This window comes from Xenorhabdus budapestensis (assembly GCF_002632465.1).
GTDB lineage: Bacteria > Pseudomonadota > Gammaproteobacteria > Enterobacterales > Enterobacteriaceae > Xenorhabdus > Xenorhabdus budapestensis.
Genome location: NZ_NIBS01000001.1, coordinates 493,669 through 551,149 on the forward strand (window position 1 = coordinate 493,669; position 57,481 = coordinate 551,149).

Sequence of the window (57,481 nt, forward strand, 5' to 3'; positions counted from 1 at the left end):
GCAGAAAGACAAATACAGCTGGGGCTGGAAGAATAGTGTTTAAGCCCCCTTTTAGGGGGCCGCGTCAAAGCCGCCTTCTATGAAGGCGGATTTTTACTTTTATTTATAATATAAACAGTAGGTTAGTCTTTTTATACTGATGGATATTTTAAAATTTAATTGAACTTATTTTAGAAAACTCTATTTAATCGTTTAATTTAATTAGAAATGTTAGAAAAATATATTTTTCTCATAATGAAAATGGAAAGTTAATTTTATAATGCTTTTTACAGCAAAAAATAAATTAATAGGCATTGTGGGAAACAAATTATTAACACTAAATCAACTGTAATGAAATAATAGCTGCAATGATTAACAGAAAACAGAGAAAATTGACTAAAATCAATTTATTACTGTGGAATGTGTTCGCTAAACTTGATTTTATTTTTCTAAAATAAACAGATATTACCTCGGTACTATTGGCCTATATAGAGAATTCTAATCTTAGTCACGCAAAAGCTATTTATTGTGTGTGAATATAGGCGTAATATTATTGAGGCATCTACTAAATTTTAATTTACTTAATAATTTGTTGTTGTGTTTGAGGCATTTATTGCTGGTAGTTACGAGACTTTCGTAAAACGAAAGTCGGGTTGCCGCAAGTCGGTGTCTTCCTGCTAGGAGCAAGGAGTCAAGATGTTTGATATTGTCGAACTGTCACGATTACAGTTTGCCTTAACTGCTATGTACCATTTCTTATTCGTACCATTAACACTCGGTATGGCGTTTTTGCTTGCGATTATGGAAACGGTATATGTTCTGTCTGGTAAACAAATCTACAAAGATATGACGAAATTCTGGGGTAAGCTATTTGGTATTAACTTTGCCTTGGGTGTCGCAACAGGTTTGACTATGGAGTTCCAGTTCGGAACAAACTGGTCATATTTCTCACATTACGTTGGTGATATTTTTGGTGCACCACTGGCCATTGAAGGTTTAATGGCGTTCTTCCTTGAATCCACATTTGTTGGTTTGTTCTTTTTCGGTTGGGATCGTCTGAGCAAGAAACAGCATTTGGTTGTGACTTGGTTGGTTGCATTAGGTTCTAACTTTTCTGCTTTATGGATCCTAATTGCGAATGGCTGGATGCAAAATCCGATTGCATCTGATTTCAATTTTGAAACCATGCGCATGGAGATGGTGAGCTTTAGTGAACTGGTTCTGAATCCTGTTGCCCAAGTGAAGTTTGTTCATACTGTAGCTGCTGGTTATGTGACAGGCGCAATTTTCGTCTTGGGGATCAGCTCTTATTATTTACTTAAAGGGCGGGATATTCCGTTTGCTAAACGTTCATTTGCCATTGCATCAAGTTTCGGTATTGCAGCAGTTCTGTCTGTCATTGTACTGGGGGATGAATCTGGATACGAAATGGGGGATGTGCAGAAAACCAAACTGGCTGCCATTGAAGCAGAGTGGGAAACTCAAACTCCTCCGGCTGCATTCACGCTGATTAGTATTCCTGATCAGGATAAGATGGAAAACAAATATTCCATTCAAATTCCTTACATATTAGGTCTTATCGCTACACGCTCCACTGATACTCCGGTTGTTGGCCTGCGTGACTTGATGAATCAGCATGAACAACGTATCCGTAACGGTCTTAAAGCATATGAATTGCTGGAAGAGCTGCGTGCAGGTAACACTGATCCGGCAGTACGTAAAGCATTCAATGAAAGCAAAAAAGACCTTGGTTACGGCATGCTCGTAAAACGTTACACCCCAGAGGTGGCAAACGCGACAGAAGAGCAAATTAAAGCCGCTGCGAAAGATTCTATTCCACTTGTGGCACCACTTTATTTTGCATTTCGTATCATGGTTGCCTGTGGCTTCATCATGTTACTGGTTATCGGCCTGGCATTCTTCAGCGTGATCCGTAATCGCATTGGTCAACAGAAGTGGTTGTTGCGTGCGGCATTGTTCAGTATTCCATTACCGTGGATTGCGGTTGAAGCTGGTTGGTTTGTTGCAGAGTATGGCCGTCAGCCTTGGGCAATTGGTGAAGTATTGCCAACCGCAGTGGCTGCTTCGACACGCAGTATTGGTGATCTGATTTTCTCAATGACACTGATTTGTGGTCTGTATACCTTGTTCCTGATCGCTGAAATGTTTTTGATGTTCAAATTTGCGCGCCTTGGCCCAAGTAGCCTTAAGACCGGACGTTACCATTTTGAACAGAAAACCATTTCTTCAACCAATAATTCTTCAGCGAATAATATTGAGTAAGCAGGAGTCCACTTATGCTTGATTATGAAGTGTTACGATTTATATGGTGGCTGTTGATTGGTGTATTGCTAATCGGGTTTGCAGTGACCGATGGTTTTGACATGGGTGTTGGTATCCTGCTGCGGATTATCGGCAAAGACGACACTGAACGTCGTGTCATGATTAACTCGGTTGCACCTCACTGGGATGGTAATCAGGTATGGTTAATCACCGCGGGTGGTGCATTGTTTGCTGCCTGGCCAGCGATATATGCTGCCGCTTTCTCCGGTTTCTATGTAGCGATGATTTTGGTGTTGGCTGCGTTGTTCTTCCGCCCTGTAGGGTTTGACTATCGTTCAAAACTGGAAAACAGAAAATGGCGTAACATGTGGGACTGGGGGCTGTTTGTTGGCAGTTTTGTACCTCCATTGGTCATTGGAGTTGCATTCGGTAACCTGCTGCAAGGTGTACCACTGATGATAGATGTAGACCAGAGGGTTTCCTATGAAGGGTCATTCTTTGAGCTGTTGAACCCTTATGGGTTGCTGGCAGGTATCATCAGTTTGATGATGATTACGACACAAGGGGCAACCTACCTGCAAATGCGTACTACGGGTGAATTGCATTTGCGTTCCCGTGCTGCGACACACGTTTGTGCATTGATAACCGCTGTGGCTTTCTTACTGGCGGGAGTGTGGCTGGTTTATGGCATTGATGGTTATGTTGTGACTGGTGGTCTGGATGTGAATGGAGTATCTAATCCATTGCATAAACAAGTTGCTCAACAAGCAGGGGCATGGCTTATTAACTTCGATAATCGGCCAGTATTGTGGGCGATACCTGCATTGGGTGTTATTCTTCCTTTGTTGACTATGCTGGCGACCCGATTGGATAAAGGTGCCTGGGCGTTCCTGTTCTCATCATTGACGGTTGCTTGTATTATTCTGACCGCAGGAATATCCATGTTCCCGTTTGTGATGCCATCAAGCCTTAATCCGAATGTCAGTTTGACTATGTGGGATGCGACATCCAGTCAGTGGACGTTGCAAGTTATGTTCATTGTTGCGCTTATCTTCGTTCCTATCATTCTGTCATACACCATTTGGTGTTACTACAAAACCTTTGGGCGTTTGGATAAGAGCTACATTGAAAACAACAAACACTCATTGTACTAAAGGAGCATAGAGCATGTGGTATTTTGCTTGGATTCTGGGAACGCTCTTAGCTTGTAGTTTTGCAGTTATTGCAGCTTTGGCACTTGAGCATAGTGAATCAGAAAAAGTAACTGAGAGTGACGAAAGATAATGTTGGTTGAAAAGTTTTACCAACTGATGAATAAGGGCCTGCTGAGGGCCCTTATCCTCATAATGGCTTTGGTACTTGCTGGATGTGTATTGTGGGATCCAACACGTTTTGCTGCGAACACAAGTTCATTGCCTGTATGGCAAGGCATTTTACTGATCTGGGCGGTGTGTTCTGGGGTCATTTTTGGCATTGGATTTAACCCTAAACATTTTATCTGGCGTCTTTTTTTTCATCCATTACCTGCATTTTTGATTCTGATTTTTGGCTTATATCATTTCCTTAAGTAAACTATTTATGATTTTATAGGACGTTGGCTTATAAATTTTTTTGATTTCTTTAATAACAAGTCATTCCAAAGCGCTATTGTCTTGAGTATAGTGACAGCGTCAATTCGCCTGATTAGGATTATATGTGAGTAATATGTTGTTCCGTTGGCCTATCCGTGTTTATTACGAAGACACAGATGCTAGTGGTATAGTCTATCACGCTCAATATTTGGCTTTTTATGAAAGAGCGCGTACAGAGATGTTGCGTGATAAGGGCTTCCACCAAAAGTATATGTTGGATGAACAAGTCGGTTTTGCTGTCAGCCGCATGACTGTTGACTACCGGAAACCAGCGAGGCTGGATGATCAGTTGGTTGTGGAAAGCGAGATAACGAACATCCGTGGTGCTTCACTGACATTTATTCAACGAATTGTTGATGGTAATGATGTAGTTATCAGTAACGCAGAATGTCTGATCGTCTGCGTAAATTCATCTCAAATGAAGCCTATTGCGCTTCCAAAGTCTATTGTCGCGGAGTTTAAGCAGTGACTGACATGAACATCCTAGATTTATTCCTGAAGGCAGGCTTTTTAGTGCAGCTGATCATGTTAATCCTGATTGGCTTCTCTGTAGTTTCTTGGGCAGTTATTATTCAACGAACAAGAATTCTGAATGCTGCTACTCGGGAAGCGGAAGCATTTGAAGATAAATTTTGGTCTGGGGTTGAGTTATCCCGTCTTTATAAAGAAAGCCAGTCACGCCGTGATTCTTTAAGTGGTACTGAACAGATTTTTTATTCTGGTTTTAAAGAATTCGCTCGCTTACATCAGGCGAATAACCATGCACCAGAGGCTGTCATTACGGGAGCTTCCCGCGCTATGAGAATTTCAATGAACCGTGAATTAGAAACATTGGAAAATCATATCCCATTTCTGGGTACTGTCGGTTCTATTAGCCCCTATATCGGTTTGTTCGGCACAGTTTGGGGGATTATGCACGCTTTTATTGCTCTGGGAGCAGTGAAACAGGCAACATTGCAAATGGTTGCCCCTGGTATTGCGGAAGCTTTGATTGCAACAGCAATTGGTTTGTTTGCTGCAATTCCGGCGGTGATGGCTTATAACCGTCTGAACCAGCGTGTCAATAAACTGGAACAAAGTTACGACAATTTTATGGAAGAATTTCTGGCGATTTTGCATCGTCAGGCTTTTGTTTCCAATTCCAATAAGTCGTAATTCATCGTAAGGGGAAAAAGCGAATGGCGCGCACTCGTAGTCGCAGACGTGAGCTAAAATCCGAGATCAATATCGTTCCCTTGCTGGACGTGTTGTTGGTTTTGCTGCTGATTTTTATGGCAACCGCCCCGATTATCACACAAAGCGTAGAAGTTGATTTACCTGATTCGGTGGATTCCAAAACCGTCTCCAGTTCTGATAATCCACCTGTTATTGTAGAAGTTTCCGGGGTAGGGCAGTACAACATGGTTGTTAATCAGGAGCGTTTAGAATTATTACCTGAGCAGCAAATTATTGCTGAAGCTCAAACCTTGATGAAAGCTAACCCAAAAACAATTTTCTTGATTGGGGGTTCAAAGGAAGTCCCTTATGATGAAATCATCAAAGCACTGAATATGCTTCGTCAAGCGGGTGTGAAATCGGTTGGTTTAATGACTCAGCCTATTGGTGCCTGATGGCGGCTTTTACTTAAAGTTTCTGGATGTCGAGCGTGGGAAAGACAAGCAAGCAAAACAGTAGGCTAAATCGTGCCATTATCATTTCGATTATTTTGCACATTATTCTGTTCGGATTCCTGATTTGGGGGTCTTTGAAGCAAAAAACAGAAATGGGAGGCGGTGGAAATAGTGGTACGGTGATTGATGCCGTTATGGTCGATCCGAATGCGGTAGTTCAGCAATATAACCAGCAGCAGCAACAGCAGGCTAATGCAAAGCTGGCTGAGCAGCAGCGGAAGAAAAAAGCTGAACAGCAGGCAGCCGAATTGCGTGCTAAACAGGCAGAAGAGCAGGAGCGGCTAAAAGCCGCAGAAGAAGAGCGGATAAAAGCACAGCAAGCCGCGGAAGAACAGAAAAAGCTGGCTGATACTGCGGCGGCTAAGGCCCGTGAAGAGCAAAAGATTGCCGAAGAGGCTGCTGCTAAAGCGAAAGCGGAGCAAGAAAGAATTCTGAAAGAGCAGGCAGAAGCTCAGAGAAAGGCAGAAGCCCAAGCTAAGAAAGAAGCAGAAGAAGCAGAAGAAGCAGCGAAACGAAAAGCTGAAACCGAAGCGAAGGCAAAAGCGGAAGCAGCGGCAAAAGCTAAAGCTGCTGCTGAAGAGAAAGCTAAAGCTGAAGCCGCTGCTAAAGCAAAAGCCAAATCTAAGGCTGAAGCCCAAAAAGAGGCTCAGGCAGTCGATGATCTGCTTGGGGGATTAACGTCTAATGCACCCAAACAGCAAGGTGGAGCCTCCGCTGCGGGTAAAGGCGGTAGTAAGAAAAGTGGCGTTTCTGAATCGGATATCAATAATTATAAAGGGCAAATTCGGGCCGCTATCCAGAAGAATTTTCGTGATCCGAGTTTGTACTTAGGGCGTACTTGTGATTTGAGCATAAAATTGGCATCAGATGGTATGTTGATTAGTGTTCAGGCTAATGGTGGCGACCCCGCATTATGTAGGGCTGCAATTGCCGCGGCGAATCAAACCAAAATGCCACGTCCACCAAGTAAAGAGGTTTATGAACATTTCAAGAGTTTCTCACTAGACTTTAAACCACAGTAAGGTAAATATTTGGTGGAAATGTGTTATTTATTAGATGAAACTTCGGATAATTTATTTACATAAATAAAATTATTAGATTTTATTTATGTATCTGGTTTTGTTTGTTGGCGTTTGTTAGAATCCGGCGGATTATTGCTGGCATATCGATCGCGATAAGGGAGAGATGATGAAGCAAACTTTTAAACTGACGTTTAAAGCATTATTGGGTTTTCTGATGCTATGGGCAACGTTTGCTCATGCAGAAGTTCGTATTGAAATTACAGAAGGTGTTGACTCTGCCCGTCCTATTGGCGTTGTTCCATTTAAATGGACTGGTGCAGGTAATCCGCCAGAAGAAATCGGTTCAATTGTTGCTGCTGATTTGAGGAACAGTGGGAAATTTAATCCCATTACTCCGGATCGTATGCCGCAACAACCTACTACAGCGTCTGAAGTAACACCTGCGGTATGGTCTGCGCTTGGAATAGATTCTGTAGTTGTGGGGCAAATTCAACCTGCCGCTGATGGTAAATTTTTGGTTTCCTATCAGTTGGTTGATGTAGCTGGGACACCGGGTTCAGTATTGGCGCAGAATCAATTTCCAGTTGAGAAAAAATGGCTACGCTATGCTGCGCATACAGCCAGCAATGAAGTATTTGAAAAGCTGACAGGTATTAAAGGCGCATTCACTACTCGTATAGCTTATGTGGTTAAGAGGGCTGTTACGAATAAGTATTCGTATGAATTGCGTGTTTCTGATTATGACGGTTATAACGAAACTCCGGTACGCAGTTCAGCAGAACCTTTAATGTCACCGGCATGGTCACCAGACAATTCTCAACTGGCATATGTGACATTTGAAGGTGGCCGTTCTTCTCTGGTTATCCAAACATTGGCAACAGGAGCAATTCGTCATGTAGCTTCATTTCCTCGCCACAATGGAGCGCCAGCATTCTCCCCTGATGGGGCTAAGCTCGCTTTTGCGCTATCTAAAACAGGTAGTTTGAATTTGTATGTGATGGATTTGGCTTCAGGGCAGATTCGTCAAATAACTGATGGCCGCAGTAACAATACTGAGCCGAGCTGGATGCCGGATAGCCAGACACTGGTCTATACCTCTGATCAGGGTGGTCGTCCACAATTGTATAAAATCGATATTAATGGCGGTGCTCCACAACGACTGACTTGGGAAGGTTCACAAAACCAAGATGCTGATGTGAGTCCAGACGGTATTTTTATCGTTATGGTTAGTACAGCGAGTGGCAGTCAGCACATCGCCAAACAGGATCTGGTAACGGGATCTGTCCAGATTTTGACAGATACGTTTCTAGATGAAACGCCGAGTATCGCACCTAACGGCACTATGGTTATTTATAGCTCCACTCAAGGGTTGGGGACTGTATTGCAGCTAGTTTCGACTGACGGGCGTTTCAAAGCGCGTCTTCCGGCTACCGATGGACAGGTTAAATTTCCTGCCTGGTCGCCGTATCTGTGATGCATAATAAGTATGTATGGCAAACTATAAAAGGATCAAAGAGATGCAACTGAACAAAGTGCTAAAAGGGCTGATGTTAGCTTTACCAATCATGGCCGTAGCAGCGTGTACTAACACTAACAAAAATGGCAACAATGATCAGTCTGGTGTAGGCACTGTTGATAATTCTTCTAAAGCAGGTTTGTCTGCTGAAGAATTAGCACGTCAGCAGATGCAAGAGCTGCAAAACAATAACATCGTATACTTCGGTTTCGATAAATACGACATTAACAGCGAATTTGCTCAGATGTTGGATGCACATGCTGCATTCCTGCGTAGCAATCCATCTGTTAAAGTAACTATCGAAGGCCATGCGGATGAGCGCGGTACTCCTGAATACAATATCGCTCTGGGTGAGCGTCGTGCAAATGCAGTTAAAATGTATCTGCAAGGCAAAGGTGTTTCAGCTGACCAGCTTGCTATCGTTTCTTATGGTAAAGAAAACCCAGCTGTACTTGGTCATGACGAAGCAGCATACGCTAAAAATCGTCGCGCTGTAATTGTATACTAAGAGTAAGGCATGAACAGTAACTTCAGACGTTTTGTATTGGGTCTGTCGTTATTGGTTGGCGTAGCGGCTCCTTGGGCCGCTACCGCCCGAGCGCCAATCAGTAATGTCGGCTCAGGCTCCACAGATGAGCGTCTTTCCCAATTAGAGCGTATTTCCGACGCTCATAGTCAGTTATTAACTCAACTCCAGCAACAGCTTGCTGATTCTCAGCGTGATATTGATACACTCCGAGGCCAGATTCAGGAAAATCAGTATCAATTAAATCAGATCATTGAGCGCCAGAAAGATATTTATCAGCAGTTGGATAAAATCACTAACCCTTCAGGTGCAGAAAACGATAATGCAGCTACTCCAGTGGAAAAGCGGGCTGATAATCAGCCCGCTGCCGCCACTAGCACAGGAAGTGAAAAGGGAGATTATGATGCCGCTGTCGCTTTGGCTATCAATACTAAGGAATATGATAAAGCTATCGTAGCATTCCAGAATTTTGTCAAAGTTTATCCTAAGTCGAAATACTTACCGAATGCCAGCTATTGGCTAGGCCAGTTGAATTACAACAAAGGTAAGAAAGATGATGCGGCTTATTATTTCGCGACCGTAGTGAAAAATTATCCTAAATCACAGAAAAGCAGTGATTCTCTGTATAAAGTTGGTTTGATCATGCAGGAAAAAGGGCAAAAGGATAAGGCGAAGGCAGTTTATCAACAGGTGGTTAAGCAATACCCTGGTACTAGTGCGGCTAAAATGGCCGAAAAAAAGATTGCAGGAATGTAATAATTATCCCCAAGAGGTTATTTATCGGTCTTTTTGGGGATAATTGGCCGATTAATAGGCGTTTAAACGGGGTTTGATAAAATAAACGTTGCGCCTCGCAGAGAAATCAGTAATATATGCCGCCGTTGGCAAGCAATAAGAAAAGCAATGCCAGACAAGATTTAGATGGGTCGTTAGCTCAGTCGGTAGAGCAGTTGACTTTTAATCAATTGGTCGCAGGTTCGAATCCTGCACGACCCACCATCTAAGTTTCCAATCAGACACTCCCCAGATGGATCGTTAGCTCAGTCGGTAGAGCGGTTTATCTTTACTTAATGGGTTGCAGGTTCGAGCCGAAATTAACTCCTCTATATCATATTAAAAACTTTAAAATATTTGAAGACATTCGCTTACAGATTGGCTATCTTGTTTAGTATGTAAAACAATATAGGGCAAAATAGTCGATTTTCATCTTAACTTTACGTTTTCTGTATTAATATACTAAACATCATTTATGGTTAAGGATAAGAAAGCATGGATTTTTTCAACATTCATAACATATTGGTACATATTCCGCTAGGAGCAGACGGTTATAACCTTTCATACGTAGAAGCTGTTGGTACAATTGCGGGCTTATTATGTATTTGGCTCGCCAGTCAGGAAAAAATTATTAATTACCTGTTTGGTGTGATTAATGTGTCATTATTTGCTGTGATATTTTTCCAAATTCAACTCTATGCCAGTCTTATTCTACAAATCTTTTTCTTCGCCGCTAATATTTATGGCTGGTATGCCTGGAGTCGGGTCAACGAACAGAAACAGATAGAATTAAAGATCCGTTGGCTAAACCCTAAACAAATGCTCAGTGTGGCGGTAGTTTCTATCGTTTTCATCCTGATCATGACATTCAATATTAATCAGATCTTTGGTTATATGGCAAAAATTGTGGTTCTTGCCTTACAGGGTATAGGATCTAATATTACCATGCCGAATTTACAGCCAGATGCATTCCCATTCTGGGATTCAGTGATGACAGTGCTATCAATAGTGGCAATGATTTTAATGACCCGTAAGCATGTGGAAAATTGGCTGATATGGGTGATCATTAATGTTATTAGTGTAGTGATTTATTTCTATCAAGGTGTTCTGGCTATGTCGTTGCAGTACATTATCCTGACGGGGATCGCTCTGAATGGTGCTCGTTTGTGGATCAAAGCAGCTAAAAATAATGAATAAAGTGTAATCTATTAAAAACGCAAACTAACAGTTAGCGCAGGCTATAAGTCATTAATTGGCTTATAGCCTGTTATTGATATTTCGTTTATTTGCTCCATCTTGCAAGTTCCTGCTTTATTAATTTAATCATCTGAATCTACATAATTTTTATGTATATTCTTATTCTTCTATGAAAAAAGTTCTTTTCTTACCTACAAAGATTATTTACAGCATAGCGCCTAACAGTTAGATTGAGATCACAAAATTATTTCAAATAACTGTAAACACATTAGGTGGAAGGTCGATGAATTACCAGAATGACGATATAAAAATAAGGAAAATAACAGAATTATTACCACCAGTTGCATTGCTCGAAAAATTTCCTGCAACAAAAGATACTGCTATTACTGTCCGTGAAGCTCGTGAAGCTATTCATAACGTTTTAGCGGGTGAAGATGATCGGCTATTGGTAGTAATTGGCCCGTGCTCAATTCATGATCCAGAGGCTGCATTGGAATATGCAGAGCGCCTGAACAAATTACGTAAGGAATTGAAGGCAGATTTGGAAATCGTGATGCGGGTTTATTTTGAAAAACCTCGTACTACAATCGGTTGGAAAGGGTTAATTAATGACCCGAAAATGGATTGTAGTTTTGATATTAACGATGGATTACGTGTAGCACGTAAACTTCTGATCGATATTAACGATATGGGATTACCAGCAGCAGGTGAATACCTTGATATGATCACACCTCAATATCTTGCAGATCTCATGAGCTGGGGAGCAATAGGAGCGCGTACAACAGAGTCCCAGGTTCATCGTGAGTTGGCATCTGGTCTTTCTTGCCCGGTTGGTTTTAAAAATGGTACTGACGGTACAATAAAAGTGGCGATTGATGCTATTAATGCAGCCAGCTCACCACACTGTTTTCTGTCAGTGACTAAATGGGGCCACTCTGCAATTGTTAACACCACAGGTAATCAGGATTGTCATATTATTCTGCGTGGTGGTAAGGAACCTAATTATAGTGCTGAACATGTCGGTGCTGTTAAAGAAGGGTTAATAAAAGCAGGATTGGCGCCACGGGTAATGATTGATTTTAGCCACGCAAACAGCGCGAAGCAATTCAAAAGGCAAATGGATGTTGGCACTGATGTTTGTGGTCAGATTTCCGCAGGAGAAACTGCGATTATTGGTGTGATGGTTGAAAGCAATCTGGTTGAAGGCAACCAAAGCTTGGATGGTGACGAACCTCTGGTTTATGGCCAAAGTGTGACAGATGCCTGCATTGGTTGGGATGATACAGAGACTTTATTGCGGCAATTATCTCAGGCTGTCAGAGCTCGCCGGGGTTAAAGTAGTATGAAAAAAGCCGGAGTGGTTTCCGGCTTTTGCTTATTATATTCAAGAGATAGTTTGAATTACTTCGCTTTACCTTGGTTTGCTACTGCGGCTGCTTTTGCAGCTATCTCATCAGCATTACCCAGATAATAGTGTTTGATTGGTTTCATGTTTTCGTCAAATTCATAAACCAATGGCACAGCAGTTGGGATATTCAATTCAAGAATTTCATCTTCGCCCATGTTGTCCAGATATTTCACCAGCGCACGCAGAGAGTTGCCATGAGCAGCAATAATGACTTTTTCACCGTTTGCAACACGAGGTCTGATAATTTCTTCCCAATAAGGGACAACACGCTCGATAGTGGTTGCCAGACTTTCTGTGACAGGAAGTTCTTCTGGTTTCAGGTTTGCATAGCGAGGATCATGACTAGGATAACGTTCATCATCTTTAGTCAGGTCTGGAGGCGTGATTGCGAACCCACGACGCCACAATTTAACTTGATCATCACCGTATTTAGCCGCTGTTTCAGCCTTGTCCAGACCTTGCAGTGCACCATAATGGCGTTCATTCAGTTTCCAGCTTTTTTCAACTGGCAGCCATTGCTGATCGACTTGGTCCAGAATATTCCACAAAGTATGAATGGCACGTTTTAAAACAGAAGTGTAGGCAAAATCAAAAGTAAAACCTTCTTGTTTTAGCAATTGACCAGCTTGTTGTGCTTCAGTGCGGCCTTTATCAGACAGTTCAATATCAGTCCAACCGGTAAAGCGGTTTTCTTTGTTCCACTCACTTTCACCATGCCTTACAAGGACCAGCTTAGTTACAGCCATAGCTTAAACTCCTATCATTACTTTTTAATACAAAATGAAATGTTTGCTGGTGGCATTATATGGTGCGATAGACTGAAACGGCAAATAATAGTCTCGAATCACCTGTTTTAAATCATATTTGGGCACATCTGGAGACAGTTGCAGCCTGATTATTCCTGCCATTTTTCAAATTGTAGCTTTATTGGCGATGTTCACTCATCTTGGTTACCTAGTATCTGTTATATAGATCTATGTTCCCCGGAGTTTGTTCCCTTGCCGTTGAACCGTATCTTGAAATTTATTGAGTATGGCTGCAACTGGAGATTTGGTTGGAATCAGATTCCGTTTAGCTGATTACTGCTTTTATCGGATAAGTGTAAAACAGCAGATGTAATACATTGAGCGTAAAGTGGAAGCCGACAGCTACCCATAAACGTCCACTCCACATCCATGCTATACCATAAATCAGACCCGCCAGTGTTGCGAAAGCCATCAGCAGGGCACCACCAGCAAGATGGGCAACACCAAATAGTAGCGAAGTTATGATAAGTGCAAAATAAGGGCTCATCCACTGGCTGAGTTTTTGTTGAATATAACCACGGAACAAGGCTTCTTCTGCCAATGAAACGAAGAAGATATTGGCAGCAACAAATACAGGAAACCAGTTAGGGAGATGGAGTTCAACGGATAATCCACCGAGAACAGTCGCGAGTCCTAATAACGCAGGTATAGTTGTGATTAATAGTGCCCAACCATGTGTAGGAGCATTAACCACCGGATTACGGCGGAATAAACTCGGCATGCAGCATAATAAAATAAAGGGGATCAAAGCTTTATCAAAATTAAAATACATGGAAAAAGGGGCGCTGAGTGGCCCAACTTGTACTTTATTCAGATATTTCAGGTTATGAAAACCGGGGATGTAATGTATAAATAACAAAATACTCACGATAACCAATAGCAATTCGGTAATGTTTTTACCGATAGCATGTTTTTTGGTATTGAAATAGATATGTGTTACACCCAACACACTTATCATTAATAGTGAGATAATCGCGGGATAGGCCAGCACGTGAGTGCTGATCCCAACAACAATCGCTAAAAGTGCAATGAAAAAAGCGATTTTTTGGCGAATATCTAGCAGTGCCAACGAAGCAGCAAGTAAAGTCCAGCCCATACAACTCTCGGTTATTTTTGAAAAAATAGGTAAATAGTCTAAAAATAGACTGGGATTTTATAGCAAGAGAAGAAAAATTCAAAAAAAATAATAAAAAATACCAAAAAAGTGTTCCGTACCATTCTGTGAACTGGCGCACAATCTTCTTCATTCGAGAGACGGTGCAGTGTGTAGACTTACCCTCTCTTAGTTTCATTTGAGAGGGGGTATTATTAAGTCATCACGAAAGTGAGCGAGAAGTCAGCTCTGTTTCATATCGGTAGACATCACCATCAGGAATGAATTTCAGCCGATGAGTAATACACTCAGGCGCATCTTCCTGGTGGTGAGAAACAAACAAAAGTTGAGTATCACCACTTCTAATCATGATATCAATGAAGCGCAGGACTAATTGACGATTAAGTGGGTCAAGCCCTTGTAATGGCTCATCCAGAATTAATAATGCCGGATGTTTCACTAAAGCGCGGGCAATCAATACCAACCGCTGCTGTCCCCACGACAAGCTATGAAATGGACTGTTTGCAGTTGCGCCGGATAAACCTAACAGTATTAGCCATTCATCAGCTAATTGTTGCTGGCGATCTGAAACTGCCTGATAAAGCCCGATAGAGTCGAAGAAACCGGAGAGGATAACATTGCGGACGCTGGTACTGACACGGTATTCGAGATGAATACTATTGCTGACATAACCAATATGACGTTTTATATCCCAGATAGTCTCACCACTTCCTCGTTGGCGGCCAAATAAAACCAGGTGATTGCTATAACCTTGAGGATGCTCGCCAGTGATCAGACTGAGAAGAGTGGATTTTCCAGCACCATTTTCACCGATGATTTGCCAGTGTTCACCAGGGATAATCTGCCAGTTCAGGCCATGTAATATTGGTTTATCGTTGTATTTAACAACCATATTGTGCATTGATACTAAAGGTTGATCTGCGGGGAGTTGCTTATCAATCCGATATTCATCTGGCTCTGGTAGTTGAATATTTTTTAGAGCTTCACTGTGTGCTAACTGTGCGACAAGAGATTCAGCCAAAATACGCTTTTTTTCTCCGGCTAACGTCAAATGACAATCGGCCAATACACCAATTTGTTCGACAAAATCAGGGATCTGGTTAAATCGGTTTAAGATTAAAACCAGAGTGATGCCTTTTGTGGTCAGAGTCTCTAATAACTGAGATAACTGATTTCTGGCATAAGCATCTAACCCGTCAAAAGGCTCATCAAGGATTAAAAGGTCTGGATCGGCCATTAATGCCTGGCAAAGCAATACTTTGCGTACTTCTCCAGTAGAAAGATATTTAAAACGGCGTGAAAGCAAGTCTTTAATGCCAAAGTATTTTGTCAGTTCAAGGCACAATTCATTGTCTTTGTGATACATTTGGATCACTTCTGCGGCAGTACGTCCCGTATCTTCTTCTTCTCTGAGCAAATCTGTATTGTTGCGTTGCCATTCTTCATCGATCAGCTGCTGAAGCTGCTCGAAAGAGAGTCGTATCGGAGTATGAAAAGAGCAATGTGTTTCACCTGTCAGTTGAGTTAATTCATTTGATAAAACACGAGCCAGAGAAGACTTTCCACTGCCATTCGCGCCGACAAATGCCCAGCTTTCCCCGGAAATAATTTTTAGTGACGGTAGCCGCAGAATACGGGTGTCACTTAAACGGAAACTACCTTGCTTTACTTGCAATTCAGACATTTCTATTCCTTTTTAAGCAACATCAACTAAAGGATCACAGAAATAAGCGTAATAATGTTCAATGTCAATGAGTAACCGTCTGTTATTCGTTATGGGTTGATATTTTAGGAAGGGAGGTACAAAAATTGTTACAGAAATCGTTACAACAATCGTCACAACAACAGTACAGATGCCCCTGACAGTAAGTATCAGGGGGGCAAGCATCAATAACATATCGCTAATTAATATAGTGCTGCAATAATCACCTTATCTGCATTAAAAAGCGCAGTCACGGGATCATGCAGTTGAAGAGCCAAATCTTCTATTTCCTGATTGGATAACGTGACACAGAGCGATTCACCGCCATCAAGGGTCAGGATAATTTCACTGCATTGTTTTCCTGTTTCAATCTGGCTGATTTGACCAGATAACCTATTCTCAAAAGAGATATTGTTGGAGGAAGTTGCAGCTACAGTGCCTTTGCTTAAGGTAATCCACGGAGCCTTAATTAAGGCGATCACTTCTTTGCCTTTTACCAGATTTAATCGGTTAGCGCTTTGCTCTGTTACCGCAACACAGATTGATGTTTTGTCATCAGCCAGCAGGATACGGATATTTTGCTGAATGTTCTCATAATCACGCTCGACAATTGTTCCGAAAAATTGATTTCTGGCACTTGTTTGCAGGGAAAAGCGGGATATGGCTGCCAACAGGCCATCCAAAGGCAATGAATCCTGATTGAGAACATCAAATGCTTTTTGCTGAATTTTTTCCAGCAGATCGTAGAGCTGTATCAGACGTTCACCATAACGTGTAAGTTGGGCACCTCCACCACCTTTACCACCAGTTGCACGATCAACCATTAACTCATCTGCGAGATGGTTCATTTCATTGATAGCATCCCAGGCACTTTTATAGCTGATACCAGCTTGCTTGGCTCCCTGACTGATGGAACCCGTGATTTTAATCTGTTTTAGTAACTCGATTCGTCGGGGATCGGCGAAAACCCGATGCTGCAATTTGAGTGTTAACAATATTTCTGCTTGCATAGTGATTTATTCAGGCAACTATTTGAAAGTTTTTACAGAATAACTGTAAGAATCGCACGTTTCGTCGGTTACTGTTACCTTTTTATTGTCTAGAATAGCGAGATTGTCGTCTGTGCAGTACGTTGCTCTTGCTCTGATAGGGGAAAAGAGAGTTAAATACGGTACAGTTTATTTTGGACTAGATGATAGTCACTCATGATATGAGGTTTACATGTTTGAGTTGATTAAAAGTATGGCGTTTTCGCTGGTCATGGTTCCTGTTGTCATGGTAGTAATTCTGGGATTGATTTATGGACTTGGCGAGCTGTTTAACATTATTTCCAAAAATGAAACGAAAAATCTTGAACGGAAGCTTTGATTTCAGTTGATTGATTATCAGAGTTTATCTTACCCGGTTTTTCCGGGTAATTTTTTTGCTTTACGCTTTTTTTTCATCAACTGCCAGCTTACAAATAAAAATTCTCCACATCTAGATTGCAACACCTGCCCTGAGTGAACACAAAAACTAAAATTGGCTCACAACTTGCCGATTAATCTCAGAATAGTATTTTCATTTAACGTTGTATCTTGTTATATACAGCGCACGGTCTTGGTTATCATAAGTGGAATACAACATGAAAAAGCGCATCGCAAAGAATTTTTATCAGTTACTGACAGGAACCGTAGTTTCTTTTGCACTTGTCGGAAATAGTTGGGCTGCGGAGAGAGTGACTGTTTTCGCTGCTGCATCATTAACGAATGCACTTAATGATATTGCTGAGCAGTATAAAAAAGAAAATCGGGGAGATATTGTCGCTTCTTACGCATCGTCTTCAACATTAGCTCGCCAGATAGAGCAGGGAGCGCCCGCAGATATCTTTGTTTCTGCTGATCAACAATGGATGGATTATGTTTCTGATAAGAAACTCATTGTTGAAAATACTCGTCATACTTTGCTGGGGAATCAACTGGTCTTGATTGCTCCCAAAGAGAGTAAACTGAATAAAGTCGATATCAATCGAGAAACAAAATGGCAGTCTTTATTGTCTGGAGGACGTTTAGCGGTTGGTGACCCTGATCATGTTCCTGTTGGTATTTATGCCAAAGAATCCCTTCAGTATCTGGGAGCATGGAACTTGGTTAACCCATTGTTGGCTCGTACCAATAATGTACGCAGTGGTATGGCTTTGGTGGAACGGGAAGAAGTACCATTGGGAATTGTCTATGGTTCTGATGCCGTTGCCAGCAAGAAAGTGAAAGTGGTTGGTATATTCCCGCAAGAAAGTCATAAACCAGTGGAATATCCCATTGCAATTATTAAAGGTCATGAAAATCAGGCGGTACGTGATTTTTATGATCATCTCAAAACCCCTGAAGCCGTTAACATTTTCAAACGTTACGGTTTTAGTCCACTGTAGGAACTATTCTTTTGGAGATGTTAAGTGAATATGAATGGCAGGCAATTTTACTGAGCCTGAAAGTCTCAGGTATTGCGGTGTTATTCAGTTTGCCATTAGGGATCTTGATGGCATGGGTTTTGGCGCGCTGTCAGTTTTTTGGAAAGTCTCTGCTTGATAGCCTTATCCATCTGCCGCTGGTATTACCTCCGGTTGTTGTTGGTTATCTGTTGTTAATCAGCATGGGACGTCGAGGTGTGCTTGGGGAATTTCTTTATAATTGGTTTGGCATTAGCTTTGCGTTTAACTGGACAGGAGCGGCGCTGGCTTCGGCAGTTGTATCTTTTCCGCTAATGGTCAGGGCTATCCGGTTGGCATTGGAGGCCATAGACCTTCGTCTGGAGCAGGCCGCACGCACATTAGGAGCAAGTTCACTTAAAGTCTTTTTTACCATTACTTTACCGCTTTCATTACCGGGAATAATTGTTGGCTCTGTGCTGGCGTTTGCCCGTTCACTGGGGGAATTTGGTGCAACAATCACTTTTGTATCGAATATCCCCGGAGAAACACGCACCATCCCTCTGGCTATGTACACATTGATTGAAATGCCTGGTGCAGAAACGGCAGCCGCTCGTTTATGTGTCATTGCTGTAGTACTCGCCTTGGTTTCATTGTTGATCTCTGAGTGGTTAACTCGTTGGGGAAGAAAGCGGTTGGGGGCGGCATGTTAGAGCTAAGTTTTAAACAGCGTTTGGGTGATCTGCATATGCAGATTGATACCACTTTGCCAACAGAAAGCATTACTGCCATATTTGGGCTTTCAGGGGCAGGTAAAACTTCGTTAATCAATGTCATCGCTGGTTTAACCCGACCGCAAAAAGGCAGAATTGCCTTGAATGAACGTATCTTGGTTGATACAGAACAAAAAATTCTTCTGCCACCAGAAAAGCGCCGAATTGGATATGTGTTTCAGGATGCCCGTCTTTTTCCTCATTATCGGGTCAAAGGGAATTTGCAATATGGCATGTCACCCGATATGCAACTGCAATTTGATAAAATTGTAGATTTACTCGGTCTTGAACATTTACTGTCCCGCTTCCCGATGACTTTATCAGGAGGTGAAAAACAGCGAGTTGCAATTGGGCGTGCATTACTGACCGGGCCTGAATTACTGTTGATGGATGAACCAATGGCTTCACTGGATCTGCCGCGTAAACGTGAATTGTTGCCTTATCTGGAAAAATTGTCTTACGACGTCAAGATCCCAATCCTGTATGTCAGTCATAGTTTGGATGAAGTTATCCGTTTAGCAGATAACGTTGTTGTTATGGATAAGGGAAAAATCAGAGCCACAGGTTCACTGGAAGAAGTATGGTCAAACAGCATACTGCGTCCGTGGTTACAAAAAGAGAGTCTTAGCAGCATATTACCTGTGACTGTGATGGATCACCACCAACGTCATCAGATGACGGCGGTAGCGGTGGGAGATAAAGCCCTTTGGCTGCCGAAAATTGATACAGTTGCAGGAACTGATTTGCATATCCGAATTGATGCATCGGATGTCTCTTTAATATTAGAACCACCAAGAGGCAGCAGTATCCGTAATACCTTACTGGTGAAGGTCATCGAGATCTTTGAAGAGGCTGGTCAGGTTGATGTCAAATTGTCGTTAAGCGATCAATTTCTATGGGCAAGGATCACACTATGGGCGCGGGAAGAGCTTAACTTACGCACAGGGCAATGGTTATATGCTCAGATAAAGAGTATTTCACTGAATCGTCACTTGTAAAAACAACTATTCACGAAAGAAAATTACTGAGAAAAAAGAACAGAGTCGGTGGTACGGGGAGTAAAACTGTTTTTCACTTCCCCTTGAATCCGGCTAATTAAGTGAAAAACTAAAGCACATATTTTCGAATTACTTCCGCAATACCGGGCTGAGTATTGTTCTTCGTGACAAGATCTGCCCGTGTTTTGACATCATCAACAGCATTTCCCATAGCAACACCCAAGCCTGCGGTTTCCAGCATACTGAGATCATTAAAGTTATCGCCAAAGGCAATGACATCTTTCATGCTCATCCCTTGTGACTCTACCCATTGTTGTAAACGCATTCCTTTGCTATTGCCTTTTTTAGTGATATCGATTTGGTCAAACCATGACCATTCACATTCCAGGCCCACATTTTTCTCAATCTGCTCGCTGACCTCACGCAGTTTCTCTAAATCGGGGGAGCTGGTGGCTAACTTCCAGATGAAATTCACATTGTGCAGAGCTTCCTGAAAATTCTTGATGTGCTGGAGAATAGGGCGTTGGTGTTCAGGCAGAGAATTTGACCACGCAAGGGTACGGGTAACTGTGTGTGGAAATTCATATAAAATAGCATCATCAACGTACATCAGATGCTCAACTTCCGTATCTTGCAAATAAGAAAGTGCTTGAGAGGCTTCTTGAATAGAGAGAGGATTGGCAGCCAGAACCTTTTTAGCGTGGTAATCGTATGAATAAGCCCCGTTACAGCAAATAGCCGGAGTATCGAGTTGGAGTGCTTGATAGAAAGGGTGAATGGCAACATGATGACGCCCAGTGACAATCAAGACTTTAATACCCGCCTGGCAAGCTTCATTTAGGGCTGTTATTGACTCTGGCAGAATATTTTTTTGTGGATCAAGTAATGTTCCATCCAGATCCAGCGCGATAACGCGGTATGACATGAGTTAGCCTCTAGGTTGTTGATGATTTAATCAAATATTATATGTTAATTAAAAACAGTTAAACCGATATACACCTGGTTTAACAAACAAATTTTTCCAAGAATCATTACAGATCAATAAAATAGTGATGGAGCTTTAAGGAGAGAAAATGAAACAAGTGGTTTATACAGCCAGTCCGAATAGTCGTCAGATTCATGTCTGGTCTCTGAATATTGTTGGAGAACTTTCGTTACTCCAAACGGTAAATGTACCGGGTGAAGTACAACCGATGGTGGTTAATCCTGATGGTAAACACTTATATGTAGGGATACGACCTCAATTCAACATCGTCACTTATAAAATTGGTTCTGATGGGCGATTGCAGCAGCAAGCCATTGCCCCATTACCGGGTAGCCCGACCCATATTTCAACGGACAAAGCAGGGCGTTTTTTATTTTCTGTTTCCTATAGCTTCAATAATTTAAGTATTCACCCTATTGACAAAAATGGTGTGGTTAATGCGCCGACCCAAATTGTAGAAGGGTTGAAAGCGCCACATTCGGCCAATATTGATCGGGAGAATCGCCAGTTATTGGTTCCATGTTTGAAAGAAGATCATATTCGTATTTTTGATTTGAATGAGCAGGGATATCTGGCAGAAAGCCGTGCTGACGAAATCACAACAGAAGCGGGTGCAGGTCCACGCCATATGGCTTTTCATCCAGAAAAAGAGGCAATTTATTGTATAAATGAACTCGATTCAACCGTGAATGTGCTGCGTAAATGGGAAAAGTACCGCATAGTACAATCTGTTGATTCATTGCCTGCTGATTTTTCTAGTGTCCGTTGGTCTGCGGATATTCATATCACGCCGGATGGCCGCCATCTCTATACTAGTGAGCGTTCTGAAAGTGTGATTAGTCACTTCCGTGTTTCAGAAGATGGCTATCATCTGACATTAGCAGGACATTCCCTGACAGAAAGTCAGCCTCGTGGTTTTGCCATAGATTACAGTGGTAACTTTTTAATCTCTTCAGGGCAGAAATCCGATCATATTTCAGTATCCAGCATTGATAAATACACCGGAAAACTGACCCAACTGGCACGTTATCCGGTTGGTAAAAGCCCTATGTGGGTAACAGTATTGGCATTGTAATTAGAAGCCGCGCAAATTTTTAGCGCGGCATTTGATTCTTCTTCTGAAGAATTATACTGATATCCGTTGTCTTTTAGGCAAGGTTAAAGGTGCCAACCCCTGAGAAAACAATAGGATATGTAACCAGTATATGATGTTGATATACAGAAATTAAATCTCCCAAATAAACATGTCCTTTAAATAAACGCAGATAGATTTTTTGAGGGTAAATGAAAAGTTGGAAATTAAGTGGAGTGTTTATAATTGTATTGGTATGGTGTATCACACCGCCAAGATAGAGATGGTTAAAATTCAATTGTGGCATATTATATCCACCATAAATATACCCATTGAAATTAGCACTCCTTCTTGTATTCGGAGCAGTTCCAATTAAAACAGGATAAGATGATACTTGAATAAACGGATAACTTCCATACTGGAGGTATGTGTTAATATTAAAATATCCACTGACATATTCTGTTATATTTAAGCCTGGATGAGGTAATGCATTTGCCCCAGGGTTTTTCCCAAATAAATGAGCCAGCTCAGGTTTCTCTTTTGCTATTGCCTCATAATGTGATTGTTCTTGCTCATACATGTCGTTAGACTGTGTAAATATAGCTTCCAGCTCTTCTTTAGAAGGTACAACTAAATTTTCTTGATTCATGATATATCCCTCTCTAGTTAGAATAAATATGACAGTGTACGCAATATATCAGAAAATTTATTTTTAAATGATGAAGAATATAGCCAATTAGTTACTAATATTTATCAATGACTGATTTTCGAGGTTAAACAGGGTAATTATATGGCGAGTTTAATGACATAAATCGATAAATAAGTAAGTAGAAAAATAGAAGAGAGAATTAAATTTTGAGGAAGAAATAAAGCCAGCATCATTATTAATGCTGACCTTAATTGTTAAATTATTGCATCAGTAATAGCATTTGTCAGTTTCGACAACTGTCCAGGCTGAATAATATAAGGAGGCATTAAATAAATTAAGCGTCCAAATGGTCTTATCCAAACCCCCTGTTGTACGAAATGATGCTGTAGAGAGGCCATATCAACAGGCTGTTTCATTTCTACAACGCCAATTGCACCTAATACCCGCACATCTTTAACAGTTTTATGTGATTTCAGAGATAGCAACTCTCTTTTTAACTGGGATTCAATTGATTGAATACGCTGTTGCCACTGGCTTCCAGTCAGTAGTTTCAGACTGGCGCTGGCAACGGCACAAGCCAGTGGATTGCCCATAAAAGTTGGGCCATGCATAAAACAGCCAGCCTCACTCTGGCTGATGATTTCTGCTACATGGCGGGTTGTTAACGTTGCGGATAACGTCATATAACCACCTGTCAGTGCCTTACCTAAGCATAAAATATCTGGTTCGATATCAGCATGTTCACAGGCAAATAACTTGCCTGTGCGGCCAAATCCAGTAGCGATTTCATCCGCAATCAGCAAAATTTGGTATTCATGACAAAGCTGACGAACCTGACGCAAATACTCAGGGTGATAAATTCGCATTCCACCTGCTCCCTGAACAATCGGTTCCAGAATAACAGCGGCGATTTCATCATGATGCTGTTGCATTAATTGCCGGAAAGAAGCGATATCTTCTGGTTGCCATTCACCATCAAAACGGGATTGAGGGGCATCCGCAAACAGATGATTGGGGAGATAGCCTTTATAAAGGCTATGCATTGAATTATCAGGATCGCAGACCGACATTGCGCCGAAAGTGTCGCCATGATAACCATGACGTAGTGTCAGAAATTTCTGGCGTCTTTTTTTCTGTTTTTTCCCTTTGGCTTGCCAATATTGCAGCGCCATTTTCATGGCAACTTCCACGGCAACAGATCCAGAATCGGCCAGAAAAACACACTCTAATGGTGCAGGGGTCATTGCTACTAGCTGTTTACACAGCTCAATAGCAGGTGGATGGATAATACCGCCAAACATGACATGAGACATCTTGTCAATTTGCGACATTGCCGCTTCATTAAGCATAGAATGATTGTAGCCGTGGATAGCGGCCCACCATGAAGACATACCATCAATTAACTTACGACCATCTGACAATACCAGTTCAACGCCACTGGCTGAAACAACAGGATAAGTCGGCAGGGGATTGCTCATTGATGTATACGGATGCCAGATATGGCGCAGGTCGAATTCAATATCTGAAAGATTCATGACAAATTTATTGTAAACCTTTTGTGGTCTATTTTAGTTGACATGATAGCGGCGTTATTTAAACTGACAACGTTTTTTCACACTGGAGAAATTACTGTGAGTGAGCGTCAACAATGGACCATCAAACAGGCGCAGGTGCTGTTTGATAAACCTTTTTTTGAATTATTGTTTCAGGCACAGCAGATACACCGCGAACATTTTGATCCACAGCAAGTACAGGTCAGTACACTTCTTTCAATAAAAACTGGAGCCTGTCCAGAAGACTGTAAGTATTGTCCACAAAGTTCCCGTTATAAAACTGGTCTGGAAAAAGAACGCCTGATGGAAGTGGAAAAAGTCATTGAATCTGCACGCAAAGCAAAAAGTGCGGGTTCAACCCGTTTTTGTATGGGGGCAGCATGGAAAAACCCACACGAACGGGATATGCCTTATCTGGAGAAGATGGTTGAAGAAGTTAAGGCATTGGGCATGGAAACCTGTATGACACTGGGAATGTTGAACCAATCTCAGGCACAGCGTCTGGCAGAGGCGGGTCTGGACTACTATAACCATAATCTGGACACCTCACCGGAATTTTACGGCAATATCATTACCACACGCAGTTATCAGGACAGGCTGGATACACTGGAAAATGTCAGGGATGTAGGCATTAAGGTGTGCTCTGGAGGTATTGTGGGTTTGGGGGAGGAAATTCGTGACCGGGCAGCATTGTTGGTACAACTGGCAAACCTGCCGAAACCGCCTGAAAGTGTGCCAATCAACATGCTGGTAAAAGTGAAAGGAACACCGTTGGAAAGTAACGAAGACGTCGATCCATTTGACTTTATCCGCACCATTGCGGTGGCTCGGATCATGATGCCGAAATCTCATGTCCGCTTATCCGCAGGGCGTGAACAGATGAATGAACAGACTCAGGCTATGTGTTTTATGGCCGGAGCCAACTCTATTTTTTATGGTTGTAAATTGCTGACGACCCCGAATCCTGAGGAAGACAAAGACCTGCAACTGTTCCGCAGATTGGGCATCAATCCTCAACAGACAAAAACAGCATTCGGTGACAATCAGCAGCAGCAATACCTGACAGAAGCACTTATAAACAATACTGATAATGAACAATTCTATAATGCGGCAATATGATGAATTGGTCAGATTCTATCTCCCGGCGTTTGGCTGAACGCCGGGGCACATCTTTATGGCGTAGCAGGCAGGTCCATTTGGGTTCAGATGGGCAACTCTTAGACACTTCTGATGGTCAGTACCTGAACTTTTCCAGTAACGACTACCTCGGATTGAGCCAACATCCGCAAATTATTGCCGCCTGGCAACAAGGGGCGGAGCAGTATGGTGTAGGCAGCGGTGGTTCGGGGCATGTTACAGGTTATACCGCAGCTCACTATATGTTGGAGCAACAACTGGCAGAGTGGCTTGGTTATTCCCGGGCTTTACTGTTCATTTCTGGCTATGCCGCTAATCAAGGAGTGATAGCCGCATTGATGGAAAAAGAGGATCGTATCATTGCTGATCGCCTGAGCCATGCTTCATTGATGGAAGCAGCTATGCAATCTCCAGCTCAACTGCGGCGCTTTCTGCACAATAATCCTGATTCTCTGAAACAGCATCTGGCAAAAGAGTGTGCAGGTAAAACATTAGTGGTCACTGAGGGCATTTTCAGTATGGATGGAGATAGCGCACCACTTGATGTGATTGCACAACAAGCACAATCTACGGGCAGTTGGTTAATGGTTGATGATGCTCACGGTATCGGTATTCGTGGGGATGAAGGACGGGGCAGTTGTTGGTTACAGGATGTGAAACCAGAGCTTTTAATCGTCACATTTGGTAAAGCATTTGGTTTGAGTGGTGCGGCTGTGTTGTGTGATGAAAAGACCGCAGAGTACCTGATTCAATATTCCCGACACTTGATTTACAGCACGTCTATGCCGCCTGCTCAGGCTGTAGCTCTTTCTGAAGCTGTGCGGCAAATCCGGGCTGGAGACGAATTACGCTATCGTCTGCAAAATAATATCCGTTATTTTCGCCGTAAGGCGCAAAACTTACCTTTTTCCCTGATGGATTCTGAAATTGCTATTCAACCTGTGATCATTGGTGATAATGAACGTTGTATCGCCTTATCCCACTTGCTTATGCAACAAAAAGTATGGGTGAAAGCGATTCTTCCACCGACAGTACCACCGGATAGTGCCCGCTTGCGTGTCACACTGACAGCAAATCATACCCGACAAAATATTGATGTATTACTGGAGGCATTGCGTGGATCTGGCTGTTAAATATGTTGATAAACAGGCGATTGCGGGGGCTTTTGGCCGGGCTGCCTCTTACTATGACACTGCTGCGAAGCTGCAACAACAAACCGGGGAATACCTGATGGAATTGGCACGGGCAGAAGATACTGGTATGCGGGTATTGGATGCCGGTTGTGGCACAGGTTTTTTTAGTGAACGCTGGAAACAATGGGGTAAACAGGTTATTGCATTGGATCTGGCTGCCGGCATGTTAAACCATGCTCAAAGTCAGCAAGTTGCTGACTATTATCTGCAAGGCGATATTGAGCATTTAGGGCTGGCAGATAGTAGTGTGGATATCTGTTTCAGTAACTTGGCTGTACAGTGGTGTAATGATCTGCCATGTGCATTGCAGGAATTCCATCGCGTAACCCGTCCCGGAGGTTTTATTTTATTCTCCACTCTTGCACAGGGTTCACTGTGTGAACTGGAAGCAGCATGGGAGCGCATTGATTCTTATCGACACATCAATCAATTTCTGTCCTTGCAGGCAATTGCTGATGCGTGTCAACCGTATCGGCATCAATTCATACACAAGCAATATAGTCAGTATTTTCCACAGTTGCTGCCTTTATTGAATTCCTTGAAAGGTATCGGAGCTACACACCTTCATCGTGGCCGTCAACAGGGCTTGATGACGAGAAAACGCCTGAATGCTCTTTCAGAAGTGTATCCGAGAAATAATGGGAATTATCCATTAAGCTATCAAATTGCTTTCGGAGTCATTTACTGTGACAAATAAATACTTTCTTACTGGGACTGATACCGAAGTGGGTAAAACGGTTGTCAGTTGCGCCTTATTACAAGCGGCGAATAAAAAAGGCTATCAAACTGCGGGTTATAAACCAGTGGCATCAGGCAGTGAAGTGACTTCGGAAGGGTTACGTAATGGCGATGCTTTGGTTTTGCAGTATAACAGTTCAGTATCTCTGTCTTATCAGGAAGTTAATCCATTAGTATTTGTTGAACCTACTTCTCCCCATATTGTCAGTGCTGAACTCAATCAGCCGATCGAGTTTACTGTGATGTCACAAGGTCTGGAAAAATTGGCGGCAAAAGCGAATTGGGTGTTAGTTGAAGGGGCTGGTGGTTGGTATACGCCGTTATCTGAAAATACCACTTTTGCAGATTGGGTGGTTCAGGAAAAACTGCCTGTGATCTTGACAGTAGGGATCAAATTGGGCTGTATTAACCATGCAGTCTTAACAGCAAAAGTTATTCGAGATGCAGGTTTGGAATTAGTGGGTTGGATTGCTAATGAAATTGAACCTGCTGGCAAGCGTCAGGATGAGTATTTAGCAACATTAAAACGGATGATTTCTGCGCCGTTACTTGGTGTTATACCCCATTTAAGTGACTCAGATAAAAAAAATAATATTGGAGAATATATAAATATTGATTTATTGGTTAACTAATTATTTATTCTCCATTAGTTAAAGTAGACCCCTGAATAAATGGGTTCAAATTGAGGTGTTGGCATAAAATATGCTTCATTTTAACAATTATTGCGCTATTTTTGAACAAAAAATAGCGTAAAACTATTTCAAAATAGTATGAAAACATTTCATTATTGAAGAAATCCACAGAAGAGGATAACTCTGCAACCTCCCATACCTAATAGGATTTGTTGAGTTATCCACTATTCCTGTGGATAACCTTGTGTATTAGGTTTAGAAAAGTAGTCTGACACAAGATGATACGCGGCTTGCGCAAGATTTGCTGTTATTCTCTCCTTTTGGTTTTTTTTATTTAAAATTAGTTGGTTATATAAAATCAATCCTTTTCGATGCCTCTTTACTATTCCCTGCTTTATCATTTCAGTAGCTAAAATGAAAATAGAAAAAAGCAAAATGGCTATCTGGGGATAAAAGTAATCTCAACTAATGTTAATGCACCTTATGGTTGTTTCTGCCCTTGGTTAACGTCTATCAGATATAACTTTTGAATTAGAGATAATATTATTTTGCTAATCTACTTGAAGCTGGTTTTTTATCCAGTATTATAAGAGTGTTTTGGCTAGCATATATACGCTATGAATTTCAACGTGCAGTCAGCCAAGCTGTAACTTGAAAGATGAGTGTATAGGCATGAAATGATATCGGGTGGAAGATGAGTAAAGAAACGAGCAAGGTATTCAAGTTACGTTCTGATTTCGAGCCTGGCGGAGATCAGCCAGAAGCTATCCGGAAATTACAGGATGGGCTGGAGGATGGTCTTGCCCATCAGACATTATTGGGGGTTACGGGATCAGGCAAAACGTTCACGATAGCTAATGTTATTGCAAACATGAATCGACCAACGATGATTTTGGCTCCGAATAAAACGTTGGCGGCTCAGCTCTATAGTGAAATGAAGGAGTTCTTCCCTGAGAATGCAATAGAGTATTTCGTTTCTTACTATGACTATTATCAACCAGAAGCTTATGTGCCCAGCTCTGATACTTTTATCGAAAAAGATGCGTCTGTGAACGAACATATTGAACAGATGCGTTTGTCTGCAACAAAAGCCTTGTTGGAGCGAAGGGATGTTGTTGTGGTTGCTTCTGTTTCCGCAATTTATGGTTTGGGTGATCCCGATAGTTATCTGAAAATGATGCTGCACCTGACTAACGGGATGTTGATAGACCAGCGCTCTATTCTGCGTCGTCTGGCAGAGCTGCAATATACGCGTAATGATCAGGCATTTCAGCGAGGAACTTTCCGTGTACGTGGTGAAGTAATTGATATTTTCCCTGCTGAATCAGATGAACATGCGTTGCGTGTTGAATTGTTTGACGATGAAGTGGAACGGCTTTCTTTGTTTGATCCACTGACAGGGCAGGTGCAATATAATGTTCCCCGCTATACTGTTTATCCCAAAACTCACTATGTAACACCACGTGAGCGTATCCTTCAGGCGATAGAATATATTAAAGTTGAGCTGGATGAGAGACGTAAAGTTCTTCTGGCTTCAGATAAACTGTTGGAGGAACAGCGTATAACTCAGAGAACACAATTTGATCTGGAAATGATGAATGAACTGGGTTATTGCTCCGGGATTGAAAACTACTCCCGCTATCTGTCCGGCCGTGCTCCGGGAGAACCGCCTCCGACTTTATTCGACTACCTGCCAGCGGATGGTTTATTGATCGTGGATGAATCCCACGTCACTATCCCACAATTGGGTGGCATGTATCGGGGAGATCGTTCCCGTAAGGAGACGTTGGTGGAATATGGCTTCCGATTGCCATCAGCGTTAGATAACCGTCCAATGCGCTTTGAAGAATTCGAAGCACTGGCACCACAAACCATTTATGTATCGGCAACACCCAGCCGCTATGAACTGGAGAAATCCGGCAATGAAGTGGTTGAACAGGTGGTGCGTCCAACGGGCCTTATCGACCCAGAGGTTGAAGTTCGTCCAGTTGCGACTCAGGTTGATGACTTATTGTCTGAAATCCGTGCCTGTGCAGTAAAAAATGAACGTGTACTGGTAACCACTCTGACCAAGCGTATGGCGGAGGATTTGACAGAATATCTGGAAGAGCATGGCGAGCGGGTGCGTTATCTTCATTCTGATATTGATACCGTTGAGCGGGTGGAAATCATCCGTGATTTACGCCTGGGAGAATTTGATGTACTGGTTGGGATCAACTTGTTACGTGAAGGTTTGGATATGCCGGAAGTCTCTTTAGTTGCAATCTTAGATGCTGATAAAGAAGGTTTCCTTCGGTCAGAACGTTCTTTGATCCAGACGATTGGGCGTGCAGCGCGTAACCTGCATGGTAAAGCGATTCTGTACGGTGATAAAATTACTGATTCCATGGCGAAAGCAATTAGTGAAACAGAACGTCGTCGTGCTAAACAACAGGCGTTTAATGAAAAGCACGGTATTACACCAAAAGGGCTAAATAAAAAAATCGGCGATATTCTGCAATTTGGCCAACCTGTTAATGGTAAAGGGAGAACTAAGACCAAAGGCAAAGGTAAAGCAGATTTGGGGATGGATAATTACCAGAAACTATCAATGAAAGAATTGGAGAGTAAAATCCGTGAGTTGGAAGAAAAGATGTACCAATATGCTCGGGATCTTGAATTTGAGCAAGCGGCTAACGTGCGTGATCAGGTTCAGGCATTAAGAACACAGTTTATTGTCAATTCTTAAATTGAAATGGAGAGTGAAATAATCACTCTCCATCGGTAATTTAGCTGTGTAATCTGTTGATATAAGCCACTAATGAATGAATTATCCCAATTTTTGCAGCGTATCTTCTATCGCTTGCCGTAATAATTCGCGATCATGACGATAAGGAATATCCTGAGCTTCCAAAACTTGTTGTGTGATAATCCTGTCATTCAAATTGCTGGTATCTGTGCATGGGCCAACAATGATTGCATTAATCATCTTGCGACCAATCGTATTCTCTATCATATCGAGTTTATCTTTCAATGAGAGATCAGCGGCAGCATGACTGAGTTCTTTCCCTAAATTACCGATATAAATCATATTGGCATTACTGCGACGCAAGGATTGAGTTAAATCTTCTAACAGTAATACCGGCATTAAGCTGGTGAAAAAACTACCGGGGCCGATTAGAATCAAATCCGCCTGTTCAATTGCTTCCAGCGCTTCTTTAGTGCCGTTGACATGGGGGTAAAGCATTAATTCTCGCGGGACACAATTCAGTTGGTCGATATTTACTTCGCCATATACCGTATTTCCCTGATCATCTACGGCCATTAAATCAACAGATTGTTCAGACATAGGGATCAGATGAGCATTCACTTTCAGTAGATTGCGGATCAGATTAATCGCCTCAAGAGGTCGGACACTTAAATGATCCAAAGCTTTCAACATCAAATTACCCAGATTATGTCCGGCTAGCTCGCCATTACCACCAAATCGATACTCAAACATGGCTGAAGCAATAGTGGGTTCCGTAATCAACTGATTAAGGCAATTGCGGGTATCTCCCCAAGCGATACCACCTTCGGAACGTCTTATTCTTCCGGTTGAGCCACCATTATCTGTTGTAGTGACAATACCAGTCAGGCGGGTACTGAGAGATGAGAGGGAAGACATGACGCGTCCGAGTCCGTGACCACCTCCGAGGGTAACAACACGATCCAAATCGGCTAATGTTCGGTTTCGCATAGGGTTCCTGTTACTGAATAAATGCCATTGAATAAATTTTATGTAATCTATCATAAAGTATGACGTTTTGAGCAATTGTCATGATTTTATGCGATTTTTATCAGTTATTTTTCTACTCAAATAGAATGAATAGACGACAACAGGTTGATGCTGATGATATTTCGTAACTCGTTGTATATAAATATATATATCGATGTAGAAGTTAGCTTTTTATTGATTTAAGCGTTAGAATCCACACTAAGACTTGGTTATTCACACAATAGTTTACATGATAACTAAGTTTGAAATTAACCCCTAGCCTCTGCATCTAAGTCTTTGCTGTGTAATTTTTTACTACTAATTAGTTCTATCAAAGGATACCACATTGATATGATGCTTTGGCCGTGGCTCTTGAGTCACCAGGGTGCAAGGCAGAAATGCCTGCATCCCCCATGATTGGAAGGTGTTATAGTGGAACAACTTATAGATATATTTTCCCGCAAGTTTTACTACTTGAGGCTATCGGTTACTGATGTCTGTAACTTTCGTTGCACCTATTGTCTGCCCAACGGCTATCAACCCAACAGCTCTCTCTCCAAGGAACACAAATCATTTCTGGCCCTGCCGGAGATCCGTCGTGTCAGCCGTGCATTTGCCGAGCTTGGCACAGAAAAGATCCGTCTGACCGGAGGAGAACCCACTATGCGCCGTGATTTTTGCGATATTATTGCGACGGTGCATGAAAATCCGCAGATTAAAAAAATTGCTGTCACGACTAATGGCTACCGTATGGAGCGTGATGTTGCTCGCTGGAAAGAAGCTGGCCTTACAGCAATCAATGTGAGTGTGGATAGTCTCGATCCCCGCCAATTTTACGCTATTACCGGGCAGGATAAGTTTTTTCAGATTATGCGTGGCATTGATGCGGCCTTTGAAGCAGGATTCAGCACAGTAAAAGTTAATTCGGTGTTGATGAAGAATATCAATGATACCAGCCTGCCAGCTTTTCTTGATTGGATAAAGCATCGTTCAATTCAATTGCGCTTTATCGAATTGATGGAAACCGGAGAAGGTAGTGCAACTTTCCAGCGTCATCATCTTTCCGGCGATGTGATCCGTCGTCATTTACTCCAACAAGGTTGGCAGCAGCAGCAGCGAGCACGTAGTGACGGGCCGGCTCAGGTGTTCAGGCATACAGACTATCAGGGAGAAATCGGTTTGATCATGCCGTATGAAAAAGACTTCTGCCAAAGTTGTAATCGCCTGCGTGTTTCAGCCATTGGCAATCTTCACCTGTGCTTGTTTGGTGAACAGGGGATACCGTTGCGTGATTTATTATCCGATGACACATCACTTAATGATTTGAAATTACGTATTCAGGGCGGGTTGCGTCATAAACGTGAAACGCATTTTCTACACCAGGGAAATAGTGGCATTACCCCTAATCTTTCTTTTATTGGCGGTTAATTTAACGGCTTAATTTATTTTCAGGAGCAAGAATGTCCCAATTAACTCATATCAATACTGCGGGTGAAGCTCATATGGTGGATATTTCTGCCAAAGCAGAAACTGTGCGTGAGGCCAGAGCGGAAACCTTTGTTGAAATGCAGGCCGAAACGCTGGCTATGATTATTGCCGGCGATCATCACAAAGGGGATGTTTTTGCAACGGCCCGCATTGCAGGCATTCAGGCCGCGAAGCGGACTTGGGAATTAATTCCTTTGTGTCATCCTTTGTTACTCAGTAAAGTTGAGGTTCAATTAGAGGCACAAACAGAACATAACCGCGTCAGAATTGAATCCTGTTGTCGTTTGGCAGGCAAAACCGGGGTGGAAATGGAAGCCTTGACAGCCGTTTCCGTAGCAGCACTGACAATTTACGACATGTGCAAGGCAGTACAAAAAGATATGGTTATCGGGCCTGTACGTTTGCTGGAAAAAAGTGGTGGAAAATCGGGAAATTTTAAGGTGGAAAAATGATAAAAGTTCTGTTTTTCGCTCAAGTCCGTGAGTTGGTGGGAACCGATTATCTTGAAGTGCCCAGTGAATATCCAACGGTAGCCCATCTTCGTCAGGCACTACTTGAAAAAGGTAAACGCTGGAAATTGGCGTTGGAAGAAGGCAAATTGCTGGTGGCTGTGAATCAATCCTTTGTCCATGCTGAACATCCTCTGTGTGATGGTGATGAAGTGGCGTTTTTTTCGCCTGTTACAGGAGGGTAAGTATGGAAAATACACGGATTTGTATCCAGAAAGAGGTATTTAATGTTGGTGCAGAATACCAATGGCTGGCACAGTGTGATGAAGATGGTGCGGTTGTGACCTTTACAGGCAAGGTACGTAACCACAATCTTGGCGATAATGTCCGAGCGTTAACACTGGAACACTATCCGGGCATGACGGAAAACATGTTGCAGAAGATTGCTGATGAAGCTCGCCAGCGTTGGCCATTACAACGTATCAACATTATTCATCGTATTGGAAAGTTATATCCGGGGGATGAAATTGTATTTGTCGGCGTAACAAGCGCCCATCGCAGCATGGCTTTTGCTGCGGCTGAATTTCTGATGGATTACTTGAAGACCCAGGCTCCTTTTTGGAAAAAAGAATTCCTTAATGATGGAGAACGTTGGGTGGAAACAAAGGAAAGCGATCGGGAAGCTGCTAGTCGCTGGTTAACTCAATGATATAAAATCAGAAAAAATATATTAGCGGAGTATTTTGCGAACTATCTCTAAAACTGGGTAAAGAAATAATATATCACTAAAATTGTCATTAATTGGCAGATGGTTTTGTTCATGTTCTATGCTAGTGTATAGTATTTGAAATAGATTGTTTATTTTTAACAGTCTATACCCTTAAACATTGTCATAAAAGGTAATCGTCATGGACCGATATCAACGTCCTAGTGGTTCGATTGTCCAGCAAGCTGGTTCAGGTATACAAACTTATATGGCACAAGTCTACGGTTGGATGACTTGTGGTTTGTTATTAACAGCATTTGTTGCATGGTATGTGGCAAATACGCCGGAAATTTTATATGCCATTTTCAGTAACTCTATCGTATTTTATGGTTTGATCATTGCGCAACTTGCATTGGTGTTTGTGCTGTCTGGTCTGGTGCATAAAATGAGTGGTGCTCTGGCGACAGGGCTGTTTATGCTCTATTCCATGCTAACCGGGCTGACGTTATCCAGTATTTTTGTGGTTTACACCAGTAGCTCTATTGCCAGTACTTTTGTTATTTCGGCAGCGATGTTTGGTGCGCTGAGTGTTTATGGTTATACCACGAAGCGTAGCCTGAGCGGTTTAGGCAGTTTCCTGTTTATGGGGCTAATCGGTATTGTACTGGCTTCTTTGGTCAATATCTGGCTGAAAAGCCCGGCTCTGATGTGGGCAATTACCTATATTGGGGTTCTGATCTTTGCCGGCCTGACTGCTTACGATACCCAGAAACTGAAAGAAATGGGTGCTGAGCTGGATGTCAACGATAAAGAGAACCTGCGCAGATACTCCATCACTGGTGCACTAACGCTGTATCTGGATTTCATCAACCTGTTCCTGATGCTGCTGCGCATTCTGGGTGATCGCCGTTAATTGCTGACGGCTTGCGATTTTTGATGAAAAAGACCCTGTTTGATACAGAGTCATATTGTGAATAAGCCCCTAAGCCTCATTATTTAAAATAATGAGGCTTATTTTTATAGAAGAATTGACATACAAATAGTTATCTTATATACCTCAAAATATGGTCAACAAAGCTGCAACTTGAGAAGCGATAAGTATAAATATACCTATAAGATATCAAACGTAGTATTTTGATATCTAAAAATGAATTTCATTATAGAATTCACTTCATGTTTTATTAGGAGTATAGATATGTTAAATTCTTATGGTAAAACTGAAATTTCAGAATATTTATCTAAAATAAATAAATCATTAGAAAAAAGGGAGCAAATAAGCCAGAGTGATATTTTAGAATTACATGATAAATCCCATATCTTATACATGGTTGATAGGATTAATAAAGAAAATAAAGGAGTAAATATAAAAGTAGTTAATGATGTTTCTCAATTCCCTGTTTACATTGAAAATATGATAGATAATAAAGAGAACTCTGCAAGATTTATTGTGTTTGTCAATGATAGAGTATTTTTTTTATCACATGCTGTAGTTTTTGATTGTTATCATTTTAAAAATAGAGGTATATCTATTTTAGGTATAGAGTCTGGAAATTCAAGATTATCTGATTTCCCTTTGGAAATGGCGAAACGTTGTGAAAAGCTTAACTTTAATAATGTACATAATAAAGTTTCTTTACATATATTATCCACTAGACAGCAGAACAGTGGCACAGAATGTATGATATATAGCTTAGCTCTAGCAAAAATGCTTTTTAAAGAACGAGAAAAACTATTGTCATTACATGAAAAGAATCTAAATGACGATTTTGAAGTTGAGGAAACACTTAAATCTGTTGTTAAACAATCGGATACAGATAAATACTTACTTCCTTCATTAATGAAGCATTGTCAGTCAACAAGGAGAGTAAAGGAATATCTTTCAACAGAGCTGGATAGAGGGATATTTGGTAACCTTAATAAGAATACCTATAAAGTGAATAAGTTGAATGAGACCTTACTTCGAAGGCATGAACGTACACTCACTAGTGAAAGTATACCTGTTAAACTTAATATTCCTGGTAAAAACGAATTCATTGAATCTAATGTTATTAGGAGAGGGATTACTTATAACAATTCAATTTTTCTAAAGAGAAAAAGAGATATTGAAAAGTTATTAGGTATTTATAAAAAATAATAATTAGTGTCACTCTATAGAATAAGATATGCGTTAATTCATTTAAATGAAAAAAATAGTTAATTCACTTATATGGTCATTTGTTATTACAACAGTATAAAAGTAACTTATGACATAAATAATATTTATTTATGTCATAATATAGTCTTGTAATACATCAGCCAGAAAGTTGAATGGGTTAAATAGAGGAAAATATTTTATATAATAAAATTCTATTTATAAATTATCCTGTTTGGATTTATTTAAGTATCGTAAACTAAAACATTACGCAATCTTACTCCGAAATAATCGGTAAGCAATTCCATTTGTAGTGACAATAATCAACAATAACGGCCATAAACTATGCCAGATAACCGAAAAGTCAGCACCTTTTAAATAAATCTGCTTGGTTATATCTGTAAAATGCCGGATTGGGTTTATCCACGTTATGTTTTGCAGCCAGGCTGGCATATTCTCGACGGGAGAGATATAACCAGAGAGTAAAATAGCTGGCATTATAAACACAAATACACCGATAAAAGCCTGCTGTTGAGTTGAACAGATGGCGGAGATAAGGAGGCCAAATCCAACCAGCGATAATCCATAAACCAGAATACAACCATAAAATAATAGCAATGAACCGGAAAAAGGGATCTGGTAACACAATGTTCCAATCAACAAAACGATACTTGCCTGAATCGTTGCTACGACTAACGCCGGAATGGCTTTGCCAATAAAAATCTGCCAAGTAGTCAGCGGGGAAACCAATAATTGATCCAATGTTCCCTGTTCTCTTTCACGGGCAACGGAAAGGGCAGTAACGATCAAAACGCCAATGGTTGTTATCATGGCAACCAGAGATGGAACAACAAACCATTTATAATCCAGATTGGTGTTATACCAGTTACGAATGATCAACTCACTGTTATTGAGACTCGGTGCATTACCCAGTAGTTCTTTCTGGTAATCCATTACAATTTGTTGAAGGTAATTAGCGGCAATTTGTGCGCTGTTTGAATTACGTCCATCCAACAGAACTTGAATTGAAGTAGGGATATGGCTGGCGAGATGGGCACTAAAATTTTGTGGGAAACGAACCAGTAGCAGGGCGTCACGGTTATCCAATGTTGGCCGAATTTCCTGTGAACTGTTCAACATAATAACATCAGGAAAGGCTTTCGATTTAGCCAGCCGCTGGGTTAGTTCAATGGAAGCCCGTCCTTTATCTTCGTCATAAATCGCAATGGTAGCGTTTTTTACTTCCAGCGTAGCAGCCCACGGAAACAGGCTCATCTGGAAGAGTACAGGTAAGATCAGAGTGGCTCGTGTTTTAGGATCTCTCAGGAGAGACTGCAATTCTTTCATGACGAGTGTATATAGACGATGAAACATATTCTTTCCTTTTTAATCCAGATGCCGGCGGGTTTTCCATGCAGTCAGGCCGATAAACACGATGGCACTGGCAATCAGAAACAGCAAGTTTGTGATTAAAACGGTGACGACATTACCTGCTAAAAATAACGTTTGTAAGCTGCTGACAAAATAACGGGCAGGAACGATATAAGTGAATACCTGAATCAAAGCCGGCATGCTGTTAATTTCGAACACAAAGCCGGATAGCATAACCGCTGGCAAAAAGGCGGTATTCAGGGAAATCATCGCAGCATTAAACTGATTGCGTGTTACCGTTGAAATTAATAATCCCATTCCCAAAGCTGTAGCAAGATACAGACTGGAAATCAAAGCGAGTATCCAAAGGGAACCATGATAAGGAATATCCATAATAAATACGGCAAATACCATGCAAAGCACCATAACGAAAGAGCCCAGAATCTGATAAGGCAATAACTTAGAAAGCAACAATTCGGTTCGGGTAACCTGGGTGGATAAAAGGGCTTCCATTGTACCTCGTTCCCATTCACGAGCGACAACCAGAGAAGTAAGGATTGCGCCAACGACTGTCATGATAATTGAAACAGCACCGGGAATTAGGAAATGTTGGCTGATAGTGGCAGGATTAAACCAATAGCGAATTTGCATCTCAATCAATGGCGTCGTTGAGCTCCCACGATCTTGCCCTTGTTGCTGTAACCAGATTTGCCAGATACCTTTAGCGTAGCTTTGCACAAAATTGGCTGTATTCGGTTCACTACCATCTGTGATTACCTGAATCGGAGCATGATCGCCAACACGGGCAAGTCGGGCATCGAAATTAACTGGAATAACAATAATGCCGCGGATCTCATTCGCCTGTATTTTATTGATTAAAAGTTGACGATCATTGCTGATTGTAGCATCAATATAAGGCGACCCTATAAATGCGTGCACCAACTCGCGGGCATCTTCGCTTTGTTGCTCCATCAAAATTCCGAGGCGAAGTTTGCTGGAATCAAGGTTAATTCCATAACCAAAAATAAACAGCAATATGAGTGGAATAACCACAGCAATTAAGGTACTGCTGGGATCGCGGATAATCTGTTTGCTCTCTTTAATACAAAGTGCTTTTAATCGCCGCCATGAAAAACTGACGGCTTTTTGAGTAGAGGGAGTAGGGGCAGGATGATTCTGTTCAATGCCACTCATTGCGGCTCCTTATCATAATTCACCACGAGATCGATAAAAACATCTTCCATTGAAGGGTTAGAGCGGTCAGTGGTCGATATTTGCTGCTTCAGCTCATCGGGCGTACCTGCTGCAATTAATTTTCCCCGAAAAACTAACCCGATACGGTCACAATACTCTGCTTCATCCATGAAATGTGTCGTTACCATCACAGTCACACCTTTATCCACCATACCGTTGATATGTAGCCAGAATTCACGACGAGTCAATGGATCAACACCCGAAGTTGGTTCATCCAAAAACAGAATATCCGGTTCATGCATCAGAGCGCAGGCGAGGGCGAGGCGCTGTTTAAAGCCGAGTGGCAGACTGTCGGTAGTTTGGTGCAGAATTGGTCTCAGACTAAAAGCACTGATCATATCTGTCATTTTTTTCTGTTGATGGCGGCCACTCAAGCCATAAACACCGGAAAAGAATTTCAGGTTTTGTTCTACTGTTAAGTCACCATAGAGTGAAAATTTTTGTGCCATATAACCAAGACGCTGGCGAGCTTTACCTGAACTGGTTTTTAAATCCATATTCAGTACCAGCGCATTGCCGTGAGTAGGGAGCATTAATCCGCACATCATTTTGAATGTCGTCGATTTTCCGGCTCCGTTTGGCCCCAGTAAGCCGAAAATCTCCCCACGTTTCACCTGAAAATTCACATGATCTGTTGCAGCAAAATCCCCGAATTTTTTCGTCAGGTTACGGGCTTCTATTACGATTTCTGTCGGATTCGGTGGGATTTGAGGCATGATTTCTGCCAGCTCTGAGCGGTGGGAAGGACCACCACCTAAGAGGTCGATAAAGGCATCTTCAAAACGTGGCTCGGCATCCAGAATCTCTACATCGGGTAAACCTATTTGCTGAAGTAACTCATCTTTATCTGCATCAGCTTTTAAAATTAAGCGGAGATATCTGCCCTGGATCACTCCATCAGTCACTTGTGGCAAGGTGAGTGCGTGTTGCAGCGTTTTTCGGCGGGAGTCTGGTTTGATATCAAGCAGAAAAGAGCGTCCGACAATACTTTGGGTTAATTTCTGTGGTTGGCCGCGATAGAGTAATTCCCCCTGATTCAATAACAAAACATCAGGGCATAACTCAGCCTCATCTAAATAAGAGGTGCTCCATAAAATCAACATTCCATCGGAAGCGAGTTCATGCACCATCTGCCATAATTCCCGCCGGGCAATGGGATCTACGCCGACACCGGGCTCATCAAGCAATAATACCTTTGGGCTGCCGACCAATGTACAGGCAAGCCCCAACTTTTGTTTCATTCCGCCGGAGAGTTTACCTGCCAGCCTGCCAGTAAAATGTGTTAAGTCAGTGAAGGTCAGTAACTTTTGGAAGATGGCTTTTCGTTCTTCTCCGAGTACACCACGTAGATCAGCATACAAATTGAGATTTTCTAATACGGTTAAATCTTCATATAGACCGAACTTTTGCGGCATATAACCAAGTTCAGAACGTACTTCAACACTGTCCTTAATGGGATCAAGCCCCATGATTTCAATATTGCCATTATCAGGTTTCAATAACCCTGCTAACATTCTTATCAGTGTGGTTTTTCCTGCACCATCCGGGCCGACAAGTCCTGTGACAGAACCCCCGAAGATTTCTGCATTCAGATGGGATACAGCGGGTTTTTCTAACCCTGAAAAAGTTTTCTCCACACCGTTCAGTTTTATCGTATATGCTGAACTGGTCATATTCAGCCTTACTTGTGTGGCTCAGTAAAACGTAAGGTGACAGGCATTCCTTGTTTCAATCCCTCATCGGGATCGCTGACAATAATGCGCAATCGATAGACCAGATCGGTTCTTAAATCCGGGGTTTCAACATTTTTCGGGGTAAATTCAGCGGTCGGAGAAACAAAGCCAATTTTGCCGTGATAGGGTTGGTTTTTCCGTCCATCGGTATAAATCAGGATATCGCGTCCTGCCACTGCCTGATTGAGATTAGGCTCATTAATGTATGCTCTGATCCAGACCGGATTAGTCAGTGATAGCGTAAATACTGTATTTCCGGCAGCCAGAATTGTCCCTGGCTCAATGGCTCTGGTAAGAATAATTCCGGCGGATGGTGAAATGAGGTGGGTATCTTGTAAATTGAGTTCAGCTTGTGCGACAGTTGCTTCGGCCTGTGCGAGTTGTGCTTTAGTGGCGGCGATTTCTTCTTTGCGATATCCCGTTTCAAACTGAAGTAATTTATCTTTTGCGGCTTGATAAGCGGCCAATGCCTGGCGTTGCCCTGTTCTGGCATTTTCCAGATCATTGGCTGAGATCATTTGACGTTGCCATAATTCCTGTTGACGTTTCAGAAAACTATCGGTAAAGCGGAATGCTGACTCTTTTTGAGCAACTTCGGCGCGTACCTGAGCGATTTCTTCAGAGCGATAACCAGTTTCTGTTTTGGTAAGATTTGCCCTAGCTGTATCGCGATTTGCTTTGGCTTGATTCAATGCATTATTAAAAGGGGAGTTATCGAGTTGACCAAGGAGTTGCCCTGCGGTGATGGTCTCTCCTTCATCCACCAGCAGGTTTTCTAATTTACCACTGACCCGAAAGCCAAGGTTGACAGTTCTGACATCAACATTGCCATATAGGGTTAACTCTTTGTCATTTTTCTCCTGATAATAATAAATGCTAATAACACCGATAATCATGACGATCGCCAATAGGACAAGAGCAAACTTTTTAGTGTTCATACTACTATCCCTTATGCGTTATTAAATTTTAAAGTTACGCTGTTTGTTGGTTATTTTTTTCGCAACCCATTAAGCAAAACATTAATGTGTTGAGTCAAAACTTGGTTAATTAATTCGTATTCTTTGCTGCCAATATTATCCCAACCGGTTTGGCGTAATAGTGCTTCTCGTGCCAACCGGAAAGAAAGGATCTCGCCTAGTAAGGCATGAGTATGGATTTGTGTTGAAATTTTTCCTTCATCAGCACCGATATAATAGGCGATCAACTTATTCAGGCGAGAGTAAATTGGGGCCAGCCCTTGTTCATGGATGACGCTATAAGCTTCTGTCGGTGTCAATTGCTCATGTGACATAATGCGACTGAGATTCAGACTGCTTTTATCGAAAATAAGACGGTTATAGCTAATCAAGCCTTGATGAATAAATGCCAGTATTTGGTCTTGTGAGTAAGGTTGGGGGGTGGTGATAAAAAATTGGTCAATGGTTTTAATCAGCAGAGAGAATTCGGTTTTTAGTCTATCTGCAATATGGTGTGCGACAGCAAGGTATAACCCTTCTTTGGAACCAAAATAATAAGCGATAGCAGCGATATTCTGTTTTGCGTGTTGGGCAATATTACGAGTGGTCGCACCTTCCAGGCCTGATTTACCGAAAATTTCTAATGCAGATTCAATAAGTTGCTGTTTAGCATGTTCACCTCGTGAAGTCTGAGCCGTTTTTGCTGCCATGTTAAGAAATATCCTGTGATAAAAATTGCTGAAATGGTTATAAATATATCAATCGTATGATTAACTTTAAAGCTATAACCACTGGATTTCAAGATGCAGTCAACAAAGCTTAATTTGCACGACAAAGAGTATAAAACAGGCTGATGTAAATTTACTTGTGTGCTCATGCTGTTTGAAAAAACATATCTGTTATAATGCCACGCTTATGGTGCATTGCAGTTTGTGTAATTTCTTTTGCGATTTATCGCGTCTATTTTTTCTTCCCATAAAACTGCCCCTGAATTGATATCAGGAATGGTGAAGTCTGGAGTATTTCTTATTTATGAATTTTGAGTCACTCGGCTTGAAGGCTGATATTTTGCGTGCCGTTCAAGAACAAGGCTATGCAGAACCTACCCCTATTCAGCAACAGGCAATTCCTGTTGTGCTATCTGGTAAAGATCTCCTGGCCAGTGCCCAGACAGGAACGGGGAAAACGGCGGGCTTTACTTTACCTGTCTTGCAGTTATTGAGCGAATCTCCCATTCAATCCAAGAGCCGCCGCCCGGTCAGGGCATTAATTCTGACACCAACCCGTGAATTGGCCGCACAAGTCGGTGAAAATGTGCGTAATTACAGCAAATACCTCCGATTGCGTTCATTTGTAGTATTTGGTGGTGTTAGCATCAATCCACAAATGATGAAATTACGTGGTGGAATAGATATTTTGGTCGCCACACCGGGTCGTTTGCTGGATCTGGAACATCAGAATGCCGTGGACTTATCCCGTGTGGAAATTTTGATTTTGGATGAAGCTGATCGCATGTTAGATATGGGATTTATTCATGATATCCGTCGGGTACTGAATAAACTACCCGCTAAACGTCAGAACTTACTGTTTTCAGCTACATTCTCTGACGAAATCAAAAATCTTGCTAATAAATTGCTGCGTGATCCGGTTAGTGTTGAAGTCGCTCGCCGTAACTCGGCTTCTGAACAGATCGACCAGTCTGTCCATTTTGTGGATAAGAAACGCAAGGGAGAATTGCTTTCTTACATGATTGGCAGCCAAAACTGGCAGCAGGTATTGGTGTTTACCCGCACTAAACATGGTGCGAACCGTCTGGCAGAACAACTTAATAAGGATGGTGTTACTGCGGCGGCGATTCATGGTAATAAGAGTCAAGGAGCCAGAACTCGTGCATTGGCCGATTTTAAAACAGGCCGGATACGTGCGTTGGTCGCAACGGATATTGCTGCTCGTGGATTGGATATCGACCAATTACCTCACGTTGTTAACTATGAATTACCTAATGTTGCAGAGGATTACGTACATCGTATTGGCCGCACTGGTCGTGCAGAAGCAACAGGGCAGGCAATATCACTGGTGTGTGTTGATGAGCATAAACTATTAAAAGATATTGAACGCTTGCTGAAACGGGAAATTCCACGTATCGCGCTCCCTGGCTATGAACCCGATCCTTCCATCAAAGCGGAGCCTATCCAGAATGGACGCAACGGGCGCAGTAATCAATCCCGTGGTCAGGATCAGCGAAGCAGTAACAAACAGGATGACCAGCAACATCATAGTCGCAGCCCACGTGGCAAAGGTTCACCATCACAGCAGCGCCGTTATCGCAGGTCGGTCAAAGCGGCAGCAGGAGAGTAAATTCCATGCGTGTTTTGCTGGCTCCGATGGAAGGGGTTTTGGATTCATTGGTTAGGGAGTTGTTGAGTGAGGTCAATGAGTATGACCTTTGCATTACCGAATTTTTGCGTGTAGTGGACAGCTTGCTGCCAGTGAAATCTTTTTACCGTTTATGTCCTGAATTGCATCATCAGAGCAGGACTCCATCGGGTACGCCGGTCAGGATACAGCTTTTGGGGCAATATCCTGAATGGTTGGCTGAAAATGCGGTCAGGGCGGTGGAATTGGGATCGTGGGGAGTTGATTTAAATTGTGGTTGTCCTTCCAAAACAGTTAATGGTAGTGGAGGAGGGGCCACATTACTGAAAGATCCTGAACATCTCTACCGTGGTGCTAAAGCCATGCGGGAAGCTGTACCGGCAGAATTGCCGGTTACAGTCAAAATACGTCTGGGGTGGGATTCTGATGCCCGTCAGTTTGAAATTGCGGATGCTGTCCAGCAGGCTGGTGCAACGGAATTGGTTGTGCATGGGCGTACTAAGGAAGATGGCTATAAAGCAGAATGCATAAATTGGCAGGCGATTGGAGAGATCCGCCGACGCCTTACTATTCCGGTGATCGCTAATGGTGAAATATGGGATTGGCAGAGTTCACAGGAGTGTATCAAAGTTACCGGATGTGATTCGGTAATGATTGGACGTGGTGCGCTGCATGTGCCGAATCTAAGCTGTGTTATTAAATATAATGCAACGAAAATGGCATGGCATGGGGTGCTCCAGCTCCTGCAAAAATATATCTGGTTGGAAAAGCAGGGAGATACAGGTTCATATCATGTCACACGTATCAAGCAATGGCTTGGTTATTTACGTAAAGAATATGGTGAAGCTGATGAATTATTTATGCAAATCAGAGCATTAAAAACTTCATCTGCTATATCTGAAGTTATTTCTTTAGCCGTAGAGAGTAATGTGTACGCATAAATAATAAAGTGACAGTATATTTTTGTTATACATCTTTCTTCACTCTGTGTATTGGACGTGAAAATCTGACTCTATGGTAAACGAATTAATCGGTTGAATTTTAATATACCGAGGTTATTCAGAATCACCGAAAATACATGATAAAGTCATTGGTATTTTTATCGAAAGAGTACCTTATGTGTAAGGTCAATCTGTATGTTGAATACATGACCTTACTCTATAATTCACTGAAGGAAATGATAATGAAATTAGAAACACTGTCCATCCATGCCGGTTACTCACCTGACCCTACAACCAAAGCCGTTGCAGTCCCGATCTATCAAACAACGTCCTACTCTTTTGATGATTCTCAGCATGGTGCTGATTTATTTGATTTAAAAGTTGAAGGCAACATTTACACCCGCATCATGAACCCAACCAATGATGTATTGGAAAAACGTATCGCCGCTTTAGAAGGAGGAATTGGGGCGCTTGCAGTTGCTTCTGGTATGGCGGCAATCACTTACGCCATCCAGACGATTACTGGCTTGGGAGATAATATTGTCTCCGTAGCAAAATTGTATGGCGGAACTTATAACTTACTGGCACACAATTTCCCGAATATTGGGATTGAAGTTCGTTTCGTTGATCATAACGATCTTACTACCCTTGAAGCGATGATTGACGAAAAAACCAAAGCCGTCTTTTGCGAAACCATCACCAATCCAAGCGGGAATATTATTGATATTCAGGCATTAGCTGATATTGCCCATCGACACGGCATTCCTCTTATTGTCGATAATACTGTCGCAACACCTTATTTGTGCCGCCCATTTGAACATGGCGCAGATATTATCATTCATTCCCTGACCAAATATATCGGCGGTCATGGAACTTCTATTGGTGGAATAATTGTTGATTCAGGCAAATTTTCTTGGGCAGAGCATCAAGATCGTTTTGCGGTTTTAAATACGCCGGATCCTTCCTATCACGGAATAAACTATATAGAACATTTTGGTTCCGCGGCATTTATCGCTCGCTGCCGTGTCGGGCAACTGCGTAGCACTGGTGCGGCACTTTCCCCTTTTAATGCCTTCTTGATCTTACAAGGTCTTGAAACATTGGCTCTTCGTATGGAACGCCATACTGAAAATGCTCTGAAAGTTGCTCAGTATCTGGAACAACATCCTCAGGTTTCCTGGGTTAAATACGCAGGATTGCCGACACACCCTGAATATGATTTGGCTGTTCATTATATGGATGGTAAGTCTTCTGCTATTCTATCTTTTGGTATCAAAGGAGGGGAAAAAGCAGCGATACACTTTATCGATGCTCTGCAATTGGTTATACGTTTGGTCAATATTGGTGATGCAAAATCATTGGCTTGTCATCCGGCATCCACAACTCACCGCCAACTGAATGATGAAGAATTGGTAAAAGCTGGAGTGTCACGTGATCTGATCCGCTTATCTATCGGAATCGAACATATCGATGACATTATTGCTGATCTTGCACAAGCACTGGATACAGCAAAATAATTTTCAATATTATTTGAATAAAAGCCTAAATTGGATAGGCTTTTATACTGCTATGAAAATATGTAGATTTTGATGATAAATAAGATTATTTATATTAATTAATCCATTTTTTGATTTTTTATCTTATTCTGGTTTTTTATGAATGTTATTTATGATGATTTTTGTCGATCTACAAGTCTTATTATTTGCAAAAATTAGGATTGACTAATTTATAATAATGTTTAATCTGGCAAAATTAATACTGATATTAAATTAATTAGTGCCGATTTTTAATGTCAGTCAATTCTATAAATATCACTAATTACTTACAATTATCTTATCTTTTACTATTTGAAATTCTTTTAATTAGTGTCTTAAATTAGGACGTAGAATTAAGAAACTTTCAGTAAGATCACCCCATAGCTATTTTTAGCTCTTAACTAATATTAACTCTTAATTAACTAATAAATTCAGGAGGTTGAAAATGGGTATCTTGTCATGGATTATCTTTGGTTTAATTGCCGGAATTATAGCGAAGTGGATCATGCCGGGAGATAATAGCAGTGGTATCATTATGACAGTGATTCTTGGGATCGTTGGTGCGGTTATTGGCGGCTATATCAGCACTTTCTTTGGTATGGGAAAAGTAGATGGTTTTAACCTGGGAAGTTTCTCTATTGCAGTTATTGGCGCATTAATCGTTCTATTTATATACCATAAAGTTTCTAACTAATCGATTGGCAAAAGTAATAGGTTTCATATGGTTGATATCATATGTTCGATAGAAAAAAGGGGTTAAAAAAAGGGCATGATACTTTAATGCCCTTTCTTATTTCGGTGTGCTTATAATTTATTAAACAGCTCTCTACCTTTCTAATGGAAGACTATTATCTGCTCCCCATTCAGCCCAGGAACCATCATATAGTCCTGCTGTTTTATAGCCGATTATATCAAGCCCTAATACTAAAACGGCTGCTGTCATACCAGAGCCACAACTGGTAATAATTGGTCGATTTAAATCGACGCTTTGATGTTTAAATATTTGCTCGATTTCATCTGGTGATTTATAGCGACCATCCTCAATTAATGCTGTCCACGGGACATTTTTAGAGCCAGGAATATGACCCATTCTTAAACCGGGACGCGGCTCTGGTACTTTGGCCTGAAAACGATCTTCTGCTCTGGCATCAATAAATTGTGTCGGCGTATTGCTTTGCAGGGCATCCAGGATCTGTTGTTGGGAAAAAACATATTCAGGCGTAAATTGAATATTGAATTTCTGAGGCTGATGGCTGACCTCTCCTGATTCCGTTGGATAATCCGCCTGTTGCCAGCCTTGTAAGCCACCTTCCAGAATACGGATATGCTGAGCACCAAAAATTTTAAACGTCCACCATGCTCGAGGGGCAGAAAACATATTCCCCTGATCGTAAATTACTACCAAATGATTTTCACTGATCCCCATTGCACTGACAGCCTGTCGGAAAGTTTCTGGCTCCGGTAGCATATGGGGTAATTCGGTCTGGAGATTAGCTATTTTATCAAGATCAAAAAACTGGGCGCCTGGGATATGGTTCTCCAACCACTTCTGATGATAATCGATAGTTTGGGTTGGCATGGGAGCACTGGCATCAATAATAACGACATTCTCATCATTGAGATGTTCACTTAACCACTGTGGAGTCACAAAATATTCATTGTTCATAAGCTTCCTCATCTGATGTGCAATGTCGGATATTGTATGCATTATGTTGTTCAGTTCAGATACTGATAAGTTTGGGATTGTAATAAACTTGAAGATGTATTGATTACTATTGTTGTTCCGTTGGTGTAGTGTGCTGTTGTACTGCTTCCTGCTGTATTTGCTCTTGCTGTGCTTGTTGAGGTTCTTCTGTTGACGCTGTTGACGCTGTTGACGCTGTTGACGCTGTTGAACGGTTATACATATTCATTCCTGCTAAAATAATGCCGCCAATGGAGCCAAGAGTGGATAATACGATAATAATAAGCAGGATTTTTTTCATCTTTGTTCTCAATAACGTTCTTAGTTATAAGGTTTTTGTCACATAGAAAGCCAGCAGTATATAGGCTTCTGCATTCCAGACAAGCGATATACCCTTCACTTTTCAAGATGCAACAGGAAATCTATTGGATATAAGCAGTTTTCTTGTTTTTATAATGGAAAAGCTGGAAAGCCGTTTCCAATAATTACGATATCAGGCTGATCTGATAGCAACTCTGTGGGAGAATAGCGTTCCAATTTTTATGCAGCAAAACTCATGGCACTTTCCAATTCAATAAAAACTCAAATCAGCCAATGGTATAAGGCACTATCCATCCATATCAATGGCTTCGTTCCAAGAGCTCCACAGCGCCAGATGATTGCAGAAGTAGCAAAAACATTGGCAGATGAAGAAGGGCGGCATTTAGTGATAGAAGCACCAACCGGTGTGGGAAAAACGCTGTCTTATCTTATCCCTGGTATTGCTGTCAGTCGGGCGGAACAAAAGCCATTGGTGGTAAGTACAGCCAATGTCGCTTTACAAGATCAGATTTATAGTAAAGACCTACCGTTATTGCGAAAGATTATTCCCGATTTGAAATTTACCGGGGCTTTTGGTCGTGCGCGTTATGTTTGTCCTCGTAATCTGGAAGCTATTTGTGCTGCTGATGGAGAGCAAATTGATTTGATGTTTCTGGTGGAAGATCAGACAACGATTGCCAATAGTGAGGAACGGGAGTTGTGCCGCAGTTTACGTAATGATTATACAACTTCTGTCTGGGATGGTTTACGTGATCACCATAAACTGGCATTGTCGGATTCGCTGTGGTCAAAGATCAGCACGGATAAAATGAACTGTCTGGCGAGAAATTGTCAGTTTTACCATCGCTGCCCATTCTTTCTTGCCAGAAGGGAGATCGAAGATGCCGATGTCGTGGTTGCCAATCATGCTTTGGTTATGGCAGCACTGGAAAGTGAATCTGTCTTACCGGAAGCTAAGAATCTGCTGCTGGTTTTGGATGAAGGCCATCATGTTCCCGATGTTGCAAGGGACTCACTGGAAGTTGAAGGGGAAATCACACTATTTCAGTTAAATGGGCAACTGGATTCGTTTGTTCGTCATGTAGAACAGTATTTGCTTCAGTTTCGCCCTGCAAAACCACCCACTTTAGCCAATATTACCCGTTTGCAGGCACACTGTGAAAAAATCTGTGAATGTTTTAAAGAACTGTCGGATATCACACAGGTGTTGTTGCCTGAAAACAGTGAAGTGGAAGAATATCTGTTTGAATTGGGAAAACTGCCGGATAACTTGCTGTTGTGTTGCCAGCAACTATTCAAACTTACTGATGGATTACGCAGCTTATCTGAAGCGATTTTAAGTGATCTTACCGAGCAAACAGCCAAACAGGATATTGTCAGATTGCACCGTGCTATCTTGCAGACTAGCCGGACATTAGGTTATTTCGAAAATATGACGAAACTGTGGCGATTGGCTGCACAGGAGGAATCTTCCCACGCCCCGATATCAAAATGGTTAACACGCCGTTATGAGAAGAATCAGTCTCATCTCTACTTTCATTGCGCAGGCATTCGGGTAAGTGAACAATTAACTCAATTATTATGGCGAAATATTCCTCATGTTGTGGTGACATCGGCAACATTATGCTCCCTGAATAGTTTTTCCCGTATTCAGGAGCTGACGGGGTTACATGAAAATCATGATGATCGTTTTATTACGTTATCATCTCCTTTTGAGCATGTGCGGCAAGGGCATCTGATTATTCCTAAGATGACAGAAGAACCCACAATTCATAATGAAGTGAAACATCTTGAGGAGATGGCTCGTTATTTTCGTGCACAAGTTTTGCTGGGCAAACATCAGGGGATGTTGGTGTTATTTAGCAGCCAACGAGCAATGGACGGTTTTCTCACTTTCGTAAAAGATTTACGACTAATGTTATTGGTACAAGGAGATCAGCCGCGATATCGACTGGTGGAAACCCATTGCAGGCGTATTGATGAAGGGCAGGCGAGTGTTCTGGTTGGGTTACAATCCTTTGCAGAAGGGTTGGATCTGAAAGGCGATTACCTTTCACAAGTGCATATCCATAAAATTGCTTTTCCACCCGTTACAAATCCCGTCATTATCACTGAAAGTGAATGGCTGAAATCTTTGAAGCGTTATCCGTTTGAAGTGCAAAGTCTGCCGAGTGCTTCTTTCAGTCTGATCCAACAAGTGGGGAGATTGATACGCAGCCATGAATGTTATGGGGATGTAGTGATTTATGACAAACGGTTATTAACCAAGCGTTATGGTTCCCGATTGTTGAATGCGTTACCTGTATTTCCGATTGAACAGCCCAAAATACCCTCGGAAGAAGAATTGGTGCGGATGAAAAAGGATAAATAATAAAAGAGTTAATATTATTTATCCTTTAAACAGAATTTTATGGATAACAGCTATTTATCCTACTTTTTTCAGGAAGCAGGTTTTTAATACTAATCCTTTGATCTTATCGGCATTACATTCAATTTCATCTTCCCGATTGGTAAGACGAATATTCTTAATTAATGTACCGCGTTTCAATGTGTTAGAGGTTCCTTTGACCTTCAGATCTTTGATGACCTGGACTGAATCACCATCATTCAGCAGTGCACCGTTAGTATCTTTGACTTCGATATCCATCGTATATAATCCTCATGTTTGTTTTTAGAACAGACAGTATTATAAAGAGAAAAGTAATTTTTTAAAGGTTAGTATGATTTTTTACGCTATAACTTCTATTTTTGGATATTTTTAATAACAAAAAAGGCCGTGATAACGGCCTTAACATTATGAAAGGATACTCTCTATCTCATTGCTCAATATTGGCTTCAATAAACCATAAAAATTTGTCGAGATCACGGGAAGCAGCAGTGAACATATCTGCTGTGTCTTCATCCTTTGCATCAACAATAGCCTGATGGATATCATTGGCAACGATAGCATAGCGATCTGCCAGTGCTTTTAAGTGATCTTGCACATCATGAATATCTGTTGGATAACTTTCTAGCCGAGTCCCTTTATGAACATCCTGAGTCGTCCCCAGTGCAATTCCCCCTAATTGCACTACACGTTCTGCAAAAGTATCGAGATGCTCAACAAGTGTGGTACGGAAATCATCCAGCATTTGATGAATGGCAATAAAGTTTCTGCCGCGTATATTCCAGTGGGCTTGTTTGGTCATCAAAGACAAATCAATAAATTGGATCACCATATGGTTCAGGGTGGAAATAGAACTTTGCTTAATACCCTCATCAATATTATTACGGGTGTAAATCAACTTAGAGGGATTTTTTCTGATAAATTTTGCTGTACTCATCGTAATGCTCCCTTAATTTAAATTATACCCATAGTCTTTCAGGTCTCAGCTCCTCTGGCTGTATCTTGAAATCCAAAAGGTATAACGAATTATCTTATTGGATACATTAAAAGTAGCTGATCATTTATCAGAAGTCATATTGCTTTATTCTATCAAATTGATAGTTGATAAAAATATCATTAATCAAAACCGGATAATACTAAGTTCGCCCGGCCTTGAGGAATTATGCAATATTATTAAAATAGTTTATTCAACCTTTTCGATTTTGGTCTTCTGTTTCACGGTGGAAGTAGAACCAATTGAGGCACAGATAATGCAGAAAAGGGCGAGCCATTGCGTCGTAGTTAAGTGCTCATTCAGGAAAATGATACCTGACAAGGCACCTAATGCAGGTTCCAGACTCATTAAAGTACCAAATGTTTTGGCAGGTAAGCGGGTAAGCGCAATCATTTCCAGTGTATAGGGAAATGCAGTCGACAAAATGGCAATCCCCAAAGCAACGGGCAACAATGAGACATCAGACAGGAGTTCCGGGCCGGTTTGGATTAACCCCACTGGAAAGAAAATCAAAGCAGCAATTAATGAACCGATCGAAACCGTTGCAGCACCATAGCCTGCACCGGCACGTTGACCGAAGATAATATAGAGCGCCCAAAAAAAACCTGCTCCTAATGCATACAAAATACCGATAGGATCAAGTGTGCTGACGTCATCCCCGATAGGTAACAGAAAACCTAATCCGGCAATGACCAAAGCGATCCAGAGAAAATCCTGTGGACGACGTGAGGAAAACATCGCAACAGCAAGAGGGCCGGTAAATTCAAGTGCAACGGCGATGCCAAGAGGAATTTTGGAAAGTGCCATGTAAAACAGATAATTCATTCCACCGAGTGAAATGCCGTAGGCAAGGAGAGGGATGATTGATGACCGCTGAAATTTCAGACGCCAGGGCTTAAAGATCAGGAATAAAATCATTGTCCCCAGTGCAAGTCTCAGAGCTGTTACACCAGGAGCACCAATGACATGAAATACTGTTTTGGCTAATGATGCACCAGCTTGAATTGATGTCATTGAAAGTAATAATAAAACGATAGGAAGTAGAGGAAAAGATGCCGCCCGATGTTTGGAAAGAGACATTTGCAGAAAACCTCAATTACAACATGTTATTTAGGAGTGTCATCTTCGCAGCGAAATAATCAGAACTCAACTGTATTATATGTTGTATGATCATTAAGCTAACGTATAATCAGAAATTAAAAAAATAATAATGTGGAGTTTAGACATGAAAGAGACTGTTGTGATGAGTTCATCAGAAAAAAATGAGGCAATAAAGAGCATTGCGGTTTATTGTGGTTCAAGCTTGGGAGCATCTGAAATTTACAAAAAGAATGCCATTATTTTTGCAAAAGAGCTTGTTAAACGTGGTATTACTTTAGTGTATGGTGGTGCCAGTGTAGGAATTATGGGAACAGTTGCAGATACAGTATTACACGAAGGAGGTAAAGTTATCGGTGTAATTCCGGCATTGCTGGAAGAACGCGAAATTTCTCATAAGAATTTATCTGAACTTCATATTGTGGAAACCATGCATCAGCGTAAAAATAAAATGATTGAACTTGCTGATGGTTTTGTTGCATTGCCCGGTGGTTTTGGCACATTGGAAGAATTTAGTGAAGTCTTTACATGGAGTATGATTGGCCTTAACAGCAAACCATGTGGCATCCTGAATATTAATAACTTCTATGAACCTCTGATCTCTATGATTAATAAAATGGCGGACGAGCGGTTTTTGCAGGAAAAATATCGTAATATGGCGATTATTGAGAAAAATCCTACCGTATTACTTGACCGTTTTGAACATTATGTAGTGCCTTCAATAAAAACTTACAATTAATACTGATATTAGGAGCACAGGCATGATAATAAGAACAGCCTCTATGCAGGATCTTGATGCTATTTCATCACTCTACAATATATTATTCAGTGAAATGGCTGCATTGCAGCCAGACCGATTGAGAGATGTGGAACAGGATAAAGAATTTATTATTTCCAGCATAAATGATGATAAATTATATTTATTAGTTTCAGAAGATGATAATGGTGATATTAAAGGCTTCTGCATTGCACAAGAAAATAAAACACTGCCATTTAACTGCCTGATACCGAGAAATTATGGCTATATTATTGATTTAGTTGTCAGTCAGGATGTCAGAGGTCAGGGTATTGGTCAGCAATTATTAACAGAAATGAAAAAGTGGGCGAAGGAAAATAATTACATCCATTTGGAACTAAATGTTTTATCAGAAAATGTTGCAGCGACGAAATTTTATGAAAGGGAAGGTTATAAAGAAATTAGCAAATTAATGGCTATTACATTGTGATTCAGGGAGAGCAGATGCAAGTGATGATCGATAAATCGTATCAAAATAAGAATCGGTAGTTTTTCTATGCAATTATTGCTGAATGAAATGAAACAACAAACAGATTGCCACAAAATATCTGTTTGTTATGATGAAATGAGTGAGCGACACCGTAAATTCTACCAGCATTTTGGCTTTACTAAAGTGGGTTGTTTTGATGAGTATGAGGAAATGTTAGCGTAACTCATTGTAAAAAAATAAGTTTAGCTACTCATCAAAGGGAGAAAATATTTCCCATATGATTAACGTTGTTAACGGATGTTATAGGTAAATTAATAATTCTGGAGCTTGCTAAAAGAATATTTGTCTGCCAGAATTTAAAATAAATATGGCAGTAAGTTTATTTGGTGTATCCTCAATCTCGTTAAATAAAAATATGATAAACCTCCAAACTTCTGTGGTGAAATAATGAAAATAGGGAAACACTTTAGTAATAGTTTTATTCTTAAATTACTATTGTTTATTATGATTGCCGGTTTGGGATTGAGAGTACCGATATCTTATATCCCACCTATGTCACAGGAAATCATCGACGATTTAAAAATAAGCCATTCTACGTTCGGTTTGTTAACATCGCTGTCACCCTTGTGTTTTTTTCTATTCTCTCCCTTAACTCCTTATTTTGAAAGTAAAATAGGTTTATATAAAACCTTATTGATGACATTTATCGTTGCTATTGTTGCTTATTTTTTAAGGTTGAATAGCTCTCTGATATTACTGTTGACTTCTACAGTAATGTTTGGGTTTGCCATCGGACTGGGAAATATTGCATTACCTTCATTCTTTAAAAGTTTGGGGAGTAGCAGGGTCGCTCTTTTATCATCATGTTATACGGCTTCTCTGTATTTGGGGCCAGCAATGGCAACGGGCCTTACTTTACCTGTTAAGCATATTTTCGGGTTTTCCTGGAACGGAGTATCCTGGATTTGGATCTTGATCCCGATATTTTCGTTACTCTTGATTTTGTTGTTTTCTGATAAAAAATCCCGGGCCTCAGACAGTAGCCCACATTCTCCCGGTAATTATGATGATAAACCCGATAAAGTCATTAACCCGTGGGTAAGTATTCCATGTTGGGTTATGGCTGTTTATTTTTCTATTTTATCACTTAATTTTTATATCATAACTGCCTGGTTCCCCGAAATTATCAGTTCTTATGGTTTAGGCCAGACTGAAGCGGCATCCTATGCGGCTTTGTTCTCATTGATTGCGATACCTTTTGCAACATTAACGGCATTTTATATCTATAAGATAAAAAGACAGGAAATTATGTTCATCATTAACCCAATTATTGGTATGTTGGGGATTGTACTATTCGTTTATGGTCAGAAGAGTTTAATTCCTGTTGCAGTTATGATCATGGGAATCGGTGCTGGTATCTGTACAGGCGTTGCATTTTTACTGCCGTTGTTGCGTTTCAATCATACCGCCAATGTTACAAGAGCAAACTCGATGATACAGTCAATTGGCTATTTGATTGCGTTTTGTGGCCCGGTTGTTTCTGGTTATATTCATGATTTAACTTCCTCATGGAGTATCGTTATGTGGATGCTTTTCATTATTCTGGCGATACAAGGGATCTTGGGGATAGTAATTGGAAAAAATGAAAAGCTTGATGCTAAATAGTATCAAACAGGGTAATTATTAGCGGTTTGTATAGCCGCTAATAATATACCTGATGAATTTCAAGATGCAGCAAACAAAACTGCAATTTTAAAGACGACACAGACAGAGAGTTTAAATTTCAATAACCATTCCTGTCTCCTTACCATAAATACTGCGTATATAGCCTTTCGCTATTTGTTCTCCTGTGCAAGTTTCCTGCCCGGGGAAGAACCGGGCATAACTGGTAAATGATTCATCCAGTAATCTTGGGCTAACTACGTTAATTCGGATATTGGTGATTTCAGTTGCTGCCGAGCGGACAAAAGCATCAATAGCGCCATTGGTTACAGCAGTTTGTGAACCATTGGGCGACATTATTTTGCCGACAATACCGGATGTTAAAGTGATTGAGCCACCAGGTTTAACGTATTGCAAGGCACGGAGTGCAACGTTGATCTGACCCAGTGCTTTATTCTTGATACTTTCCTCATAGTCACTCAGCTTTTCTGGCTTCGTCCAGTTGGTTTTGCCGAATGCGCAGACAATGGCTTCAAACATTTTATTTTTAGATAAAAAACTATCTAATTGTTGAGTATCGAAAACATCAAGTGGGTATTCAGATGAATTACGGCTGGCTTGAAGAATTTCAAGATCTGTAGGGTTATCAATCAGCAATGGATGATATTTTTTAATATTACTGATAATGTGCTTTCCTATATTTCCTGTTGCTCCTATCACTAATATTTTCATATTGATGACTCCGTAATTTAATTAGATTAGGTTATGAATGCTTATTTAGTTTTAGAGTGTAACTCAGCCCTATATTCTTTCAGAACTTCATCAATCACCCAACTGGTTCGTGAAGCGGATATGCCATTAGAAGGGCAAATATCTTTTCCCTGTAATTGGTGCACAATTGTCTGGATTAATGGCATTTGAATGTGTGTGGGATTTTCAAAATGGAACTGATGCAGTGTATTGTTTTCATCGTAATATGAAATTGGGGAATCACCGAATGTTGCAAAGGTTATTTTGCCTTTTGTACCAACGATTTCAACTTTATCTTCACGAGAGCTGGCAACAAAATTCCAGATACCCACTCCCTGAACCTGATTTTCAAACATAAATGACATTGAAACACAATCTTCTGCCGGATAGGCTTTTGCCTGTGAATTAGAGTGCCCTTTGACTGAAATAATTTTTCCTAGAAGAAAATCCAATATATCCAGTGTGTGGCAAGCTAAATCAACAAATAATCCACCACCGGATATTTCTGGTTTTACAAACCAGGGGAGATTATCAGGATCCAGATAACGGGACTCCATCTCTCTGAATAACTGACAGACCACAATACGTGGAGTGCCAATCGCACCGGAATCGATCAGCGATTTTATTTTGGTAAATCTCGGCAATGTTCTGCGATAATAAGCCACAAATAATGGAACATTATGGGACTGGCAGGCAGCAATCATTTCATTACATTCTGAAAATGTCAGAGCCATTGGTTTTTCTACATAAACTATTTTGCCAGCCTCAGCAGCTAATAAAGTATATTCTTTATGAGTAGAAGGGGGAGTTGCAATGTATACTGCATCAATATCAGGATCGTTAACCAGCAATTTGGCATCAGAATACCATTTGGGGACATTATGTCTTTTGGCGAAATCTTTAGCTAAATCTGCATTGCGTC

58 protein-coding genes, 1 tRNA gene and 1 riboswitch (1 of these 60 cut by a window edge) are annotated in these 57,481 nt (G+C 41.3%); of the genes, 39 read left to right on the forward strand and 20 right to left on the reverse strand.

Translation table 11 applies throughout. The features are described 5' to 3' along the window. Positions 1-675 precede the first annotated feature (675 nt). From cydA to aroG, 14 genes are all read left to right on the forward strand, one after another. Positions 676-2,262, forward strand: coding sequence for a cytochrome ubiquinol oxidase subunit I (cydA, locus tag Xbud_RS02250; protein WP_099134524.1), 1,587 nt, complete (start codon positions 676-678; stop codon positions 2,260-2,262). Between the two features lie 14 nt (positions 2,263-2,276). Continuing rightward, entirely contained in the window at positions 2,277-3,416 is a 1,140-nt protein-coding gene (gene cydB / locus Xbud_RS02255) for a cytochrome d ubiquinol oxidase subunit II (RefSeq protein WP_099134525.1), read from the forward strand. Between the two features lie 13 nt (positions 3,417-3,429). Continuing rightward, entirely contained in the window at positions 3,430-3,546 is a 117-nt protein-coding gene (cydX, locus tag Xbud_RS02260) for a cytochrome bd-I oxidase subunit CydX (protein WP_099134526.1), read from the forward strand. Then, positions 3,546-3,833, forward strand: coding sequence for a cyd operon protein YbgE (ybgE, locus tag Xbud_RS02265; protein ID WP_099134527.1), 288 nt, complete (start codon positions 3,546-3,548; stop codon positions 3,831-3,833). Before cydX ends, ybgE begins: the two co-directional genes overlap by 1 nt. Positions 3,834-3,957: 124 nt before the next feature. Further along, positions 3,958-4,362 carry a tol-pal system-associated acyl-CoA thioesterase gene (ybgC, locus tag Xbud_RS02270; protein WP_169923010.1) on the forward strand — a complete coding sequence of 135 codons (405 nt, stop codon included), beginning with the start codon at positions 3,958-3,960 and terminating at the stop codon, positions 4,360-4,362. Next, on the forward strand, positions 4,359-5,048 hold the full coding sequence (gene tolQ, locus Xbud_RS02275) for a Tol-Pal system protein TolQ (RefSeq protein WP_099134528.1): 690 nt from the start codon (positions 4,359-4,361) through the stop codon (positions 5,046-5,048). Before ybgC ends, tolQ begins: the two co-directional genes overlap by 4 nt. Before the next feature lie 23 nt (positions 5,049-5,071). After that, complete coding sequence (gene tolR, locus Xbud_RS02280) at positions 5,072-5,503, forward strand: colicin uptake protein TolR (protein ID WP_099134529.1); 432 nt, start codon at positions 5,072-5,074, stop codon at positions 5,501-5,503. Positions 5,504-5,538: 35 nt separating this feature from the next. Beyond that, positions 5,539-6,585, forward strand: a complete 1,047-nt coding sequence (tolA, locus tag Xbud_RS02285; protein WP_169923011.1) for a cell envelope integrity protein TolA — start codon at positions 5,539-5,541, stop codon at positions 6,583-6,585. A gap of 166 nt (positions 6,586-6,751) precedes the next feature. After that, a complete protein-coding gene (tolB, locus tag Xbud_RS02290) occupies positions 6,752-8,059 on the forward strand; it encodes a Tol-Pal system beta propeller repeat protein TolB (RefSeq protein WP_099134531.1) in 1,308 nt (435 codons plus the stop codon). Positions 8,060-8,102: 43 nt separating this feature from the next. Next, a complete protein-coding gene (gene pal / locus Xbud_RS02295) occupies positions 8,103-8,609 on the forward strand; it encodes a peptidoglycan-associated lipoprotein Pal (RefSeq protein WP_099134532.1) in 507 nt (168 codons plus the stop codon). 9 nt (positions 8,610-8,618) lie between these two features. Then, positions 8,619-9,383 (forward strand): cell division protein CpoB, encoded by a 765-nt coding sequence (gene cpoB / locus Xbud_RS02300; RefSeq protein ID WP_099134533.1) that lies wholly within the window; start codon positions 8,619-8,621, stop codon positions 9,381-9,383. A 167-nt stretch (positions 9,384-9,550) separates the two neighbouring features. Beyond that, a tRNA-Lys gene (locus tag Xbud_RS02305) sits at positions 9,551-9,626 on the forward strand. Between the two features lie 270 nt (positions 9,627-9,896). Further along, the gene (gene pnuC / locus Xbud_RS02310) at positions 9,897-10,598 is read left to right on the forward strand and encodes a nicotinamide riboside transporter PnuC (RefSeq protein WP_099134534.1); all 702 of its coding nucleotides are present in this window, start codon (positions 9,897-9,899) and stop codon (positions 10,596-10,598) included. 283 nt (positions 10,599-10,881) lie between these two features. Next, positions 10,882-11,934: a 3-deoxy-7-phosphoheptulonate synthase AroG gene (gene aroG, locus Xbud_RS02315; protein ID WP_099134535.1), complete on the forward strand. Its 1,053-nt coding sequence runs from the start codon at positions 10,882-10,884 to the stop codon at positions 11,932-11,934. Between the two features lie 65 nt (positions 11,935-11,999). On the opposite strand, the gene gpmA is transcribed toward aroG, so the two are convergent. The 4 genes from gpmA to modE all read right to left on the reverse strand — a co-directional run bounded on the left by gpmA (position 12,000) and on the right by modE (position 16,638). Further along, entirely contained in the window at positions 12,000-12,752 is a 753-nt protein-coding gene (gene gpmA, locus Xbud_RS02320) for a 2,3-diphosphoglycerate-dependent phosphoglycerate mutase (RefSeq protein ID WP_099134536.1), read from the reverse strand. A gap of 325 nt (positions 12,753-13,077) precedes the next feature. Beyond that, complete coding sequence (locus Xbud_RS02325) at positions 13,078-13,908, reverse strand: CPBP family intramembrane glutamic endopeptidase (RefSeq protein WP_099134537.1); 831 nt, start codon at positions 13,906-13,908, stop codon at positions 13,078-13,080. A 220-nt stretch (positions 13,909-14,128) separates the two neighbouring features. Beyond that, positions 14,129-15,610: a molybdate ABC transporter ATP-binding protein ModF gene (gene modF / locus Xbud_RS02330; RefSeq protein WP_099134538.1), complete on the reverse strand. Its 1,482-nt coding sequence runs from the start codon at positions 15,608-15,610 to the stop codon at positions 14,129-14,131. A 221-nt stretch (positions 15,611-15,831) separates the two neighbouring features. Beyond that, complete coding sequence (gene modE / locus Xbud_RS02335; protein WP_099134539.1) at positions 15,832-16,638, reverse strand: molybdenum-dependent transcriptional regulator; 807 nt, start codon at positions 16,636-16,638, stop codon at positions 15,832-15,834. Positions 16,639-16,849: 211 nt separating this feature from the next. Between modE and Xbud_RS02340 the strand changes: the two genes are divergently transcribed. The 4 genes from Xbud_RS02340 (at position 16,850) to modC (ending at position 19,803) form a co-directional block, all read left to right on the forward strand. Further along, positions 16,850-16,996 carry an AcrZ family multidrug efflux pump-associated protein gene (locus Xbud_RS02340; protein ID WP_099134540.1) on the forward strand — a complete coding sequence of 49 codons (147 nt, stop codon included), beginning with the start codon at positions 16,850-16,852 and terminating at the stop codon, positions 16,994-16,996. 256 nt (positions 16,997-17,252) lie between these two features. Continuing rightward, positions 17,253-18,035, forward strand: coding sequence for a molybdate ABC transporter substrate-binding protein (modA, locus tag Xbud_RS02345; protein WP_099134541.1), 783 nt, complete (start codon positions 17,253-17,255; stop codon positions 18,033-18,035). Positions 18,036-18,052: 17 nt separating this feature from the next. Then, positions 18,053-18,745 carry a molybdate ABC transporter permease subunit gene (gene modB, locus Xbud_RS02350; RefSeq protein WP_099134542.1) on the forward strand — a complete coding sequence of 231 codons (693 nt, stop codon included), beginning with the start codon at positions 18,053-18,055 and terminating at the stop codon, positions 18,743-18,745. Continuing rightward, a complete protein-coding gene (gene modC, locus Xbud_RS02355; RefSeq protein ID WP_169923012.1) occupies positions 18,739-19,803 on the forward strand; it encodes a molybdenum ABC transporter ATP-binding protein ModC in 1,065 nt (354 codons plus the stop codon). Before modB ends, modC begins: the two co-directional genes overlap by 7 nt. A gap of 109 nt (positions 19,804-19,912) precedes the next feature. Here the strand turns inward: modC and Xbud_RS02360 are convergent, their stop codons facing one another. After that, positions 19,913-20,728 (reverse strand): pyridoxal phosphatase, encoded by an 816-nt coding sequence (locus tag Xbud_RS02360; RefSeq protein ID WP_099134544.1) that lies wholly within the window; start codon positions 20,726-20,728, stop codon positions 19,913-19,915. A 148-nt stretch (positions 20,729-20,876) separates the two neighbouring features. Here Xbud_RS02360 and pgl point away from each other — a divergent pair, with 148 nt between their 5' ends. Further along, positions 20,877-21,863 carry a 6-phosphogluconolactonase gene (gene pgl, locus Xbud_RS02365; protein ID WP_099134545.1) on the forward strand — a complete coding sequence of 329 codons (987 nt, stop codon included), beginning with the start codon at positions 20,877-20,879 and terminating at the stop codon, positions 21,861-21,863. A 73-nt stretch (positions 21,864-21,936) separates the two neighbouring features. Here the strand turns inward: pgl and Xbud_RS02370 are convergent, their stop codons facing one another. Next, positions 21,937-22,509, reverse strand: a complete 573-nt coding sequence (locus Xbud_RS02370; protein WP_099134546.1) for a hypothetical protein — start codon at positions 22,507-22,509, stop codon at positions 21,937-21,939. Between the two features lie 254 nt (positions 22,510-22,763). Next, positions 22,764-24,044 carry an adenosylmethionine--8-amino-7-oxononanoate transaminase gene (bioA, locus tag Xbud_RS02375; RefSeq protein WP_099134547.1) on the reverse strand — a complete coding sequence of 427 codons (1,281 nt, stop codon included), beginning with the start codon at positions 24,042-24,044 and terminating at the stop codon, positions 22,764-22,766. Positions 24,045-24,140: 96 nt separating this feature from the next. Here bioA and bioB point away from each other — a divergent pair, with 96 nt between their 5' ends. The 5 genes from bioB (at position 24,141) to uvrB (ending at position 30,490) form a co-directional block, all read left to right on the forward strand. Beyond that, positions 24,141-25,181, forward strand: coding sequence for a biotin synthase BioB (gene bioB, locus Xbud_RS02380; RefSeq protein ID WP_099134548.1), 1,041 nt, complete (start codon positions 24,141-24,143; stop codon positions 25,179-25,181). Continuing rightward, positions 25,181-26,332 (forward strand): 8-amino-7-oxononanoate synthase, encoded by a 1,152-nt coding sequence (bioF, locus tag Xbud_RS02385; RefSeq protein WP_099134549.1) that lies wholly within the window; start codon positions 25,181-25,183, stop codon positions 26,330-26,332. Before bioB ends, bioF begins: the two co-directional genes overlap by 1 nt. After that, positions 26,295-27,089: a malonyl-ACP O-methyltransferase BioC gene (gene bioC, locus Xbud_RS02390; protein WP_211283481.1), complete on the forward strand. Its 795-nt coding sequence runs from the start codon at positions 26,295-26,297 to the stop codon at positions 27,087-27,089. Before bioF ends, bioC begins: the two co-directional genes overlap by 38 nt. Continuing rightward, positions 27,079-27,762, forward strand: coding sequence for a dethiobiotin synthase (bioD, locus tag Xbud_RS02395; RefSeq protein ID WP_099134551.1), 684 nt, complete (start codon positions 27,079-27,081; stop codon positions 27,760-27,762). Before bioC ends, bioD begins: the two co-directional genes overlap by 11 nt. Positions 27,763-28,456: 694 nt before the next feature. Continuing rightward, entirely contained in the window at positions 28,457-30,490 is a 2,034-nt protein-coding gene (gene uvrB, locus Xbud_RS02405) for an excinuclease ABC subunit UvrB (RefSeq protein ID WP_099134553.1), read from the forward strand. An 81-nt stretch (positions 30,491-30,571) separates the two neighbouring features. On the opposite strand, the gene Xbud_RS02410 is transcribed toward uvrB, so the two are convergent. Then, positions 30,572-31,480 (reverse strand): gluconeogenesis factor YvcK family protein, encoded by a 909-nt coding sequence (locus Xbud_RS02410; protein WP_099134554.1) that lies wholly within the window; start codon positions 31,478-31,480, stop codon positions 30,572-30,574. A gap of 279 nt (positions 31,481-31,759) precedes the next feature. Continuing rightward, positions 31,760-31,941: riboswitch (molybdenum cofactor riboswitch) on the forward strand. Here Xbud_RS02410 and moaA point away from each other — a divergent pair. The 6 genes from moaA to Xbud_RS02440 all read left to right on the forward strand — a co-directional run bounded on the left by moaA (position 31,931) and on the right by Xbud_RS02440 (position 36,275). Further along, positions 31,931-32,926, forward strand: coding sequence for a GTP 3',8-cyclase MoaA (gene moaA, locus Xbud_RS02415; RefSeq protein WP_099134555.1), 996 nt, complete (start codon positions 31,931-31,933; stop codon positions 32,924-32,926). (Overlaps the previous riboswitch by 11 nt.) Positions 32,927-32,958: 32 nt before the next feature. Further along, positions 32,959-33,438, forward strand: a complete 480-nt coding sequence (moaC, locus tag Xbud_RS02420) for a cyclic pyranopterin monophosphate synthase MoaC (RefSeq protein WP_099134556.1) — start codon at positions 32,959-32,961, stop codon at positions 33,436-33,438. Further along, positions 33,435-33,680 carry a molybdopterin synthase sulfur carrier subunit gene (gene moaD, locus Xbud_RS02425; RefSeq protein WP_099134557.1) on the forward strand — a complete coding sequence of 82 codons (246 nt, stop codon included), beginning with the start codon at positions 33,435-33,437 and terminating at the stop codon, positions 33,678-33,680. Before moaC ends, moaD begins: the two co-directional genes overlap by 4 nt. 2 nt (positions 33,681-33,682) lie before the next feature. Beyond that, positions 33,683-34,144 (forward strand): molybdopterin synthase catalytic subunit MoaE, encoded by a 462-nt coding sequence (gene moaE, locus Xbud_RS02430; RefSeq protein WP_099134558.1) that lies wholly within the window; start codon positions 33,683-33,685, stop codon positions 34,142-34,144. A 199-nt stretch (positions 34,145-34,343) separates the two neighbouring features. Next, positions 34,344-35,054 carry a Bax inhibitor-1/YccA family protein gene (locus Xbud_RS02435; protein WP_099134559.1) on the forward strand — a complete coding sequence of 237 codons (711 nt, stop codon included), beginning with the start codon at positions 34,344-34,346 and terminating at the stop codon, positions 35,052-35,054. A 282-nt stretch (positions 35,055-35,336) separates the two neighbouring features. Then, positions 35,337-36,275, forward strand: a complete 939-nt coding sequence (locus Xbud_RS02440; protein WP_169923013.1) for a YopJ family acetyltransferase — start codon at positions 35,337-35,339, stop codon at positions 36,273-36,275. A gap of 264 nt (positions 36,276-36,539) precedes the next feature. Here the strand turns inward: Xbud_RS02440 and Xbud_RS02445 are convergent, their stop codons facing one another. From Xbud_RS02445 to Xbud_RS02465, 5 genes are read right to left on the reverse strand one after another with little or no spacing between them, the layout of a single operon-like run. Then, positions 36,540-37,646 carry an ABC transporter permease gene (locus tag Xbud_RS02445; RefSeq protein WP_099134561.1) on the reverse strand — a complete coding sequence of 369 codons (1,107 nt, stop codon included), beginning with the start codon at positions 37,644-37,646 and terminating at the stop codon, positions 36,540-36,542. 12 nt (positions 37,647-37,658) lie between these two features. Next, positions 37,659-38,837 (reverse strand): ABC transporter permease, encoded by a 1,179-nt coding sequence (locus tag Xbud_RS02450; protein WP_099134562.1) that lies wholly within the window; start codon positions 38,835-38,837, stop codon positions 37,659-37,661. Continuing rightward, positions 38,834-40,570 (reverse strand): ATP-binding cassette domain-containing protein, encoded by a 1,737-nt coding sequence (locus Xbud_RS02455; RefSeq protein ID WP_099134563.1) that lies wholly within the window; start codon positions 40,568-40,570, stop codon positions 38,834-38,836. Before Xbud_RS02455 ends, Xbud_RS02450 begins: the two co-directional genes overlap by 4 nt. Before the next feature lie 8 nt (positions 40,571-40,578). Further along, complete coding sequence (gene hlyD, locus Xbud_RS02460; protein ID WP_099134564.1) at positions 40,579-41,568, reverse strand: secretion protein HlyD; 990 nt, start codon at positions 41,566-41,568, stop codon at positions 40,579-40,581. A gap of 50 nt (positions 41,569-41,618) precedes the next feature. Next, positions 41,619-42,296, reverse strand: a complete 678-nt coding sequence (locus tag Xbud_RS02465; RefSeq protein ID WP_099134565.1) for a transcriptional regulator — start codon at positions 42,294-42,296, stop codon at positions 41,619-41,621. Between the two features lie 322 nt (positions 42,297-42,618). Between Xbud_RS02465 and rhlE the strand changes: the two genes are divergently transcribed. The 4 genes from rhlE to Xbud_RS02485 all read left to right on the forward strand — a co-directional run bounded on the left by rhlE (position 42,619) and on the right by Xbud_RS02485 (position 47,132). After that, positions 42,619-43,944, forward strand: a complete 1,326-nt coding sequence (rhlE, locus tag Xbud_RS02470; RefSeq protein ID WP_099134566.1) for an ATP-dependent RNA helicase RhlE — start codon at positions 42,619-42,621, stop codon at positions 43,942-43,944. A gap of 5 nt (positions 43,945-43,949) precedes the next feature. Then, on the forward strand, positions 43,950-44,903 hold the full coding sequence (dusC, locus tag Xbud_RS02475) for a tRNA dihydrouridine(16) synthase DusC (RefSeq protein ID WP_099134567.1): 954 nt from the start codon (positions 43,950-43,952) through the stop codon (positions 44,901-44,903). Positions 44,904-45,145: 242 nt separating this feature from the next. Further along, positions 45,146-46,420, forward strand: a complete 1,275-nt coding sequence (locus Xbud_RS02480) for a bifunctional O-acetylhomoserine aminocarboxypropyltransferase/cysteine synthase (protein WP_099134568.1) — start codon at positions 45,146-45,148, stop codon at positions 46,418-46,420. Between the two features lie 463 nt (positions 46,421-46,883). After that, positions 46,884-47,132, forward strand: coding sequence for a GlsB/YeaQ/YmgE family stress response membrane protein (locus tag Xbud_RS02485; RefSeq protein WP_099134569.1), 249 nt, complete (start codon positions 46,884-46,886; stop codon positions 47,130-47,132). Positions 47,133-47,264: 132 nt separating this feature from the next. Here Xbud_RS02485 and sseA read toward each other — a convergent pair whose 3' ends face one another. Together sseA and Xbud_RS02495 are read right to left on the reverse strand one after the other, a co-directional pair. Continuing rightward, the gene (sseA, locus tag Xbud_RS02490) at positions 47,265-48,104 is read right to left on the reverse strand and encodes a 3-mercaptopyruvate sulfurtransferase (protein WP_099134570.1); all 840 of its coding nucleotides are present in this window, start codon (positions 48,102-48,104) and stop codon (positions 47,265-47,267) included. A gap of 106 nt (positions 48,105-48,210) precedes the next feature. Then, the gene (locus Xbud_RS02495) at positions 48,211-48,423 is read right to left on the reverse strand and encodes a hypothetical protein (RefSeq protein ID WP_099134571.1); all 213 of its coding nucleotides are present in this window, start codon (positions 48,421-48,423) and stop codon (positions 48,211-48,213) included. Between the two features lie 255 nt (positions 48,424-48,678). Between Xbud_RS02495 and dinG the strand changes: the two genes are divergently transcribed. Continuing rightward, positions 48,679-50,814 (forward strand): ATP-dependent DNA helicase DinG, encoded by a 2,136-nt coding sequence (gene dinG / locus Xbud_RS02500; protein WP_099134572.1) that lies wholly within the window; start codon positions 48,679-48,681, stop codon positions 50,812-50,814. A gap of 54 nt (positions 50,815-50,868) precedes the next feature. Here the strand turns inward: dinG and Xbud_RS02505 are convergent, their stop codons facing one another. From Xbud_RS02505 to rhtA, 3 genes are all read right to left on the reverse strand, one after another. Continuing rightward, entirely contained in the window at positions 50,869-51,090 is a 222-nt protein-coding gene (locus Xbud_RS02505; RefSeq protein ID WP_099134573.1) for an alkylphosphonate utilization protein, read from the reverse strand. 169 nt (positions 51,091-51,259) lie between these two features. Further along, entirely contained in the window at positions 51,260-51,766 is a 507-nt protein-coding gene (dps, locus tag Xbud_RS02510) for a DNA starvation/stationary phase protection protein Dps (RefSeq protein WP_099134574.1), read from the reverse strand. A gap of 246 nt (positions 51,767-52,012) precedes the next feature. Continuing rightward, the gene (gene rhtA / locus Xbud_RS02515) at positions 52,013-52,903 is read right to left on the reverse strand and encodes a threonine/homoserine exporter RhtA (protein WP_099134575.1); all 891 of its coding nucleotides are present in this window, start codon (positions 52,901-52,903) and stop codon (positions 52,013-52,015) included. A 145-nt stretch (positions 52,904-53,048) separates the two neighbouring features. On the opposite strand from rhtA, the gene Xbud_RS02520 reads away from it, so the two are divergent. The 4 genes from Xbud_RS02520 to Xbud_RS02535 all read left to right on the forward strand — a co-directional run bounded on the left by Xbud_RS02520 (position 53,049) and on the right by Xbud_RS02535 (position 55,812). After that, positions 53,049-53,660 (forward strand): LOG family protein, encoded by a 612-nt coding sequence (locus tag Xbud_RS02520; RefSeq protein WP_099134576.1) that lies wholly within the window; start codon positions 53,049-53,051, stop codon positions 53,658-53,660. 22 nt (positions 53,661-53,682) lie between these two features. Continuing rightward, on the forward strand, positions 53,683-54,147 hold the full coding sequence (locus tag Xbud_RS02525) for a GNAT family N-acetyltransferase (RefSeq protein WP_099134577.1): 465 nt from the start codon (positions 53,683-53,685) through the stop codon (positions 54,145-54,147). 66 nt (positions 54,148-54,213) lie between these two features. After that, complete coding sequence (locus tag Xbud_RS02530) at positions 54,214-54,369, forward strand: N-acetyltransferase (protein ID WP_209026861.1); 156 nt, start codon at positions 54,214-54,216, stop codon at positions 54,367-54,369. Between the two features lie 225 nt (positions 54,370-54,594). Then, positions 54,595-55,812 carry an MFS transporter gene (locus Xbud_RS02535; protein ID WP_099134578.1) on the forward strand — a complete coding sequence of 406 codons (1,218 nt, stop codon included), beginning with the start codon at positions 54,595-54,597 and terminating at the stop codon, positions 55,810-55,812. A 111-nt stretch (positions 55,813-55,923) separates the two neighbouring features. On the opposite strand, the gene Xbud_RS02540 is transcribed toward Xbud_RS02535, so the two are convergent. Together Xbud_RS02540 and Xbud_RS02545 are read right to left on the reverse strand one after the other, a co-directional pair. Beyond that, the gene (locus Xbud_RS02540; RefSeq protein ID WP_099134579.1) at positions 55,924-56,541 is read right to left on the reverse strand and encodes a short chain dehydrogenase; all 618 of its coding nucleotides are present in this window, start codon (positions 56,539-56,541) and stop codon (positions 55,924-55,926) included. Positions 56,542-56,582: 41 nt separating this feature from the next. Beyond that, positions 56,583-57,481, reverse strand: the 3' portion of a protein-coding gene (locus Xbud_RS02545) for a Gfo/Idh/MocA family protein (protein WP_099134580.1). It continues 106 nt past the right edge of the window; the window shows 899 of its 1,005 coding nt (coding positions 107-1,005); its start codon lies beyond the right edge, outside the window; it ends in the stop codon at positions 56,583-56,585.

What these genes read in the sequence shown, in the direction of transcription:
- cydX (WP_099134526.1), top strand. Translation starts at nt 3,430, where the DNA reads ATGTGGTATTTTGCTTGGATTCTGGGAACGCTCTTAGCTTGTAGTTTT.
- pal (WP_099134532.1), top strand. Translation starts at nt 8,103, where the DNA reads ATGCAACTGAACAAAGTGCTAAAAGGGCTGATGTTAGCTTTACCAATC.
- pgl (WP_099134545.1), top strand. Translation starts at nt 20,877, where the DNA reads ATGAAACAAGTGGTTTATACAGCCAGTCCGAATAGTCGTCAGATTCAT.
- rhtA (WP_099134575.1), bottom strand. Translation starts at nt 52,903, where the DNA reads ATGTCTCTTTCCAAACATCGGGCGGCATCTTTTCCTCTACTTCCTATC.
- sseA (WP_099134570.1), bottom strand. Translation starts at nt 48,104, where the DNA reads ATGAACAATGAATATTTTGTGACTCCACAGTGGTTAAGTGAACATCTC.
- Xbud_RS02410 (WP_099134554.1), bottom strand. Translation starts at nt 31,480, where the DNA reads ATGCGAAACCGAACATTAGCCGATTTGGATCGTGTTGTTACCCTCGGA.
- modA (WP_099134541.1), top strand. Translation starts at nt 17,253, where the DNA reads ATGAAAAAGCGCATCGCAAAGAATTTTTATCAGTTACTGACAGGAACC.
- Xbud_RS02325 (WP_099134537.1), bottom strand. Translation starts at nt 13,908, where the DNA reads ATGGGCTGGACTTTACTTGCTGCTTCGTTGGCACTGCTAGATATTCGC.
- tolB (WP_099134531.1), top strand. Translation starts at nt 6,752, where the DNA reads ATGAAGCAAACTTTTAAACTGACGTTTAAAGCATTATTGGGTTTTCTG.
- Xbud_RS02520 (WP_099134576.1), top strand. Translation starts at nt 53,049, where the DNA reads ATGAAAGAGACTGTTGTGATGAGTTCATCAGAAAAAAATGAGGCAATA.
- aroG (WP_099134535.1), top strand. Translation starts at nt 10,882, where the DNA reads ATGAATTACCAGAATGACGATATAAAAATAAGGAAAATAACAGAATTA.
- Xbud_RS02465 (WP_099134565.1), bottom strand. Translation starts at nt 42,296, where the DNA reads ATGGCAGCAAAAACGGCTCAGACTTCACGAGGTGAACATGCTAAACAG.
- dusC (WP_099134567.1), top strand. Translation starts at nt 43,950, where the DNA reads ATGCGTGTTTTGCTGGCTCCGATGGAAGGGGTTTTGGATTCATTGGTT.
- cydA (WP_099134524.1), top strand. Translation starts at nt 676, where the DNA reads ATGTTTGATATTGTCGAACTGTCACGATTACAGTTTGCCTTAACTGCT.
- Xbud_RS02485 (WP_099134569.1), top strand. Translation starts at nt 46,884, where the DNA reads ATGGGTATCTTGTCATGGATTATCTTTGGTTTAATTGCCGGAATTATA.
- Xbud_RS02370 (WP_099134546.1), bottom strand. Translation starts at nt 22,509, where the DNA reads ATGAATCAAGAAAATTTAGTTGTACCTTCTAAAGAAGAGCTGGAAGCT.
- cydB (WP_099134525.1), top strand. Translation starts at nt 2,277, where the DNA reads ATGCTTGATTATGAAGTGTTACGATTTATATGGTGGCTGTTGATTGGT.
- Xbud_RS02540 (WP_099134579.1), bottom strand. Translation starts at nt 56,541, where the DNA reads ATGAAAATATTAGTGATAGGAGCAACAGGAAATATAGGAAAGCACATT.
- gpmA (WP_099134536.1), bottom strand. Translation starts at nt 12,752, where the DNA reads ATGGCTGTAACTAAGCTGGTCCTTGTAAGGCATGGTGAAAGTGAGTGG.
- rhlE (WP_099134566.1), top strand. Translation starts at nt 42,619, where the DNA reads ATGAATTTTGAGTCACTCGGCTTGAAGGCTGATATTTTGCGTGCCGTT.
- Xbud_RS02450 (WP_099134562.1), bottom strand. Translation starts at nt 38,837, where the DNA reads ATGAGTGGCATTGAACAGAATCATCCTGCCCCTACTCCCTCTACTCAA.
- Xbud_RS02455 (WP_099134563.1), bottom strand. Translation starts at nt 40,570, where the DNA reads ATGACCAGTTCAGCATATACGATAAAACTGAACGGTGTGGAGAAAACT.
- modB (WP_099134542.1), top strand. Translation starts at nt 18,053, where the DNA reads ATGTTAAGTGAATATGAATGGCAGGCAATTTTACTGAGCCTGAAAGTC.
- Xbud_RS02435 (WP_099134559.1), top strand. Translation starts at nt 34,344, where the DNA reads ATGGACCGATATCAACGTCCTAGTGGTTCGATTGTCCAGCAAGCTGGT.
- modE (WP_099134539.1), bottom strand. Translation starts at nt 16,638, where the DNA reads ATGCAAGCAGAAATATTGTTAACACTCAAATTGCAGCATCGGGTTTTC.
- bioC (WP_211283481.1), top strand. Translation starts at nt 26,295, where the DNA reads ATGTATTACTGGAGGCATTGCGTGGATCTGGCTGTTAAATATGTTGAT.
- bioA (WP_099134547.1), bottom strand. Translation starts at nt 24,044, where the DNA reads ATGAATCTTTCAGATATTGAATTCGACCTGCGCCATATCTGGCATCCG.
- moaE (WP_099134558.1), top strand. Translation starts at nt 33,683, where the DNA reads ATGGAAAATACACGGATTTGTATCCAGAAAGAGGTATTTAATGTTGGT.
- tolR (WP_099134529.1), top strand. Translation starts at nt 5,072, where the DNA reads ATGGCGCGCACTCGTAGTCGCAGACGTGAGCTAAAATCCGAGATCAAT.
- hlyD (WP_099134564.1), bottom strand. Translation starts at nt 41,568, where the DNA reads ATGAACACTAAAAAGTTTGCTCTTGTCCTATTGGCGATCGTCATGATT.
- Xbud_RS02525 (WP_099134577.1), top strand. Translation starts at nt 53,683, where the DNA reads ATGATAATAAGAACAGCCTCTATGCAGGATCTTGATGCTATTTCATCA.
- moaD (WP_099134557.1), top strand. Translation starts at nt 33,435, where the DNA reads ATGATAAAAGTTCTGTTTTTCGCTCAAGTCCGTGAGTTGGTGGGAACC.
- Xbud_RS02340 (WP_099134540.1), top strand. Translation starts at nt 16,850, where the DNA reads ATGTTTGAGTTGATTAAAAGTATGGCGTTTTCGCTGGTCATGGTTCCT.
- Xbud_RS02535 (WP_099134578.1), top strand. Translation starts at nt 54,595, where the DNA reads ATGAAAATAGGGAAACACTTTAGTAATAGTTTTATTCTTAAATTACTA.
- dinG (WP_099134572.1), top strand. Translation starts at nt 48,679, where the DNA reads ATGGCACTTTCCAATTCAATAAAAACTCAAATCAGCCAATGGTATAAG.
- pnuC (WP_099134534.1), top strand. Translation starts at nt 9,897, where the DNA reads ATGGATTTTTTCAACATTCATAACATATTGGTACATATTCCGCTAGGA.
- Xbud_RS02360 (WP_099134544.1), bottom strand. Translation starts at nt 20,728, where the DNA reads ATGTCATACCGCGTTATCGCGCTGGATCTGGATGGAACATTACTTGAT.
- modC (WP_169923012.1), top strand. Translation starts at nt 18,739, where the DNA reads ATGTTAGAGCTAAGTTTTAAACAGCGTTTGGGTGATCTGCATATGCAG.
- Xbud_RS02440 (WP_169923013.1), top strand. Translation starts at nt 35,337, where the DNA reads ATGTTAAATTCTTATGGTAAAACTGAAATTTCAGAATATTTATCTAAA.
- ybgE (WP_099134527.1), top strand. Translation starts at nt 3,546, where the DNA reads ATGTTGGTTGAAAAGTTTTACCAACTGATGAATAAGGGCCTGCTGAGG.
- moaC (WP_099134556.1), top strand. Translation starts at nt 32,959, where the DNA reads ATGTCCCAATTAACTCATATCAATACTGCGGGTGAAGCTCATATGGTG.
- modF (WP_099134538.1), bottom strand. Translation starts at nt 15,610, where the DNA reads ATGTCTGAATTGCAAGTAAAGCAAGGTAGTTTCCGTTTAAGTGACACC.
- cpoB (WP_099134533.1), top strand. Translation starts at nt 8,619, where the DNA reads ATGAACAGTAACTTCAGACGTTTTGTATTGGGTCTGTCGTTATTGGTT.
- bioF (WP_099134549.1), top strand. Translation starts at nt 25,181, where the DNA reads ATGAATTGGTCAGATTCTATCTCCCGGCGTTTGGCTGAACGCCGGGGC.
- uvrB (WP_099134553.1), top strand. Translation starts at nt 28,457, where the DNA reads ATGAGTAAAGAAACGAGCAAGGTATTCAAGTTACGTTCTGATTTCGAG.
- Xbud_RS02480 (WP_099134568.1), top strand. Translation starts at nt 45,146, where the DNA reads ATGAAATTAGAAACACTGTCCATCCATGCCGGTTACTCACCTGACCCT.
- Xbud_RS02505 (WP_099134573.1), bottom strand. Translation starts at nt 51,090, where the DNA reads ATGGATATCGAAGTCAAAGATACTAACGGTGCACTGCTGAATGATGGT.
- Xbud_RS02445 (WP_099134561.1), bottom strand. Translation starts at nt 37,646, where the DNA reads ATGTTTCATCGTCTATATACACTCGTCATGAAAGAATTGCAGTCTCTC.
- Xbud_RS02495 (WP_099134571.1), bottom strand. Translation starts at nt 48,423, where the DNA reads ATGAAAAAAATCCTGCTTATTATTATCGTATTATCCACTCTTGGCTCC.
- Xbud_RS02530 (WP_209026861.1), top strand. Translation starts at nt 54,214, where the DNA reads ATGCAATTATTGCTGAATGAAATGAAACAACAAACAGATTGCCACAAA.
- dps (WP_099134574.1), bottom strand. Translation starts at nt 51,766, where the DNA reads ATGAGTACAGCAAAATTTATCAGAAAAAATCCCTCTAAGTTGATTTAC.